Annotated in this window: 55 protein-coding genes, 1 pseudogene and 2 other annotated features (1 of these 58 running past the window's edge); of the genes and pseudogenes, 6 read left to right on the top strand and 50 right to left on the bottom strand. The window is 43.7% G+C overall.

Going from position 1 to position 57,671, the window contains the following annotated elements:
- The 6 genes from FFM84_RS01095 to FFM84_RS01070 all read right to left on the bottom strand — a co-directional run.
- Positions 1 to 795, bottom strand: the 5' portion of a protein-coding gene (locus FFM84_RS01095; RefSeq protein ID WP_130843838.1) for an ROK family glucokinase. 168 nt of this gene lie to the left of the window's left edge; only the first 795 of its 963 coding nucleotides appear in the window; it begins with the start codon at positions 793 to 795; its stop codon lies off the left edge, out of view.
- 1 nt (position 796) lies between these two features.
- The gene (locus tag FFM84_RS01090; RefSeq protein ID WP_130843839.1) at positions 797 to 1,033 is read right to left on the bottom strand and encodes a YqgQ family protein; all 237 of its coding nucleotides are present in this window, start codon (positions 1,031 to 1,033) and stop codon (positions 797 to 799) included.
- A gap of 27 nt (positions 1,034 to 1,060) precedes the next feature.
- Positions 1,061 to 1,747 (bottom strand): rhomboid family intramembrane serine protease, encoded by a 687-nt coding sequence (locus FFM84_RS01085; RefSeq protein ID WP_130843840.1) that lies wholly within the window; start codon positions 1,745 to 1,747, stop codon positions 1,061 to 1,063.
- On the bottom strand, positions 1,725 to 2,294 hold the full coding sequence (locus FFM84_RS01080; protein WP_225425233.1) for a 5-formyltetrahydrofolate cyclo-ligase: 570 nt from the start codon (positions 2,292 to 2,294) through the stop codon (positions 1,725 to 1,727). Before FFM84_RS01080 ends, FFM84_RS01085 begins: the two co-directional genes overlap by 23 nt.
- Before the next feature lie 165 nt (positions 2,295 to 2,459).
- The gene (gene rpmG / locus FFM84_RS01075; protein WP_003638573.1) at positions 2,460 to 2,609 is read right to left on the bottom strand and encodes a 50S ribosomal protein L33; all 150 of its coding nucleotides are present in this window, start codon (positions 2,607 to 2,609) and stop codon (positions 2,460 to 2,462) included.
- 127 nt (positions 2,610 to 2,736) lie between these two features.
- Positions 2,737 to 4,773: a peptidoglycan D,D-transpeptidase FtsI family protein gene (locus FFM84_RS01070; RefSeq protein WP_130843841.1), complete on the bottom strand. Its 2,037-nt coding sequence runs from the start codon at positions 4,771 to 4,773 to the stop codon at positions 2,737 to 2,739.
- 354 nt (positions 4,774 to 5,127) lie between these two features.
- Here FFM84_RS01070 and FFM84_RS01065 point away from each other — a divergent pair, with 354 nt between their 5' ends.
- Entirely contained in the window at positions 5,128 to 7,782 is a 2,655-nt protein-coding gene (locus tag FFM84_RS01065; protein WP_130843842.1) for a YfhO family protein, read from the top strand.
- Positions 7,783 to 7,834: 52 nt separating this feature from the next.
- Here the strand turns inward: FFM84_RS01065 and FFM84_RS01060 are convergent, their stop codons facing one another.
- Positions 7,835 to 8,140 (bottom strand): HesB/YadR/YfhF family protein, encoded by a 306-nt coding sequence (locus tag FFM84_RS01060; protein ID WP_130843843.1) that lies wholly within the window; start codon positions 8,138 to 8,140, stop codon positions 7,835 to 7,837.
- 181 nt (positions 8,141 to 8,321) lie between these two features.
- Here FFM84_RS01060 and FFM84_RS01055 point away from each other — a divergent pair, with 181 nt between their 5' ends.
- Positions 8,322 to 8,774, top strand: a complete 453-nt coding sequence (locus FFM84_RS01055; protein ID WP_130843844.1) for a LytTR family DNA-binding domain-containing protein — start codon at positions 8,322 to 8,324, stop codon at positions 8,772 to 8,774.
- A gap of 1 nt (position 8,775) precedes the next feature.
- Positions 8,776 to 9,507, top strand: a complete 732-nt coding sequence (locus FFM84_RS01050; protein ID WP_130843845.1) for a LiaF transmembrane domain-containing protein — start codon at positions 8,776 to 8,778, stop codon at positions 9,505 to 9,507.
- 409 nt (positions 9,508 to 9,916) lie between these two features.
- On the opposite strand, the gene FFM84_RS01045 is transcribed toward FFM84_RS01050, so the two are convergent.
- The 9 genes from FFM84_RS01045 to FFM84_RS01005 form a co-directional block, all read right to left on the bottom strand.
- Positions 9,917 to 10,453 carry a DUF1697 domain-containing protein gene (locus FFM84_RS01045; protein ID WP_130843846.1) on the bottom strand — a complete coding sequence of 179 codons (537 nt, stop codon included), beginning with the start codon at positions 10,451 to 10,453 and terminating at the stop codon, positions 9,917 to 9,919.
- Between the two features lie 64 nt (positions 10,454 to 10,517).
- Positions 10,518 to 11,000, bottom strand: a complete 483-nt coding sequence (greA, locus tag FFM84_RS01040; protein ID WP_130843847.1) for a transcription elongation factor GreA — start codon at positions 10,998 to 11,000, stop codon at positions 10,518 to 10,520.
- A gap of 106 nt (positions 11,001 to 11,106) precedes the next feature.
- Positions 11,107 to 11,736 carry a uridine kinase gene (gene udk / locus FFM84_RS01035; protein WP_130843848.1) on the bottom strand — a complete coding sequence of 210 codons (630 nt, stop codon included), beginning with the start codon at positions 11,734 to 11,736 and terminating at the stop codon, positions 11,107 to 11,109.
- Between the two features lie 17 nt (positions 11,737 to 11,753).
- Positions 11,754 to 12,950, bottom strand: a complete 1,197-nt coding sequence (gene mltG / locus FFM84_RS01030; protein ID WP_130843849.1) for an endolytic transglycosylase MltG — start codon at positions 12,948 to 12,950, stop codon at positions 11,754 to 11,756.
- Between the two features lie 150 nt (positions 12,951 to 13,100).
- A complete protein-coding gene (pheT, locus tag FFM84_RS01025; RefSeq protein ID WP_130843850.1) occupies positions 13,101 to 15,518 on the bottom strand; it encodes a phenylalanine--tRNA ligase subunit beta in 2,418 nt (805 codons plus the stop codon).
- A 9-nt stretch (positions 15,519 to 15,527) separates the two neighbouring features.
- Entirely contained in the window at positions 15,528 to 16,574 is a 1,047-nt protein-coding gene (gene pheS / locus FFM84_RS01020) for a phenylalanine--tRNA ligase subunit alpha (RefSeq protein ID WP_130843851.1), read from the bottom strand.
- A 55-nt stretch (positions 16,575 to 16,629) separates the two neighbouring features.
- Positions 16,630 to 16,875, bottom strand: a binding site (T-box leader).
- A gap of 45 nt (positions 16,876 to 16,920) precedes the next feature.
- Entirely contained in the window at positions 16,921 to 17,292 is a 372-nt protein-coding gene (locus tag FFM84_RS01015; protein ID WP_130843852.1) for a winged helix-turn-helix transcriptional regulator, read from the bottom strand.
- A gap of 34 nt (positions 17,293 to 17,326) precedes the next feature.
- The gene (locus FFM84_RS01010) at positions 17,327 to 17,830 is read right to left on the bottom strand and encodes an HD domain-containing protein (protein ID WP_130843853.1); all 504 of its coding nucleotides are present in this window, start codon (positions 17,828 to 17,830) and stop codon (positions 17,327 to 17,329) included.
- Between the two features lie 549 nt (positions 17,831 to 18,379).
- On the bottom strand, positions 18,380 to 19,150 hold the full coding sequence (locus tag FFM84_RS01005) for a TrmH family RNA methyltransferase (protein WP_130843854.1): 771 nt from the start codon (positions 19,148 to 19,150) through the stop codon (positions 18,380 to 18,382).
- A 128-nt stretch (positions 19,151 to 19,278) separates the two neighbouring features.
- Between FFM84_RS01005 and FFM84_RS01000 the strand changes: the two genes are divergently transcribed.
- Positions 19,279 to 19,551, top strand: coding sequence for an acylphosphatase (locus FFM84_RS01000; protein WP_130843855.1), 273 nt, complete (start codon positions 19,279 to 19,281; stop codon positions 19,549 to 19,551).
- A 64-nt stretch (positions 19,552 to 19,615) separates the two neighbouring features.
- Positions 19,616 to 20,554 (top strand): membrane protein insertase YidC, encoded by a 939-nt coding sequence (gene yidC, locus FFM84_RS00995; RefSeq protein ID WP_130843856.1) that lies wholly within the window; start codon positions 19,616 to 19,618, stop codon positions 20,552 to 20,554.
- A gap of 51 nt (positions 20,555 to 20,605) precedes the next feature.
- Here yidC and FFM84_RS00990 read toward each other — a convergent pair whose 3' ends face one another.
- From FFM84_RS00990 to FFM84_RS00975, 4 genes are all read right to left on the bottom strand, one after another.
- A complete protein-coding gene (locus FFM84_RS00990; RefSeq protein WP_130843907.1) occupies positions 20,606 to 21,544 on the bottom strand; it encodes a 1,4-dihydroxy-2-naphthoate polyprenyltransferase in 939 nt (312 codons plus the stop codon).
- 642 nt (positions 21,545 to 22,186) lie between these two features.
- Positions 22,187 to 23,842, bottom strand: coding sequence for a HAMP domain-containing sensor histidine kinase (locus tag FFM84_RS00985; RefSeq protein ID WP_130843857.1), 1,656 nt, complete (start codon positions 23,840 to 23,842; stop codon positions 22,187 to 22,189).
- Complete coding sequence (locus tag FFM84_RS00980) at positions 23,842 to 24,528, bottom strand: response regulator transcription factor (protein WP_003638551.1); 687 nt, start codon at positions 24,526 to 24,528, stop codon at positions 23,842 to 23,844. Before FFM84_RS00980 ends, FFM84_RS00985 begins: the two co-directional genes overlap by 1 nt.
- A 196-nt stretch (positions 24,529 to 24,724) precedes the next feature.
- Positions 24,725 to 26,053: a replication-associated recombination protein A gene (locus tag FFM84_RS00975; RefSeq protein ID WP_130843858.1), complete on the bottom strand. Its 1,329-nt coding sequence runs from the start codon at positions 26,051 to 26,053 to the stop codon at positions 24,725 to 24,727.
- A 152-nt stretch (positions 26,054 to 26,205) separates the two neighbouring features.
- Between FFM84_RS00975 and FFM84_RS00970 the strand changes: the two genes are divergently transcribed.
- Positions 26,206 to 26,505, top strand: a complete 300-nt coding sequence (locus tag FFM84_RS00970) for a bacteriocin immunity family protein (protein WP_130843859.1) — start codon at positions 26,206 to 26,208, stop codon at positions 26,503 to 26,505.
- Positions 26,506 to 26,620: 115 nt separating this feature from the next.
- On the opposite strand, the gene gnd is transcribed toward FFM84_RS00970, so the two are convergent.
- From gnd to FFM84_RS00825, 30 genes and pseudogenes are all read right to left on the bottom strand, one after another.
- Positions 26,621 to 28,057 (bottom strand): NADP-dependent phosphogluconate dehydrogenase, encoded by a 1,437-nt coding sequence (gene gnd / locus FFM84_RS00965; protein ID WP_130843860.1) that lies wholly within the window; start codon positions 28,055 to 28,057, stop codon positions 26,621 to 26,623.
- Between the two features lie 239 nt (positions 28,058 to 28,296).
- The gene (locus FFM84_RS00960; RefSeq protein ID WP_130843861.1) at positions 28,297 to 28,884 is read right to left on the bottom strand and encodes a hypothetical protein; all 588 of its coding nucleotides are present in this window, start codon (positions 28,882 to 28,884) and stop codon (positions 28,297 to 28,299) included.
- Between the two features lie 143 nt (positions 28,885 to 29,027).
- Positions 29,028 to 29,642, bottom strand: a complete 615-nt coding sequence (locus FFM84_RS00955; RefSeq protein WP_263854348.1) for an aldo/keto reductase — start codon at positions 29,640 to 29,642, stop codon at positions 29,028 to 29,030.
- Positions 29,643 to 29,668: 26 nt separating this feature from the next.
- Positions 29,669 to 29,971 (bottom strand): aldo/keto reductase, encoded by a 303-nt coding sequence (locus FFM84_RS16385; RefSeq protein WP_263854347.1) that lies wholly within the window; start codon positions 29,969 to 29,971, stop codon positions 29,669 to 29,671.
- A 187-nt stretch (positions 29,972 to 30,158) separates the two neighbouring features.
- Positions 30,159 to 30,338, bottom strand: coding sequence for a 50S ribosomal protein L32 (gene rpmF / locus FFM84_RS00950; protein ID WP_130843862.1), 180 nt, complete (start codon positions 30,336 to 30,338; stop codon positions 30,159 to 30,161).
- Between the two features lie 62 nt (positions 30,339 to 30,400).
- Complete coding sequence (locus FFM84_RS00945) at positions 30,401 to 30,955, bottom strand: YceD family protein (protein WP_130843863.1); 555 nt, start codon at positions 30,953 to 30,955, stop codon at positions 30,401 to 30,403.
- Positions 30,956 to 31,079: 124 nt separating this feature from the next.
- Complete coding sequence (locus tag FFM84_RS00940) at positions 31,080 to 32,228, bottom strand: nucleotidyltransferase (RefSeq protein WP_130843864.1); 1,149 nt, start codon at positions 32,226 to 32,228, stop codon at positions 31,080 to 31,082.
- Between the two features lie 9 nt (positions 32,229 to 32,237).
- Positions 32,238 to 32,972 (bottom strand): class I SAM-dependent DNA methyltransferase, encoded by a 735-nt coding sequence (locus FFM84_RS00935; protein ID WP_130843908.1) that lies wholly within the window; start codon positions 32,970 to 32,972, stop codon positions 32,238 to 32,240.
- Entirely contained in the window at positions 32,969 to 33,325 is a 357-nt protein-coding gene (gene rsfS, locus FFM84_RS00930) for a ribosome silencing factor (RefSeq protein WP_130843865.1), read from the bottom strand. The genes FFM84_RS00935 and rsfS overlap by 4 nt, the downstream gene beginning before the upstream one ends.
- A gap of 23 nt (positions 33,326 to 33,348) precedes the next feature.
- On the bottom strand, positions 33,349 to 33,966 hold the full coding sequence (gene yqeK / locus FFM84_RS00925; RefSeq protein ID WP_130843866.1) for a bis(5'-nucleosyl)-tetraphosphatase (symmetrical) YqeK: 618 nt from the start codon (positions 33,964 to 33,966) through the stop codon (positions 33,349 to 33,351).
- Entirely contained in the window at positions 33,950 to 34,585 is a 636-nt protein-coding gene (locus FFM84_RS00920) for a nicotinate-nucleotide adenylyltransferase (RefSeq protein WP_130843867.1), read from the bottom strand. Before FFM84_RS00920 ends, yqeK begins: the two co-directional genes overlap by 17 nt.
- 13 nt (positions 34,586 to 34,598) lie before the next feature.
- On the bottom strand, positions 34,599 to 34,913 hold the full coding sequence (yhbY, locus tag FFM84_RS00915; RefSeq protein WP_130843868.1) for a ribosome assembly RNA-binding protein YhbY: 315 nt from the start codon (positions 34,911 to 34,913) through the stop codon (positions 34,599 to 34,601).
- A gap of 9 nt (positions 34,914 to 34,922) precedes the next feature.
- Positions 34,923 to 36,056: a ribosome biogenesis GTPase YqeH gene (gene yqeH, locus FFM84_RS00910; RefSeq protein WP_130843869.1), complete on the bottom strand. Its 1,134-nt coding sequence runs from the start codon at positions 36,054 to 36,056 to the stop codon at positions 34,923 to 34,925.
- Positions 36,056 to 36,583, bottom strand: coding sequence for a YqeG family HAD IIIA-type phosphatase (locus tag FFM84_RS00905; protein ID WP_130843870.1), 528 nt, complete (start codon positions 36,581 to 36,583; stop codon positions 36,056 to 36,058). Before FFM84_RS00905 ends, yqeH begins: the two co-directional genes overlap by 1 nt.
- Before the next feature lie 560 nt (positions 36,584 to 37,143).
- Positions 37,144 to 37,359 carry an XRE family transcriptional regulator gene (locus FFM84_RS00900; RefSeq protein ID WP_225424685.1) on the bottom strand — a complete coding sequence of 72 codons (216 nt, stop codon included), beginning with the start codon at positions 37,357 to 37,359 and terminating at the stop codon, positions 37,144 to 37,146.
- Positions 37,360 to 37,729: 370 nt separating this feature from the next.
- Positions 37,730 to 38,089, bottom strand: a complete 360-nt coding sequence (gene rplT, locus FFM84_RS00895; protein ID WP_130843871.1) for a 50S ribosomal protein L20 — start codon at positions 38,087 to 38,089, stop codon at positions 37,730 to 37,732.
- Between the two features lie 37 nt (positions 38,090 to 38,126).
- A complete protein-coding gene (rpmI, locus tag FFM84_RS00890; RefSeq protein ID WP_003638526.1) occupies positions 38,127 to 38,321 on the bottom strand; it encodes a 50S ribosomal protein L35 in 195 nt (64 codons plus the stop codon).
- A gap of 22 nt (positions 38,322 to 38,343) precedes the next feature.
- A complete protein-coding gene (gene infC, locus FFM84_RS00885) occupies positions 38,344 to 38,844 on the bottom strand; it encodes a translation initiation factor IF-3 (RefSeq protein ID WP_165444389.1) in 501 nt (166 codons plus the stop codon).
- Between the two features lie 43 nt (positions 38,845 to 38,887).
- Positions 38,888 to 39,011 (bottom strand) — a sequence feature (ribosomal protein L20 leader region).
- Positions 39,012 to 39,056: 45 nt separating this feature from the next.
- Positions 39,057 to 41,021 carry a threonine--tRNA ligase gene (thrS, locus tag FFM84_RS00880; RefSeq protein WP_130843873.1) on the bottom strand — a complete coding sequence of 655 codons (1,965 nt, stop codon included), beginning with the start codon at positions 41,019 to 41,021 and terminating at the stop codon, positions 39,057 to 39,059.
- A 381-nt stretch (positions 41,022 to 41,402) separates the two neighbouring features.
- Complete coding sequence (gene dnaI, locus FFM84_RS00875) at positions 41,403 to 42,338, bottom strand: primosomal protein DnaI (protein ID WP_130843874.1); 936 nt, start codon at positions 42,336 to 42,338, stop codon at positions 41,403 to 41,405.
- A gap of 3 nt (positions 42,339 to 42,341) precedes the next feature.
- Entirely contained in the window at positions 42,342 to 43,724 is a 1,383-nt protein-coding gene (locus FFM84_RS00870; protein WP_130843875.1) for a replication initiation and membrane attachment family protein, read from the bottom strand.
- Positions 43,725 to 43,736: 12 nt separating this feature from the next.
- The gene (gene nrdR, locus FFM84_RS00865) at positions 43,737 to 44,249 is read right to left on the bottom strand and encodes a transcriptional regulator NrdR (RefSeq protein WP_130843876.1); all 513 of its coding nucleotides are present in this window, start codon (positions 44,247 to 44,249) and stop codon (positions 43,737 to 43,739) included.
- 37 nt (positions 44,250 to 44,286) lie between these two features.
- Positions 44,287 to 44,883, bottom strand: a complete 597-nt coding sequence (coaE, locus tag FFM84_RS00860) for a dephospho-CoA kinase (RefSeq protein WP_130843877.1) — start codon at positions 44,881 to 44,883, stop codon at positions 44,287 to 44,289.
- Positions 44,884 to 44,892: 9 nt separating this feature from the next.
- Positions 44,893 to 45,714 (bottom strand): bifunctional DNA-formamidopyrimidine glycosylase/DNA-(apurinic or apyrimidinic site) lyase, encoded by an 822-nt coding sequence (gene mutM / locus FFM84_RS00855; RefSeq protein ID WP_130843878.1) that lies wholly within the window; start codon positions 45,712 to 45,714, stop codon positions 44,893 to 44,895.
- 13 nt (positions 45,715 to 45,727) lie between these two features.
- The gene (gene polA, locus FFM84_RS00850) at positions 45,728 to 48,376 is read right to left on the bottom strand and encodes a DNA polymerase I (protein ID WP_130843879.1); all 2,649 of its coding nucleotides are present in this window, start codon (positions 48,374 to 48,376) and stop codon (positions 45,728 to 45,730) included.
- 358 nt (positions 48,377 to 48,734) lie between these two features.
- Positions 48,735 to 49,457 carry a Bax inhibitor-1/YccA family protein gene (locus FFM84_RS00845; protein ID WP_130843880.1) on the bottom strand — a complete coding sequence of 241 codons (723 nt, stop codon included), beginning with the start codon at positions 49,455 to 49,457 and terminating at the stop codon, positions 48,735 to 48,737.
- 304 nt (positions 49,458 to 49,761) lie between these two features.
- A pseudogene (locus tag FFM84_RS16445) lies at positions 49,762 to 49,836 on the bottom strand (hypothetical protein); the annotation flags it as partial.
- A gap of 2 nt (positions 49,837 to 49,838) precedes the next feature.
- Positions 49,839 to 54,245, bottom strand: a complete 4,407-nt coding sequence (locus FFM84_RS16255; protein ID WP_165450253.1) for a BspA family leucine-rich repeat surface protein — start codon at positions 54,243 to 54,245, stop codon at positions 49,839 to 49,841.
- A gap of 239 nt (positions 54,246 to 54,484) precedes the next feature.
- On the bottom strand, positions 54,485 to 55,795 hold the full coding sequence (gene murC / locus FFM84_RS00830) for a UDP-N-acetylmuramate--L-alanine ligase (RefSeq protein WP_130843882.1): 1,311 nt from the start codon (positions 55,793 to 55,795) through the stop codon (positions 54,485 to 54,487).
- 57 nt (positions 55,796 to 55,852) lie between these two features.
- Positions 55,853 to 57,671, bottom strand: a 1,819-nt coding sequence (locus tag FFM84_RS00825; RefSeq protein WP_225428139.1) for a DNA translocase FtsK, incomplete at its 5' end; no start/stop codon positions are given.

Raw genomic sequence — 57,671 nt, 5'->3', positions numbered from 1 at the left:
GATAACGATTGAAGCTGGGTTCATGGTGTTACCCACGTTACCTAAAGCTAGGCCTAAGTAGAAGCTAACTTTGTCAACGACACTCTTAGCTAAAATGTCGCCTTCTTTAGCCAAGTCGAAGGTAATCTTTGAACTGATTTCTTCACCGTTATCTAAAAGTTGTTTCAACTTAGATTCGCCAGAGAATTCTTCAGCCATATCGCGTGCCACGTGAACCACACCAGTAGCGGAAGCATATTGTTCCAAACAACCGCGTTTGCCACAAGTACACATGTAGCCTTCTGGTTCAACGGTCACATGACCGATTTCACCAGCGGCACCAGCCGTTCCGTGTAATAAACGGCCACCAGCAATGACCCCACCGCCGACACCAGTACCAAGGGTAACAAAGACAACGTCATCGCCGTTTTCGCCAGCACCCTTCCAACGTTCGCCTAAAGCAGCCACATTGGCGTCATTATCTAAAACAAACTTGATGCCAGTTCCGGCTTCAATTTGTTCCTTAACAGGTTGTAAGGTCTTCCAGTTCAAGTTGTAAGCGCCAATAACAGTACCGGCAGCAATATCAACTGTCCCAGGAGTTCCCATCCCAATCCCAACAAAGTCAGACTTATTCATCTTGTATAAGTCGATATGATGGTTGATTGAATCGATGATGTTAGGCACAATGTGAGCCCCTTCATCTAAAATCGTGGTGTCAATACTCCACTTTTGTTGAATATCACCGTTTTCCGTTAAAATAGCGAACTTAGTAGTCGTACCGCCAAGGTCGACCCCGATTAATTTGCGATCCATGTTACAAAATCCCTCCATTATTCTGGTCGGACGCAGCTTGCGCCCGTGTGTCTTCGATCCGGTGCTCATGACTCAATACGATTTTAACACGCGCATAGAGCTTGGCATCGATTACGCCGGATTGATACAAATGATCAACCTCAATCGCCATCAATTCAATATCCCAAACTCGTTTGCCCACGTGAATATAAACGCCGAATTGCTTCAGTAATTGTTGGACATCGTAAAGTGTTTTCATGTGCATATCCTCGATTAATTATACAGTTTATTGCCAGTTTGTAAAACCTAATTTCAACAACGCGACCCATGCTAAGATCAACACCACCGCCGCTAAAATTCGTTTGACCTTTGGAATCGGTCCCACCCGCGGTACGCCAAGTACGTAAGCCAATAAAAAGCCACCGGCCAGACCACCGACATGACCCCAAATATCAATCCCAGTTGAGAAAACATCAAAGACTAAGTTGACGACCGTCAGTAGTAAAAATTGTTGCGTCAATTGGCGAATCACTGGGTTCTCCCAGAATGATTCCCCGACCATCAAAAATGCTCCAAATAACGCAAAAATTGCCGTACTAGCACCAACTGATTGGTCTGGTGATAGTGCAAAGCTCATGATATTGCCGCTAATCCCACCTAAGAGATACAACACCAACATCCGCCAATGGCCAAATAACGCTTCGATTTGCATGCCCATAAAATAAATGACAACGCCATTGACCGCAATATGCATTAAGCCCATATGTAAGAATACCGGCGTGATAAAGCGCCACCATTGACCGGCAATAATGGCTTGATCATTTTTAGCCCCTAAAAAATATAACACGGTTGTCATCGTGCTACCACCCAATAGCCATTCAATTAGAAAGACCCCAACGGTCAGTCCTAATAAGACTTGGGTGATGGCTGGTTGTGTGTGCCACCATCGTTTAACGTCCGTTGTTAACACCATCCTCTGCTACGATTAATTCGTCTAATAAAACATCATATTCATCGACCGGCCATTCAGCATGGTCAAACGCCATAATCTGATAGGCCAGGGTTAATTTCACACCGGGATAATCCGCCAAGTAACGATCATAGTAGCCACCACCAAAACCAATGCGGGCATGTTGATCACGACTATAGCCCAAACCTGGAACTAAGATTAAATCGATTGCTGATTTATCGATGATCGGTCCGTCAGCCGGCTCTAAGATACCAAAAGCGGTTCGTTCAAGCCGACTAGTCGCGGTATATGGCTTAAACGCCATTTGACGATGAGGTAACGTCTGTGGTATCACAATCTGCTTGCCAGCGTCCCAAGCCGCTTTAATCAATGGGGCAGTGTCAACTTCGATATCACTGCTAATCGTCATAGCAACCACCTTAGCTTGTTGCCAGGCTGAACTCGCCAGTAACTGCTGTTGTAAGCTCATCAACTGACTTTGGCGTACAGTAGTCGTCATCTGTGATAACCGTTCAATCTGTTGCTTTCGAAACGCCTTTTTATCTATCATCGCAGTTAAATCCTCCCAAGATGCCCGTTGATTATTTAACCGTTAATACTAAAAAATCTCATTCATCAACACGGACGATTGCCAAGCAACCGACCATTTGCTAACAAATGAGATACCCATTGTCTGATGACAATGTCGCATAAAAAACAACAGGTAACCCTGTTGTTATTTAGTTTCGCGATGTAATGTAACTTTGTGTTCCCGTGGACAATACTTCTTAAATTCAACTCGGTCCGGATTGTTCCGGCGGTTCTTTGAAGATAAGTAGTTACGTTCATGGCATTCTGTACATTCTAAAGTAATGTGTACCCGCATGTTGTTGACCCTCCAAACTCATTCGCATAATACAGGGCTGGAGCCCTTAACTTGAATTACTATACCATTAATAACCTAAAAATACCAGTATCAATTAAGATACTGGTATCAAAAAACGGAAATTTAATTATTTAGAATAGTACTTCCAGAATTGTTTGTAGATCAACTTAGCAGTATCCATGTTAGCAGTCCCACCACTAGAGTTCATCCCAGGGAAGACGATCGCAATCGCAACCTTAGGATTGTTGTATGGTGCATACGTCGCTAAACTCAACGTTTCAGTTGCCGTTGAACCATGATACGTTTCGGCAGTCCCAGACTTGGCTGCAACAGCTGGTGACAAGCTTGATAAGGCTCCACCGGTCTTATAAGTACTCGTCCCATGAACCACTAAATAATACCCTTTTTGCACGATATCGAAGTAAGATGATGGCACATCAACCGTATTTAAGACTCGAGACGTCACATTAGTCTTCACTTTACCTTGCGTCCCATCAGCATTAGTCCCAGTAACCGCAGACACAATATGTGGCGCGATCCGCCGACCACCATTGGCCATGGTTGAGATATATTGGGCCACTTGAATCGTGGTATAGGCATCGTAGTTCCCAAAGGATAAATCTAACGCTTTACCAATATTAGTCTGACTAGATGACCCTTCATAACCAGTTGATTCACCTGGTAAATCAACACCAGTCTTAACACCTAAACCGAATTCATTGAAGTAACCACGTAGTTTTGAGAACACTGACGTTGACATCGTCAAAGCTTTACCTGAAGCATATGAGTAATTGCCTTCCTTCATCGCTAACTGCATCATGTACGAGTTAGAAGAAACTTCCATGGCTTCAGAGGCCCCTAATGATAGGTTGGCACTCCCAGTCTTGTTAAACCAAGACGTCTTTGAGGCGGTCCCAGCCAACTTAATTGGCATATCAGTCAACGTATTGTTCGTTGGCGTAATAACACCAGATTGCAAGGCACCCATAACCGTAGCACCCTTAACAACTGACCCCATAACGAAGGTCTGGTTAATCGTTCCTAAGGCGTTTTCGGTCACTTTTCCAGTTGAAATATTCCGACTCGCACCAGCCAACGCATAAATCGCGCCGGTCGATGGATTCATGACAACCGCATAAGCACCAGGTAAGTATGGATTATTGGCACCAACTGACTTCGTTTCAGACATCATGATACTTTGAACCGCTTTTTGGAACTTCGCATTGATCGTCAAACTCAGGTTATCACCCTTTTGACCACCATACTTTTTAACTTCTTTTTGAATCACACCGTCTTGAGTTTTGACTTCAGTTTGTGACTTAGTCCCCTTCAAAACGTTTTCGTATTGTTTTTCTAATTGGCTTTGCCCAACTGAATCATCACGAGAGTAACCTTCAGCTAACAACGTCTTAATGTTATCACTTGGCAACCCTTGCTTTTCAGTGGTAACGGTCCCTAGCACACTGGTAATACTGGTCCCATTTGGATAGCTTCGCGTCCAACTGGTCCCGACTTTAATCCCAGGCATTTCAGATTGATGTTCACCAATCTCAGCCAATTCCGTGCTGGAAACACCGGTTGACTTGATGTTAACTGTTGATAATGAATAGGCCGCACTCATCTTGGCAAAAATAGCCGCCGCGTTCTTATCCGCCGACGTCATATTCTGAATTAAGTTCTTTTCAGTGTAGGTGACTTCACGATCATAGAGCACATCTGAATCAGTTGACGTTTTAACCTTTTTAGCTACGGCCTTTAAGTTCGACTTATTAGACAAGTAATAGTCGGCTTTGTTTCGATCCGTTAAACTACTCGTTGAGATCGTTAAGTATTGACCTAACTTAGTGGCAATCGTATACATCTTAGACGAGGCCACATTGAGTCCTTTCGTATATTGGATTGCTTGGTGAGACTTGTTCCCAACCAAAACTCGACCAGTCGAATCATAGACCGATCCACGTTGGACACTCGCTGTGGCGGTCGTATTGTTCGCTGAGTTAACGGCCGTCGCAAATTTTTGACCATAATCCACTTGTAAATAAGCTAATTGGCCAATCAACGCCGCAAATAATAGAAAGACCACGAAGAATAAGAAATTCAGGCGGAATGGTATATGTGACTTATTGGGGTCACGGTTGTCAGATGCTTTTTTAAACAGTTTCAATTCTCAAACTCCCGTTCTTAAACTTAGTTAGTATTATCAAACCAATTTAATAACACTAACTAGTGCACTTAAATATTAGCACTACTTATGCTATTGTATCGGTTGCGCATTTATCAATCAATAGTGTACTATAAATCCTTCAATTTCGCATTTCAAACATCGAAAATTATCAGCTTCTTTATAATTGATTAAACATGCCTGGTATTCATGGGGTAACTTCATCACAAATTCACATTTAAGCCGCGCTGACACGGTTTCCAGTCACAAGTTAATTTGTCAAAATGGGCGACCGTGAGCCATGACTTATGCTATCCTAGACGATAGACTTAAACATTTAAGGATTGAGGTGGCATTTTGAAAATCCGTCGTATTTTTGACAAGCATACTTGGCCGCTCTGGCTAAGTTTTTGGCTGCCATTAATATTAATGACTGGCTATTTTATTTATCGACACATGGCGCCATTTGGTTCCAGTAGTTTATTGACCGTCGACATGGGTCAACAGTATGTGGACATGTTCTCTTATTTCCGTCATACGATTTTACATGATCCTGGCGCCTTTTTTTATTCGTTCTCTAAAACCATTGGTGGCGATATGTTGGGTGTCTGGGCTTACTACTTAATGAGTCCATTCAACTTGATCTTATTGGCCTTCCCTGGCAAATCAATTACAACTGGGATCTTTATCATCACGATCCTGAAATATGGTTTTGCCGGCTTAGCGTTTGGCTGGTTACTAACCAAAACACGGACTCAAAGCGGTTGGTTAGTCCCAATGTTCAGTACCGTCTACGCATTAATGGGTTGGATGATCGCCAATCAACTTAACTTGATCTGGTTAGACACCACCGCGATTTTACCAATGGTCATTCTAGGGCTCGAACGGCTCTTCAAAACCGGTAAAATTCGCTGGTTTGCCGGCTGGTTAACCGTTATGTTAATCGATAACTATTATATGGGTTATATGGTTATCTTGTTCAGTTGTTTATACTGGTTGTATGCCGCAACCAAGTACTGGACCAACTTTAAAACGTTGCTGCAACAAATTGGGAAGTTTGCCTGGGGTGGCTTAGTCAGCGTCGCACTATCTGCTTGGCTACTTTTTCCAACTTTTTATGCCTTATTACAAAGTAAAGCGCAATATAATGAAACAAAAATTAGTTGGAAATTTGAATACGCCCCTTGGAAGATGCTCGCCAAGTACGTGATTGGTAGCTTTAACTTCGATCAAATGCCATCAGGCCAACCTAACGTTTATATCGCTTGGATTGCCATCATTGGCTTTATCGTTTACTTTTTGCGCCACAAACCAAGTTGGCCTGTTAAACTTAGCGCGCTCGTCGTCACCGGCGTGATCTTACTCTCATTTTGTTTCGAACCATTAGACTTACTTTGGCATGCGGATCAATTTCCAGTTTGGTATCCTTACCGATTCTCGTTTGTCTTTTGTTTCTGGGTCGTCTGGTTAGCCGCGCAAGCGATCACTAAAGACTTGACCATCAAACTTTGGCAAGCATTAGTCGCGCTCGGGATCTTCGCCGCAATGTTTATTACAGTGGCTTTGAATATCAAACATGTGACCTATGTCAGCATGGGCAACATCGGGATTACCGCTGGCTTAGCCGCAATCTCACTTGTCTTATTAGTCGCGCCTAAACGACGTTACTTGCAGCTCTATCAGATCGTCGCATTAGTGCTAGTCACTACTGATATGACCACTAACGCGGTTGCTTCGCTCAATAATATTTCATACGTCTCACAGAGTGAATTTGGCGACTATACGCAAATTCTGGATAAAACCGTTAGCGGCATTCAAAGTTCAAATAGTGGCTTCTACCGTATTGGTAAGACGTTTACTCGTACTAAAGATGATCCGTTGCAAGCCAACTATAATGGCGGCGATCATTTTAGTTCGACCTTTGAAAGTATTATTCCGAACTTCTTTGGCTCAATTGGACAACCCGATGGAGATGGGGTTGTCACCTATTCCAACGGGACATTAATTACCGATTCCTTACTAGATATGCAGTACTTTATGGATAAAAATATTCCATCAGGTGTATCAAACAGTGAAAACTTCAATAGTTATATTCCGGTTACCAGCACCAAGCCCGATTTACGCTATTACACCAAATCTAGTCAATTAAGCAATCAAAAAGTGAACGTTTACCAAAATCCCTACGCTTTAGGGTTAGGGTTCGGCGCTTCCGATAAGATTTTGAACTTGAAAGTCTCCAAAACCACTGGTGATCCGATTGCGCGTCAAGAATTGATCTATCAAACCTTGGCCAATCGCTCAACTTCGGCCCTCATTTCAGCTGAAAACTTTGACCAAGTCGTCTTCCAAAACGTCAAAAAAGTGGTCACTTTGACAGGTTCTGTAGTTAATAAACAAGACTTAGCCAAGACTGGATCGATTTACTTTAAGTTTACGCCAAAGACGAATGATTCTTACTACATTACCTTTGGTCAAAACTTGTCAACGTCAAACGCCAGCTTCTATATCAACGGTAAAGCATTGAAACAATATCCAACTTACCGCCATACCATCGCCGTCAACGTTGCGACGCATAGTAAAGGTAAGACCGTCACCTTTGGGATTCAAATGAAGAAAACGTCCCTCTGGTTACAAAACTTTACGTTATACAAACTTAGCAATCAACAATTCAAACAGTCTGCTAAGAAGCTCCAAAAATCACCTTGGACGATCACCAAGCATACTAGTCGCCGCCTAACTGGGACGATTAATATCAAGAAAAACCATCAAGTCTTAATGACGACCATTCCTTATTCAAAAGGTTGGCACGCCAAAGTTGATGGCAAGACCGTTAAGACACACAAAGTGATTAATACGTTTGTCGCCGTACCACTTAGCAAAGGTAAACATACCGTGACCTTAACGTATCGCCCACCATACTTCGTTGCCGGCACCATTTTAAGTGGTCTGACAGCTTTAAGTACCTTAGGTTGGTTTGGCTATCGTCGTTATCGTCGTCGCTCAACCGATTAGGTCAAACGCAAAAATGCTACCACAGCCAAAAAATGGTTGTGGTAGCATTTTTTTAATCTTCGTTATTTGGCACATAATCATACTTAGGCCCATCATTGGCCTCATCATAGTCAACGGTCAAATCATAGCCCTTAAAGAACCATTCATCGCGATCATTAACATAATAATTCACCCCATCGACCACGGTACTAGCAATTGGTTGATGCGGTTCGTCATCACGGGCTAATCCGATTGAAAACCCACTGTGGACCGCTGTTTTGCCATATGTTTTACCATAAAAGCGCACGCCATTACCCGGTGTGACGCCCATATCTTCATGAAACCATTGATTCGCTGCCGCTGTAATTGTAATTTTCACGCGTGTCACCCTCACTTGTTGTAATCGTTTACAGTTATTGTCCCCTTTTCAACCATAAAACGCAACATTGCCGGTTAGTGCACAAAGCACCACTTGCGTCTGAAAACTGACCACTTAGGGGATTCGGATTTACAAGTCATTCGCAATATGGTGTACTTATAACACCAAGGAGGTGATGGGGTTGCAGATTCACGTTGAAATCGATCCCCAATTAAGCGCACCAGAAATTCAAGTCCGCGCCCCTGCCGCCGATGAACAATTGACGACGCTCGTGCAAGCACTCGAAAAATTAACCGCACCAGCAGCTACGTTACCCGTTTCACAACAAGGTCAAATGATTCAATTACCGTTAAGCGAGATTATTTTTATCGAAGCCAGTGGTCATGATATTCGTGTCCACACTCGGACCGCGGCTTATAAAACGGCTACTCGCCTATATGAGTTGGCCGAACAATTGCCGGAAATATTTTTCCGGGTATCAAAATCTGCCATTGTCAACACCACGGCCATTTATTCACTAACGAAGTCGCTAACTGGCAACTTAATTGAATTTCAAGCGACTCATAAACAACTCTATGTATCACGTCGCTATTATCAGCAGCTCAAAGCCATTTTAACTAAAAAGGAGTCTTAATATGCCATTTAAACGTCAACGCTGGTTCTGGGGGATTTTCTTCCTCGTTAGTGCCATCATCTTAGTTCTTAGCCAATTAGGTATCTTTGCCGCCCACTTAGGAGTCGGTACTTTAATTCTCACGATCATCTTAGTCGCTGTCTTGCTCAACAGCTTACGCTACATGATGATTACCGGTAGCGTCTTTTCTCTAGCCTTTCTGGCGATGCTCTACGCAAAACCATTAGGCATTACTAACCTCGTTCCTTGGACCATTTTAGGTGCGGCCGTCCTACTCAGTATTGGCCTCAATTTGATCTTTACACCGCATCGGGCATTAGTAAAACGCTGGGCGCACCACGGCCAAAATTTTAGTCATCATCATCATGACGACTGGACGACCGAATCGACAGCCACCATTGATGATGCTCACGTTGACCTTGATTTATCGATGAGTAACAGTATTCGTTACATTCACAGCGAAGCCCTGGCAACCGCCAATATCCGCGTTTCCACTGGCGGTGCAAAGATTTACTTTGATGATGTGACTTTAGCCGACAACACTGCCATTATTAACTTGGACGTGTCGCTATCTGGCGTTGAACTCTACCTACCTAAAACTTGGCAAGTTCAAGTTGAATTAGCCAACAACATGAGTCACATCGAAACCATTGGCGAACCAACCACGGCTGGTCCACGAATTACGCTCACCGGACGACTCTCACTATCTGGTTTAACTTTAAATTATCTGTAATCTATAGCGTGCGACAAAAGACGCTTTGCTACCGAGTATAGCCTAGGAATAAGAATGATTGTGCACTTTCAATCGTTCTTATTCCGTAGCTAAGCGGAGGGAGCAGTCTTTTGTCGCACGTTTCGGCTATAAATATTAGAAGATACCTAAATTAACCACCTACGTCAGCCAGTGATTCTGCCTGCTGTGGGGACCGATTCCAGCCCAAAATGCGGGCTTCCACCTCGCTTTTAAGCCTAGCCCAAACCGCCAGTCTCAAAAGTCGTCCACATCGTAAGACCGGGAAAGCCACCCGGACTAACGATGTTCTCACAGCTGGCACCATCACTGGTTGACTCCGGTTATATTTGTGGCTGCTAACTAGTTTAGTAACCCATCATAACCAAGTGTGAGGGCATATTGATCTCACCTATAGCAACAATTGTTTTAACTTCATCGTGGTATTGTAATTACGTGCGCTAGTCTGTTTATAAAACGGTGTGCCCGTTATTTTGGCATAAAATGACCGACTATAGTTCACTTTGAAGGTTGAGGTCCAAAAAATAACGGTTGGTGTAATTGAAATTTGATCGTAATCAGTCGTCACATGTTGTGTTAACCACTCATCAAGTGCGGTGTCATAGGTGGATAACTTAAACAAGGCATTGTGTCGTAATTGTGGATCAGCACCCCACCATGCCGGTGCTTGTTTTAGTGTCGCGATAAAAGTCGGTTTGTCCACTAATCTAAACGGGATCTCAAAAGCAAACTGCTCACCTAACACTTGCACAATCACTCGTTCACAAGTGGCTTGGTCCAATGAACTCGTCACCATCAAATTACCACTATTAATATATGAGCGCACATTCGTAAAGTTGGCAGCTGTCAACTGATCCCGAAGTTCAGCCATCGGCACCCGACTTTTGCCGCCAACATTCACCCCTCGAAGTAAAAGCAAATAATCCATTTTGATCCTCCTTTTTACAAAAAAGCCACTAACATCGCTTTGACGTTAGTGGCTTTTAATTTATCTAGGCATTTTCAACCTTTAAGATCTTCACTTGCATCGTCCCAACTGGAATCGCAATGCTAACTTCATCATTGACGTGATGGCCAATTAAGCTCTTAGCAATTGGAGAGTCATTTGAGATTTTGCCTCCCATTGGATCAGCTTCGGCCGCACCAACAATGGTGTAGCTTTCAGGTTCTTCATCAGGCAATTCTTGAAAGGTCACAATCTTACCAACCGAAACTTCGGTTGCATCGATTTGTTCGCTATCAATAATTTCTGCGTATTGAATCATGTGTTCAACCGTTTTAATTCGGTTTTCTAATAAACTTTGTTCATTTTTTGCTGATTCATATTCAGAGTTTTCGGATAAATCACCGTAACTCCGCGCAATCTTAATGCGGTTAATAATTTCTGGCCGTTGGTTAAGTTTAAGGTCTTCAAGTTCATGTTCGAGCTTAACCTTACCTTCTTCGGTCATTGGATATGTTTTATCTTCAGCCACTGTGTCCACTCCTCTAGTTCTTGTATAGTTAACATTGACCAGCCTACCATGTCAGTTTTTAATTGTAAACTCTCTCACCCAAATTTTTATAGTCTGAGCGTTTAGTTTACAAAATAGAACGAACTTTGGTCGTTAACAAATCGATGGCAACTTCATTTTCGCCACCTTCGGGCACAATAATGTCCGCATAACGCTTGGTTGGTTCCACAAATTGGTGATACATTGGTTTAACGGTCGCCAAATATTGTTCAATCACCCAATCTAAGGTCCGACCACGTTCCTTGATATCACGTTGAATCCGGCGAATGATCCGAATATCATCATCTGTATCCACGAAAACCTTAATATCCATCAAATCTCGTAAACGTTGATCATCTAAGATCAAGACGCCTTCCACAATAATGACATCACGTGGTTCTTGATGAATCGTTTCACTGCTACGCGTTGATTGTTCGTAATCATAGACTGGCTTTTCAATTGGTTTGTAATCAAGCAACGTTTTAATTTGCTCAATCATCAAATCCGTATCAAATGCCAATGGATGATCGTAGTTAACGGCCCGACGTTCAGCCATCGTCATGTCAGCTTGATCATTATAGTAGGAATCTTGTTGCAAAATTAGCAATGATTGTCCGGATAACTGATTATAGATTGCTTTGCTAACAGTCGTTTTCCCACTACCGGAACCACCAGTCACCCCAATAACGATGGGTCGGCGATGTTTGGTTTCACTCATTTCATTTAGCCTCATTCTTAATTACTAGATTCGTTGTGTTTGGCAACTTTTTGAATATTTGCAGCATGTCCAGCCGCATCTTTAGCATAGTAAACTTTACCCGTCTTCAAGTCAGCAACGAAGTACATGTAATCCTTACTACGCTTGGCTGGATCTAAGACCGCTTTGATCGAGATTAAGCTAGGACTGTTAAATGGTCCAGGGCCATAGCCTAAATGTAACCGTAAGTTATATGGTGATTTATTTTGTAAATCTTTATTTGTTAACGTCGACTTATCGGAATTGATCGCATAGAACACGGAAATATCAGAGTCTAATCGCCATTTGGCATCGATCCGATTCAAGAAGACCCCAGCAATCAAGCGGCGATCCTTAGTCGTGCTTCCTTCGCGTTCAACGAGTGAGGCTAAGGTCATGACTTCTTGAACGGACATCTTCGACTTCTTGATTTGCTTGTAGTACGGTTGTAATTCGTCATCCGTCTTACCAACCATTTGCGTCACTAACGCTTTCAACGTGGTCTTCTTGCCCACCGTATAAGTTGCGGGGAAGAGATAACCTTCTAAGCGATAGCGGACGTTCTTCGCTTTCATGGCAGAACCCAATAAGTCAGGATACTTCTTAGCTAAGGTCTTGATAAAGGTTTGATCCTTCATCAATGTTAAGAATTCCTTGGATGTAAAATCGGTTTGTTTCTGAATGGTTTTAGCAATCGTCTTAATTTGACTACCTTCAACAACCAATACGCGACCGGTGGAACTTTGGATTGGTTCAGAAGAACCACCCTTGTTCAACGCTTTAGCGACTTGCGCTAAAGACATTGATGGTTTCAATTGGTAATAACCCGCATGAAAGTTAGATAAGTTATGGGCCTTGGTCCAATAGTCAAATACAAAACCGCTCTTAATCACGTGTTTTGATTGTAAGATTTCCGCAATCTTTTTACTATTGGCACCATAAGGAATCTCAACTTGCACAACGCGCGTGTCACTCTTATTGTATGGCTGAGTCGCATTATCAAAGTAGCGATACCCCAGCACACCGATAATCACCAACAAAGCCACTAAAATACCAACGACGCCACCAATGACGCGTTTAGAAAATGACTTCCGTTGCTTTTGAAGCGTCCGGTTAGGTTGCACCGGCGTTTCGTGAGCTTTTTCTTCCGGTTTATCTTGGTTATTTTGATCGTTATTCAAAATTCGCCCCTCCATCTAGTTAGTTCATCTTGTCAATTATACAAAACTGACCGCCGCTTTGCACTAACTCTGACAGACTTTTAACTTTTTTTAGAGTATTTCATCAATATATCTAAAAAGGAGCTTGAGGCACAATCACGCCCCAAACTCCCTGATCATATTTAATTAACGAATTTCAGCATCGAACTCAGTGGTCAACGCCTTCAAAACTTTATCGAAGGCAGCTGTCACATCATCATCCACTAAAGTGGCATTTTGATCTTGATAGGTCAACGTGTATGCTAAGGACTTCTTCCCAGCAGGGACATGCTTACCGTTATAAACGTCGAAGAGTTTAACTGAACGCAAATGCGCCCCACCCTTGTCCGTAATCAAGTCAACCACTTGTGCATTAGTAATGTCATCATTGATTAACATGGCCACGTCCCGCGTGATACTTGGGAACTTCGAGATTGGTTGATATTGTTGCCGTTCCTTTGGTAAGGCAATCAAGGCTGCCAAATCAAGTTCAAAGACATAGGTTTCCCGAATCTTATAAGCTTTGGTCGTATTTGGATGAACTTGTCCCACAAACCCAACCAAGCGATCACCAACATAGATATCAGCAGTCCGACCCGGATGCATTTCTGGATGATCTGCACTAGCCACATAAGTGATTGGATCAGCTAACGCTAAACTCTTCAGGTAACCCGCAACAATCCCTTTGATTTGATAGAAATCAATTGGTTGCGCCGCAATTCCCCATTCAGCAGGTACCATTGACCCTGTAATGGCCCCAGCTAAATGTTCAACTTCGTGTGGGCGAACTTGTTCTGGTTGGCTAAAGAAGACCCGACCAGTTTCGTACAACGCCACATCTTGTTCTTTACGGGCGTTGTTATAAGCTAAATCATCTAACAAGCCTGAAATGAGGTTCAACCGTAACGCTGAGCGTTCAGAACTCATTGGGAAGTCTAACTTAGTGACTTCACTCGCATGTAACTCAAAGGCTTGTGCTTTTGCTGGCGTCGTCAATGAATAACTGATGGCTTGCGTTAAGCCAGCACTTTCCATCAACTTCCGCGTATCGCGAATCAATTGTTGCGTTTCATTTAGCTTACCAATCGTTGGTTGACCGGTTGGTAACGTTGAAGGCAAGTTGTCATAACCATATAAGCGGGCCACTTCTTCAATCAAGTCAGCAGGAATGTGAATATCCCAACGACGAGCTGGAATTGTGACTGTTAACGTGTCTTCATTAATAGTCGTTGGGAAGTCTAAACGACGGAAGATATCCGCAACAGTATCCATAGTCAAGTCGGTCCCTAACACATGATTAATTCGTGATAAGGTGATATCAACGACAACGGGCGCAATCGTTTCTTCACGGCCAGCGACTGTCCCAGTGGCAACCGTCCCATCGCCTAATTCAGCAATCATCGCAGCGGCGGCATCTAACGCCGTTTGCGTGGCACTGTGGTCAATGCCGCGTTCGTAACGCATTGATGCTTCACTGTGTAGGCCATGGTTATGCGCTGTTTTCCGAACACGAACAGCATCAAAAACGGCACTTTCTAGCGCAATCGTTGTGGTTTCGTTAGTGACTTCAGTAGCTAAGCCACCCATCGTCCCAGCTAAACAAATCGGTTGATCATCGCTACAAATAACCAAATCAGTTGGCAATAAGTCACGTTCTTCATCATCTAAGGTGGTTAATTTTTCGCCTGCTTTAGCCAAACGAACATTCACATGACCTGCGCTCAACTTATCGTAGTCAAAAGCGTGCAATGGTTGCCCATATTGCATCAAGATGTAGTTTGTCGCATCGACCACGTTGTTAATTGGCCGCATACCGGCATTCCAAATCCGAATTTGAAGCCACAATGGACTTGGTTTAATCGTGACATTCTTGATTAACCGCATCTTATAAGTTGGCACGTCATGTTCATCTGCTTCAACGGTAACGGTTAAGGCGTCATCCGCTAAATCATTGGCATCCTCAGTCAAAGCAACTGTTGGCATCTTTGGAGTTTGATCATAAATAGCGGCTAACTCATGTGCCGTGCCATTCATGCTCAACATGTCCCCACGATTAGGTGTAACAGACATGTCGATGATTTCATCATCCATCCCTAAGTAACTGAAAACCGGTTCGCCAGGAGTGGCATCGGCTGGCAAAATAAAGATCCCATCCGCCACTTCTTTTGGCACTAACTTTTCATCAAAACCTAATTCGTCTAAGGCACATAACATCCCGTTAGAGACGACGCCACGCATCTTACTACGCTTAATCTTAGTATGCCCGCCAATCCAAGAATTTGGTAAAGCCACAATCACCATTTCGCCAGCAGCCACGTTCGGTGCGCCACAGACGATTTGGATCGGTTCTTCTTCACCAACATCAACTTGGCAAATGTGTAAATGATCTGAATCAGGATGTTCAACACATTCCAAGACATGCCCAACGACAACTTTCTTCAAGCCTTCGCTAGGACGAATCACACCGTCAACTTCAACGGCTGTCCGTTCAATCTTTTCGGCTAATTCATCAGCCGGAATATCCAATTGTAAATAATCGCGTAACCATGCATAAGAAATTTTCATCTGGGCCGCCTAACCTTTCTTGTAGAATTGTGACAAGAACCGAACATCATTTAAGTAGAAGTTACGGATATCATCAACCCCATACTTCAACATTGCAAAACGATCTGGTCCTAAACCAAAGGCAAAACCACCGTAGACTTCAGGGTCAATGCCGGACATTTCTAAGACGCGTGGATGTACCATCCCAGCCCCTAAGACTTCGATCCAACCGGTTTGCTTGCAGACGGCACAGCCCTTACCATTACAGTTAAAGCAAGTCACATCGGCTTCAACAGAAGGTTCCGTGAATGGGAAGTAACTTGGACGTAACCGCACGTCAAATTGATCACCGAATAAGGTATTGGCAACCAAAGTCAACGTACCTTTCAAATCAGCCATCGTAATATGTTTATCAACGACTAACCCTTCAATTTGGTGGAATTGATGTGAATGCGTGGCATCATCTGTATCCCGACGATAAACCCGGCCGGGGGTTAACACCTTCAATGGGCCCTTTGAAAAGTCATGACTTTCCAATGCGCGTGGTTGATCGGCTGACGTTTGGGTCCGTAATAAGACTTCCTTGGTGATGTAGAACGTATCTTGCATATCACGAGCGGGATGATCCTTAGGTAAGTTCAAACGTTCGAAGTTATAATAATCTTCTTCAACTTCATCCCCGTCTTCAATTTCGTAACCCATACCGATGAATAAGTCTTCTAATTCAGTGATAATTTGGGTAATCACATGTGGTTGGCCTTGAGGAACCGTCCGACCTGGTAAGGTCACGTCTAGCTTTTCTGCAGCCAATTGTGCGTTAACCGCAGCTTCTTCTAATTCAGACCGCCGATGATCAATCGCATTTTGCAAGTGATCACGGATCTCGTTGGCATAAGCCCCAACTTTTGGTCGTTCTTCAGGAGTTAAGTCGCGCATCCCACGTAATACTTCGGTGATAGGTCCTTTTTTACCTAACAAATCAACCTTGATTTGGTTGACTTTGTTCAAAACATCAGCGGACTTAATGTCTGCCAAGCCTTGATCGCGTAGTTCAGTTAACCGATCTTGTAAGCTCATAGTCTTCCTCCAATATCTTTACTCACGTTTTTCGACACAAAAAAACCTCATCCTAAAAAGGGACGAGGTTATCGCGGTACCACCCTTGTTCGTTGTCTCCAAATGACACTAAGTCATGAAACAACGCACTTTCACCGCATAACGATCGGTGGCACCGGAAAATTATTTGTTTAATCAAAACGCCCAATTTCAGCTCAGAGAGTGAATTCACTAATCAGCACCACCAGTGAGCTCGCAATCGATGGCTCACTTCCCTGTAGATGATGTCAAACTAGTTACTAGTTCTCGTCAATGCTTTTTTCTTTACATATGCCAGTCTATGGCAAACGACAGTCAGCGTCAAGCCCTATTCACAAGATTGTGCGGGACTAAACCACTTATCAGACCACATGTGCACGGTATTCATGACTTGCCGCAAATCAGCCCCTTTGGCCGTTAAGCGGTATTCAATCAAAGCCGAATCACAGTGTGTCACCCGACTAACAATGCCATTTTCTTCTAATTCTTTTAAGCGAACGACCAAGACACGGTCACTACACTTCGGCACCCTACGCGCTAAGTTCTTAAAACGTTGCGGCCCGTCTTCTAGCAGGACGTCAATAATGAGTCCGTTCCACTTTTTGCCTAAGATTGAAAAAGTCTTTTCAAACTTAGGACACAGTTCAAATTGGGATTCCACGGTCGAATCACTGACCGTATCTAGCATCATTTCTGACATTCCATGACCTCCAAAAAACATCCGCAGACCAATCTTACCCGGCAGTTGTCCCCCGGAATCGATCTAACTGTTTGGCCACCTTCGTACGTAAGGGTCCAAAAAATTCATGTTCTGCTTCATAATCATCGACTAAAGAAACTAACAAACTTTCCCGGTATTTAGGTAACGCCAGCGTTGCCCCAAACATATGCTTTAAGATGATATCTTTTTCCATCGGGGTTAGTTTGGTTAACTTTTCAGCGTTGCGCAACGCTACCCGGGGATGAATAAACGCATGGGAGCCAAGATCAAACTTGGTTTCACGCCAATCATAATAAAACAAATCGTGTAACAAACCACCACGGGCAACCGCGGTCGTGTTTAAATGCCACTTCTTAGCTAACAAATAACTATCGTATGAGACTGCAATTGAATGATCTAAGCGATTCGAATGATGGTGTTGGGTAAAATCAGCTAAATGTTGAACGGCTGGTTGGGCTAATAAGTCGGCCACAATCGCCACATATTCAGGATCTTGTTTCCATGCATTGGTTTTCATTGAAAGCTCCCTTTACTTAATAACTACCGCTATTCTACTAAAAAGTAAGTGAATTTGAAAGTATTTTGTTTACCAAACAAGCTTAATTTAACAAACGATATAACTTTTGGGGACGACGCTCGCTGATTCAAAAGTAGATTTTCTTGCCACCTACCGTTCGCCCACCTTGAGCCGGAACGCTGTGGGTGGACCGTCGTTTTGAGCCACCCACAGCGTGTCTCAAAAGCGCCAAGCTCTAAGCGATAAATCGCTAAGAGCTCCCACGGCTGGGCTCAATGTGGAGGCACTCTCGGTTATGATGGTGATTACAAGATTGCTTGGTATTCGCAATACAACCGGAGCCAGCCAGTGATGGCGCTGGCCGTGAAAACATCGTTAGTCCGGGTGATTTTCCCGGTCTTACGATGTAGCCGACTTTTGAGACTAGTGGTTTTGGCTAGGCTTAAAAGCGAGGTGGAAGCCCGTCCTTTGGCTGAAACCGGTCCCCACAGCCGGCAGAATCACTGGCTGGCGTAGGTGACTCATTTAATACCAATCAGATTTCTATCCTTAGCGATATAAGCCAAACATAAGAATTCCGGCGGCAATCGCCACGTTCAAGGACTCGGCACGACCCTTGATTGGAATATAAAGATTCTTATCGGTTTGCGCCAGTAGCACATCACTCATCCCGTTACCTTCGTTCCCCATAATCAAGCCAAAGCTGGCTGGTGCATCGATATCTAAATATTGCGCCGCTTCTGGATTCAACTCCGAACCGTAGACTGGTTTATCTTCAGCGTGGAACCGGGCCACTAATTCACCCAAATCAGTACTGATTAATTGTAAATGAAACTGGCTCCCCTGCATCGATCGTTCAACTTTTGGTTGATGAATATCTACGGTCCCAGTCCCAAATGCCACACCGGCAAAGCCAGCTGCATCGGCCGTTCGGACCATTGTCCCAATGTTACCGGGATCTTGCACATTATCTAATAACAACCACGGCCGCGTTAAATCCAAATTCGCTAACGGATCAGCAGCCGCTTTTGGCAAATTCGCAACCGCAAACACACCTTGTGGGGTAACGGTGGCACTGATATGACTCGCTACTTCTTCAGAAATTTCAATTACCGCTGGAAACTGGGTTAAATCCGGTTCCGTTGCCAACTGTTTCGCCGTAATCAACAACGTGCGAATGGCAACGTGGGCTTTAACAGCCTCGTTAACTAAGTGCCAACCATCTAATAAATATTGACCTTGTTGTTTTCGACCTTTTTTCGTTTGTAACTTTTTCCACCCTTTAACGTGGGCATTTTGCAATGAATTAATTTTTTCCATGTTAAACTCCAATTCTATCCGCTGGTTAATATCGACTAGTATAGCATATTCGAGCACCTCACAACCTTACAGTCCAGCCATTCCATGCTATTATATTAGATAGACGCTAGAATAAAGGAAGTGACAATATGCGAGCAGTAACCCTCCAAGCCAGTGGCCGCGTGCAAGGCGTCGGTTTTCGCTGGGCCACTAAAGTCGCCGCCGATAAGTGCGGTGTTAATGGTATCGTCCGAAACTTAATGGATGGCTCCGTTTTTATTGAAGCCGAAGGAGAAGATCAACGAATCGCCGTGTTTATCGACGTTATTCGTCAATCTCCAACTGATTTTGGTCGCGTTGATCATTTAATCGTGCATGAAAGCGAGCCACAAAACTATCATAATTTTCGGATAACCAATTGAAATCCCTGCCGCTCTCTAGTATCATCATGTTTATATGTAAAAAAGTGAAGGGGATTATTAACTAGTGAAAAATAAAAAAGCGCTGACCGTCACACTGGCACTCTCCAGTTTAGCCTTATTTTTAAGTGGCTGTGTTCAGACAAAAAATGGGAAACCGTATGGCTTTATTTACGATTACCTGGCTAAACCTGGGCAAGTTGTCATGCAATGGATGGCCCACCTTTTTGGCAATAACTATGGCTGGGCCATTATCGGTTTAACCGTGTTGGTTCGTTTAGTCCTATTGCCAATGATGGTTAACCAACAACGCAAGTCCACCTATCAACAAGAAAAGATGGCCGCTGTTCAACCAGAAATGAAGAAGATTCAAGCGGCTCAAAAAGCAGCGACAACGCAAGAAGAAAAAGCAGCTGTCAGCAATCAAATGATGCAACTCTATAAAGACAACGGGATTAGCATGACCGGTGGGATTGGTTGTTTACCATTATTGATTCAATTGCCAGTCTTCTCTGCTTTGTATTACGCGATTCGCTACTTGCCAGAATTGTCAAAAGCACAATTCATGGGTATCACCTTAGGGAAATCCAGTTTCTTGTTAGCTGCCCTAGCTTTTGTTTCTTATGTTGGTCAAGGTTACTTGTCTATGATCGGTTTACCACAAGAACAAAAGAAAACAATGCGGACGATGTTAATCGTTAGTCCAGTCATGATCTTCTTTGTTTCGATGTCTGCGCCAGCTGGTTTAGGATTATACTTCTTCGTTGGTGGGCTCTTCGCCTGCTTGCAAACGTTGATTATCAACTTCTTCCGGCCACGTATTCGTCGCGAAGTTGAGGCTGAACTTAAAAAACACCCAATTAAGCCAGTGATGCCAGCTGCTAGTGCAACGGCTAAACCCGTCCAAGCAACTGAACAACCGGCTGATGATGATGCTGCAACACCACGTAACGCTCGCCCAACTGGTGGTCGTAACGCCGGTAAGCAACAACGTCACCGTAACTAAATGATTGTAACGAAAAAGCCAACCGAAATTTGCGGTTGGCTTTTTTGCTGACTATAAAATGATGCCAATAATTAGCGCTAAAATTTGCATGCCTTGAAACAGCATTAAGTTTTGTGGTGCGGTGTTAAACGTGGTCTCTTTGACTTGTTCAGCATTGAAAACCTTGATATTCTTTAAAATCTTAGGTAAAACTAACAATACTAACAATTGATACCACGGTAAAATCTGTAGTCCCACACTAACAAGCACTGGGATATACGCTAATAAGGCTAAAACATCATAGGTTTTAATTGCCCGTTTACGACCGATATAATATGGGACCGTATACCGTTTGTTACGAATATCTTGATCCAAGTCACAAATATTATCAGCTAACATGATGTTCGCCACCAAAAAGATATTTGGAAGACCAACTAAAATCATAACAAGAATATTTTGTAGGTTTCCAACGATTGCGAATTGTGGCCAGGCAAACGTAAAGCCCATTAAAACCGGCGTTGCCACATTCATATAAACCGCTAAGAAAAAGACCCCAAAGCCTTCGACAGTTCCCGACAGTAACTCCCCTAGTGGAAAACGTGAGAATGGCACCGGACCATACGTATAGAAGATTGCCACGCCAATGGCCGCTGCCCCCATGAATAATAAGAGCAAATTCGTTTTAAAAACCAATACGATCCCAAGAATAATTGCAGTTGCTAGCATCACCAACATCAAATGTAACGACCGTTTCGGTGACAAATGTTCACGACCAATAATATTATACGTATCGCGATAATGCAGATCCACCGCTAAATAATAATCTTGAACGTTATTAAACCCCGTCACAAATAGTGCGATTGCGACTTGCGCAATTAAGTAAATTAACGAATTTACCCAATTAAACGCATGAAAATAATAAATTGAAAATAAAATCCCAATAAAATACGGCACAACACTCGCCGCTTTGGCATTCAACCGAATGAACTGTAAGAAAATTTTAACCGTCATTGGCCGATAAGCTGTTTCGTTCGTCAACCCCAACGCCCCCCTAAATAATTAACTTGCCTCTTCACTATACCAGTCTTTGAAGGGCTTGCAAACAGAGCGGGGCAAAAGTGGCCTTACTAATCACCTACCGTTCGTCCACATTGAGCCGGAACGCTGTGGACGGACCGGTCGAGCCAAAAACCGGTCTCGACCATCGTTTTGAACCACCAAGTCCGTGTTTCAAAAGCGCCAGACTCTAAGTGATAAATCGCTAAGAGCTCCCACGGCTGGGCTCAATTTGGACTCACTTTCGGCTGTGTTAGTGATTACTAAAATGATATTGCAAACTAACCGGAGCCAGCCAGTGATGGCGTCGGCCGTGAAAACATCGTTAGGCCGGATGATTTTACCGGACTTTACGATGTGGACGACTTTTGAGACTAGCGGTTTTGGCTAGGCTTAAAAGCGAGGTGGAAGCCCGTTTTTTGGCTGAAACCGTTCCCCACAGCCGGCATAGTCACTGGCTGGCGTAGGTGACTAATTTGGTCATAATTCAAACTAATACTAGTATGATTTCTATCATCATATTTGACTTTCAATCTTCAACTATCAATATTTGGACACCAAAAAGGCGCTTGGCTGTTACCCCAAACGCCTCCATCACTATTTTGATGTATCATCGTGCTCATGATCATCCAAAGGTGCTTCATCTAAATCTTGTATTGCTGGTTTAATGCCAGCTGGTCGTTCTGTTTTGGCAATCTTTTCAACGGCATCCGTATCCGCTTCGGCTTGCGCCAGCAACGTTGGATCTTTCAAGATCGGCAATCGGAATCGGAAGATCGACCCATGTCCGACCACTGATTCCACACTAATCTTGCCATGATAGCCTTCGACTAACCGTTGGGCAATCGACAACCCTAACCCATTACCGCCTTTATCACGGCTCCGCGCCTTATCCACGCGGTAGAACCGATTAAAGACGCGATCAAGGTTATCTTTAGCAATCCCCTCACCAAAATCTTGAACCGCCACTTCCACGTAACGAATATCCGTCGACAAAGATAGATGGATTTCTTTACGCTTGGTTGAATATTTCACCGCATTATCCAGCAAAATAATCAACAACTGTTCCAAATGATTTCGATAAATTTGAGCATAAATTGGTTGCTTAACATCGTCATCGAAGGTAAACACAAAGTCTGGATGAATCATCTTAAAATCATTAAATGCTTGTGTCACAAGTTTTTGAACATCGGAGGTCTCATGACCAAAGTTAATCTCTAGTTGTTCAACCCGTGAAAGGTCCAGCATTTCTTGAACCAAGCTTTGCATCCGCTTAGTTTCTGACAACGACGCCGACAAGGATTCTTCTAAGACTTGCGGATCGTCTTTCCCCCAGCGATTCAACAGTTCCATGTGGCCTTGAATAATTGCGACCGGTGTCCGCAATTCATGTGAGACGTCTTCGACGAACTGCTGCTGCTGCGTAATATAGCGTTGCATCTGATCTAGCATATCGTTAAACAGCATTGCTAAGTCAGCCAACTCATCGTTACGATTTAGATCAGGTACTCGGGAATCTGTCTGTGGGTCATCTTTGACCGCGTTAATCGTTTGCGTGATTTTTCGCATCGGCCGTAATAAGAACGCCGCCAAAAAATAACCAAACAATGTTGCACCAAAGACAGCAATCAACGTCATCACAATAAAAATCCAAACCAAATTGTGCGTCGTCGTATGGTAGTCTTTCAAATTATTCGTTATCTGAACGTAACCGATCAATTGATGTCCCGTTGATGCATGAATCGGTGCGCGCCCTACCAACTGCATCTGACTTCCATGCCCCACTGTTTCAGTCTGACGCGTGGTCGTTTTTTGGAACTCATGCGCATCTTTACGTGAGATATAGAGCGTAATACCGCTAGGATTGTAGACGGTCACAGCCAGATTTGTTCGTGACAACGCAGTTAAATCGGAATCTGAGAAAATGGTTGTTTGAAGGGCCCCCTTTTTCCGCGATTCCATACTGGTCGCTGGCTCAACATTGGCTTCTGGTTGTAATTTAGCGGCCACTGATTTAATCGTGAGATCTTTAGTTTCGGTTCGCAAGGATTGCTGAACCGTGGTGACGGCACTCACCACGTCACGTTGTTCTTGACGCAATAAGAGGTTCGTGAAACTCTTATACACCAAGATTGAAAAACAAATAAAAATGAGCGCGGTCCCGATTGCGGTCCCTAGCGCCCATTTCCACTTCAATGACCAACGTTTACGTGGTTGCGGTGTCGTAACCGAAGCATCCGTGGTGGTCGTCATTAGGACCGGATCACGTATCCTGTCCCACGAACAGTTTGGATATAACTCTTTTCGCCTGGTCGGTCAATCTTGTTCCGTAAGTAACGGATATAGACATCAACGACATTGGTTTCAACTTCGGATTCATAACCCCAGACCTTGTTTAACAAGACATCTCGCGCTAAGACCACGTTGATATTTTCCATTAACGTTAATAATAATTCGTATTCACGCTTAGTCAGGTTGATGACTTCATCGCCCCGTTTAACAACTAAGTTTTCTTTTTCGATCGTTAAGTCTTTGTAAGTAACCGTCGTTTGTTTCGTGCTTTGTTGTTCGCTTTCAAGGTCAATTCGGCGTAACAAGGCCCGTAAACGTGCCAATAATTCTTCGATTGCAAATGGTTTAACGATATAGTCATCGGCCCCATGGTCTAAGCCAGAAACCCGATCAATAACTGAATCACGAGCAGTCATCATGATAATTGGCGTATTCTTGACTTCACGCACCCGACGGCAAACTTCTAACCCATTTAATTCTGGCAACATTAAATCGAGTAAGATGGCGTCAAAATCTTCAGCTAACGCAGCGTCTAAGCCTTTACGGCCATTATATTCAACTTGAATGTCGTAACCTTCATGTTTTAATTCCAGTTCGACAAAGCGGGCGAGATTCTTTTCGTCCTCAATAATTAATATTCGACTCATTTACTTTTAGTCACTCCTAATATTCAACTTATCTAACTTGCGTACTGCTTAGTGTTTAATGAGAAACGACCCCCAATAAACATGTACAACATGTTATTTTAACATGAATACGCTAATTTTCCTACACCTGAAATCAAGGGAAACCTTCATTTAGCTCTCATTCTAGCAGGTTTTCACTTAAAAGCAATTTTGAGGACTAATCAGCCGGATGTGCCTGGTGCCATTGCTTAATCGCTGTGAGTCGTTGTTGCCACGCTTTTTCTTGGCCTTGATCGGTCGGTTCATAATACGTCTGGTTAGCCAATTCTGGGGGCATGGTGGTCATCGTTGTCAACTTAGCCGCCGTATCATGCGCATATTGATAATCGTCGCCATAACCTAAATCTTTCATTAAGGTCGTCGGCGCATTTCGAATCTGTAATGGTACCGGTAAGTTACCTTTGGCGCGCACATCAGCTTGAGCCGCCGACTTGGCCGCATACAACGCATTTGATTTTGGCGCTAATGCCAAATAAGTCACGGCTTCAGTCAAATTCACATCACACTCTGGCATCCCAATCAATTGGCAAGCTTGAAAAACCGCGACGGTTAATGGCAAGGCTTGACGATCAGCGAGTCCAATATCTTCACTAGCAAATCGAATCAGTCGCCGCGCAATATATAACGGATCTTCGCCACCATTAAGCATGCGCATAAGCCAATAAATAGCCGCATCTACATCACTATTGCGCATCGATTTGTGTAACGCCGAAATCATATTATAGTGTTCTTCACCATTTTTATCGTAGCGTAACGATTTAGTATTAATGAGTTGGTGTAACCCAGCCGTCGTAATCGTCGTTGTTTGGCCCTCATGTTCACCATTTAAAACGGCCATTTCTAGTGTGTTTAAGGCCATTCGCGCATCACCATTGGCAAATTCAGCAATCAATTGTAAGGTATCCGATTGTAGGTTGACCGTTAGCTGCGGAAACCCTTGTGGACTCGCTAACGCCGCTTTCAAAATTTCCGTCAGCGCGTCGGTTGTCAACTCTTTGAGGACGAGAACCTTACAACGTGACAATAAAGCCGCGTTAATTTCAAATGATGGATTTTCAGTTGTCGCACCAATTAGGGTAATACTCCCCCGCTCAACGTAAGGCAAGAACGCATCCTGTTGCGCTTTATTGAAACGATGGATTTCATCAATGAAGACCATCGTACGTTCGCCAAAGTCACGATTGGCTTCGGCTTCATCCATAATCGTCCGAATTTCTTTAATCCCAGTTGTCACCGCACTAAATGTGATAAAGTGCGATTTCGTTTGCCGGGCAATAATTTCCGCCAACGTGGTCTTACCAACACCGGGAGGACCCCAAAAGATCAACGAGGGCATCTGATCTTCGGCAATGAGTTGCCGTAATAACTTTCCCGGTCCCAATAAATGGTCTTGACCTTTAAAACCATCCAGCGTAGTTGGCCGGACCCGATAAGCCAACGGGCTACTAGTCCCCCGATACGTATTAAAAAGTGATTCTTGTTTCAATTTAGCACCCCGTTTCATCGTCAAACTGTTAAGGTAATTATAACGCAAACGTACGTTCGATACAAAAAAAGCGGTCATTATTTATTTTTAAAATATTGACTATCATTATTCAATTAAAGTGCTATAATTCAGTGTCATGGGGGATGATTAACATGTTAAAGAACGAAAAAGCAGAACGTTTATTCCAACAAATTAGTGCCGTTTATAATGATCCAGAAGTTGCTAAAGAACCTGAGTTAGAGGCAAAATTACTCGCTTGTGCGCAAGAGTTGGCAAAAGAGGAAAATTATCTTTTAAGTGCAACTAAAGCTAACGCGATTATGGTTGGCGCTATTCGTACCCACATGCAGCATCCAATCAAAGCGTTGAATACCCTTTACACGCAAACGGCCCGCACCTCTGAATATTATTGGGGCGTCGCTGTAGCATCAATGCTAAGTCCAATTTGGTAAAATTAACTTTAAATTCAACAACGACTGACTAGCTTTAATGGCTAATCAGTCGTTTTTTGCGCAAAAAAACGACCCTAATCGTACAGATTGAGGTCGTTATGGTTAACTTAACGATTTATTGTTCTTCATACCAAGTGTAATGGAATAACCCTTCACGGTCAGTCCGTTCGTAGGTATGGGCACCAAAATAATCCCGTTGTGCTTGTAACAAGTTAGCAGGTAAAACTTCAGCCCGGTATGAGTCGTAGTATGATAATGCGGCACTGAATGATGGTACGGGAACGCCGGCTTGGATAGCCAAGCTTAAGACGTCACGCGTTGATTGTTGGTACTTCGCTGCGATATCAGCAAAGTAGTCATCCATCAATAAGTTGTTTAAATCAGGCTTCTTATCAAAAGCATTGGTAATGTTTTGTAAGAATTGAGCCCGGATGATACAACCGGCGCGCCAGATTTGTGCCAATTCGCCGTACTTCAAGTCCCAGCCGTAATGTTCAGCGGCAAAGCGTAATTGTTCGAAACCTTGTGCGTAGCTCATGATCTTACTGAAGTAAAGGGCTTCGCGAATCTTTTCAACCAATTCTTCTTTGGCTGGTAATTGCACATCGTTCTTAGGACCAGCTAACTTCTTAGAAGCAGCAACCCGTTCGTTCTTCATCATTGAGATGTAACGTGCATAAACGGCTTCCGTGATCACTGATTGTGGTACTTGGACGTTCAAGGCATCTTCGGAACTCCACTTACCAGTCCCTTTGTTGTTCCCACGATCTAAGATCATGTCAACGATAGGCTTCGTCTTGTCGTCACCTAAGTCGTCTTTACGTGACAAGATGTCAGCCGTAATTTCGATTAAGTAACTGCTTAATTCGCCCTTGTTCCATTCAGTGAAGACGTCAGACATTTCATCAACTGATAAGCCCGCAACATTACGCATAATGTTGTAACTTTCATCGATCAATTCTTCGTCACCGTATTCGATCCCGTTATGAACCATCTTAACGTAATGACCGGCACCGTTAGCGCCGATGTAAGTGACACATGGTGCGCCATCTTGAGGAGCTTTGGCTGAGATTTGTTCCAAGATTGGGGCAACTAAGTCATAAGCTTCTTTTTGGCCACCTGGCATCAAAGAAGGCCCTTGTAAGGCACCTAATTCACCACCGGAAACACCCATCCCAATGAAGTTGATGCCGGATTTGTCCAAACGGGCATTCCGAGCAATCGTATCATTGAAGTTCGTGTTCCCACCATCGATCAACACATCGCCTTTATCAAGCAATGGCAATAATTCATCAATCACAGCGTCAGTTGGTTTCCCAGCTTTAACCATCATGATAATCCGACGTGGTTTTTCAAGTGAAGCCACGAAGTCTTCGATCTTATAACTTGGCGTTAACTTCTTTTCTGCATGGTTCTTCATTACTTCTTCAGTTTTGGCACCTGTCCGGTTAAAAATAGCGACTTGATAGCCGCGGCTTTCAATGTTCAAAGCCAAATTTTTACCCATGACAGCCATACCAATGACACCAATTTGTGGTTTTTTGTTACTCATTAGATGTTAGCCTCCCAAATTTTACTACGTGACAATCGTACCAAAAACGCGGGATTAATTAAAGTAATTTGAGCCGTTTTATCAAAAAAGTTTCATATTTTTTATATTTTTGCGAAAGTTATTTTCATATTATTTAATATATAAAAAAATCAACCAAGAACTATGCATTCTCGATTGACTAATTGGTAGTATGTCTTCAGACATTGTATTGAAATAGATATCTTTAAACAAAAACAGTTTTACTTTTTAACATAGTGATACATATTATAATTCCAGCCTTTATTTTTACCCATAATTCCAATGTTAATCGTCTTTGTCTTACTCTTATAGCCTTTGACTTTAGGTGCCTTAATCTTAACCATCGTGCCAACCAGACCTTTGACCGTATACTTAACATATTTTTCATGTAAATTAGAAGTTGTGTAATAGGCGAGACTGCCTTTAGCCGTCACAGCTTTCTTGGATTTAGCATTTTTTGCTTGCTGTTTAGCAGAAATGACCTTCATAAAGACAAATGGATTTGTTCCATAGCCAACGCTACCATCTTTAAATACCGTAATGGCACCAATGGTACTATCTTCCATATCTTTATAACCTTTATACTTCGGTGTTTTAACGGCCGTTGTTTTACCATATGGCAAGGTAACCTTGAAGTCATGCCATTTACCGTCTTTCCAGATTAATTTCTTAATCACTACTTTTTTTATCTTAGTCGCAGCTTGGGCAGTCACTGGTTGACTCACCTGATCAGACACAACCCCAACAACTGCACCAGCCCCCGTTAAAGCTGTACCCACTGCTAAACCCGCTAACCATTTTTTTGACATGATCATCAAACTCCTTTTGTACTTATTATTTTATGTCGCCGTTATCATAGCATAACCGTGCGACACACCATGTCGTTTTTCCCAAAAGGAGAAAAATAAATAAAAAAGACTCGTTTTTCACGAGTCTACAATCAATTTAAGCGTTATTTTCCTGTTTCACGCATATCCTGTTTCCAAAATCCGATCGTATTAGCAGTTGTCTTCGCAGCCGCTGCTTCTAGCGTTGCGACTTCGGCAGCCGATAAGTTTGTTACCGCCACTTGAGCCGCCTCCGTGACTTGATGAACCTTAGTCACACCAATAATCGGTAATGTACCTTTAGATAAAGCCCAGGCCATCGCCGTTTGGGCCACGGACAAATCGTGCTTAGCGCCGACTGCCTTCAATTGTTGAATCAAAGTCGTTAATTCAGGTAATTGTGGATTATAGACCTTTCCTCGTGCACTATCTGCCGGGAAAGGATGATCGACATCATATTTACCGGTTAAGGCACCTTGTTCCAAAACCATGTACGCAAAAAAGGTGATGGCTTGTTGATGACAATAAGCCAAAATGCCCGCTTGTTCGGAAGTCCGATCTAACAAGCTTAAATGATTCTGCACCGCGTCTAATTTAAAACCAGCCGCACCTAAAATAGCTTGTACCCGTTTAATCTCGGGTAACGTATGATTTGAAATCCCAATATGCTTGATTTGGCCGCTTTTCAGGAGTGGAATAAGCTGTGGCGTCCATTTTTCAACATCGTCATCATTATGAATCCAATAGTAATCAAAATAAGCCGTTCCTAGTCGTTGCGTACTCCCTTGAACATGTCCATGACCGGATGCTCACCGGTACCGGCCAATTGTGGTGTAAACTTCGTCGAAACAACCAACTTTTCACGCGGCGTGGTCCGCATTAATTGCCCTAAAATCGTTTCAGAATTGCCTTTACTATACGCATAAGCAGTGTCCCAAAAGTTCAAGCCCCGTTTAATTGCTTCATCGTAAACTGCCTTAAAATGTTCGGCCGAATAGCCGTTACCAAAATAATTATCGGTATCGCCCCACGCCCAAGCACCTAAGACAATCTTTGCAGCTGTTGTCATTGATGATCAGTCTCCTTTAACTTAACTAGTTCACTTTAAGCATACGACCACTCAAATCAAAAAGCGACCGTTAATCATGATAAAAATATGTACAAAAAAACTCGCCTAAGCGAGTTTTTAGATCGTATTCAGATGAAAAGTCCCATGCGCCATGGCCGCACTGCGGCTTTTCAGCAACTAAATCAAATTAGTTGTTTACTTTTACGACTTGTTTACCGTTGTAGAAACCACAACTTGGGCAAACGCGATGAGAAATCCGTAATTCGCCACAATTTGGGCATGGTGCCAAATTTGGTGTAGCCAATTTAATATGACCACGACGGTTGCGTTTACGCATCTTAGATGTTCTTCTTGCTGGTACAGCCATCAACCTACACCTCCTTTAAATAATTTTCACTTAATGTGAGATTATGATAGGTCTAGCGCAATTTAATCCTTGGCTTCCTGATCAGGGAACAGGTTTTTTAACTTTGCTAAACGCGGATCAACAGTTTTATGTTCTGCAGCTTGCTTCGCAAGGTCATCTTCACTGATAACCTCCCACCCTTGTCCAGTGGGCATTGCTTCGCCATTTTGTTCAGCTTCAGAAAGAATCTGCATGGGGATACGAACCAAAATGTTATCCTCTACAGCAACATCAAAATCGAGCATTTCGTCTTCCGGTAAGACAATCACCGTATCTTCTTCGTCAAAACGTTTCAGATCCGTGCCTTCTGGGACGTAAATTTCTGTCATTTGAAAGGCCAATGGCAATGCCACTGGCGTCAGTGAACGTGTTGAAGGCACCGTTAACCGGGCCTCAACCTTCGCTGAAATTAGCACGTTACCCTTATCATATGACGCGTAGCCGGTCACTTGAACGGCTTCAACATCATAGATATCTTTTGGATAACGCGTCATCAGGTCGTGTTTTAAGTCCAATGCTTCATCAAACTGAAGTGGTTCATCACGATAGCTTCGCAGCTGGCTCAAAGACCATTTCATTTAAAAACCTCCTAATGCAACGTGATAAATTATACCTGTGTGAAAATCCTTTGTCAATGTTTTTTCCTTGACAGGCGCAAAAGCCCGTCAATAAACACCACCATACCAAGAAAACACGTAGCGGTCAACCAAGATTATCCGTAAATCGCCACGGTCGTCGATATAAATCTTGATGTTGCTGATTAATCAACTCATACACCCGACCAGCGCGATAATCCAAGGCAAGTTCGTGCAACCGTAGATCCTTATTAATCTTCGTATATAGTGGCATCGTCAACGACTTTTTAACTTGATGCAAATATTGCTGACCGGTGGCACTAAAGCCCAATACGCGCAAATAAGGACGCGCTTGTGCCGTCTGCACCTCAGTAGTAGTCAATTGTAACAATGCCGCTGCGGCCACCCGTTGCAAGCGCGTATACGTGTACCGTTTGGATTTGACCTGTGCTAAAAAGTCTTCAAAATTTGACGCATTTTGAACCATATCCTGCATCCGATATTCTAAACCCTCTGCCATTTGATCATACTGACCACTGCGATCAACCGTAGTAGTGAGCAATTGATACTGCAAATGCGGCCAAAAATCGGCCCAACTGACTAACCGATTCGATTTTAACTGGGCGAGTGTCTCTGCCGGCACAACTCGTTCAACTTGATCCCAGTTACCTGCTAAAGCAGCTTGGCGAATTGCCGTGCCACTGGCAAACTGATCTCCTTGAATCGCAGTATCATTGTGATCTGAGCCGAGCCGTTGCATGGGTATCAAGCGCATCGGTGCGCCTAGGCGTTGATTAGCCACATAGTAGCAGAACCCTAACATATCATTCGCCTTAGTCAACGCTTGCCCCGTAGCGGTCTTTAAAGCCGCGTTAAACAACGTTGCATAGGTCGCATTGAACTGTTTAAACGCCTCACGTCCCGATGGAAAAGCGGCCATTAACTGACTAAAATCCAAATCTGGATGTTCCGCGCCAAAAACCAAGCTTTCACACCCTAACTCAGCTAAGAGTCGTACCCCGCCTTGGGCAAATAAATGGGCCGGCTGCATCGCATAAAAAACCGGCAACTCAATCACTAGATCCGCACCCGTTTGTAACGCTAACTGGGCCCGAGTCCATTTATCCAGGATCGCTGGTTCACCACGCTGTAACCAATTGCCGCTCATCACGACGACGGTACAATCTGCACCGGTTAGTGCCTTAGCTTGTTGTAACTGATAAACATGGCCGTTGTGTAATGGATTATATTCCGTAATAACCCCAACTGCCCGCATATTGATCACCTACTTTTGACAGTCAAAGAACCAACGGGTAGTTTGCTCATCCGGTGCTTGTTGACCGAAGTCAGCCGTCACCGTCACGCGACTAAAGCCAGCCGCTGCTAAGGCCTGTTGGTAAGTTGCCAAGTCATAAGTTTGTTCTTGATGCAATTCACTCACTTCATCAAACCCTTGCTTATCTGCGTTCCAAATGAAGAACGTTAAGTCATGTTCCGCACTATGAGGCGTTTCGCCCGCATAGCTGGTCCACATAAACGCCCGTTCATCATCACGATAATTGTACATATACCCCGGATAAATATCATCCGTTTGGTGTGGCGTAATGACATCGAACAAAAACTTGCCATCGGCCGTTAAATGCTTAGCCACCTCACTAAACGCTTGTTGAACCTGGTCAATATCCGGTAAATAACAAAATGAGTCCGCAAAGCACGTCACCGCACTAAACGTCCCAATTTCTGATAAATCTAACATATTCCCTTCAACTAACGGAATCGCAACATCAGCTTCTTCGGCATGTTGTTGGGCCAAGGCTAACATATTATCAGACAAGTCAAGCCCCGTCACGTGATAGCCTGACTGGGCTAATAAAACGGCTAGGCGACCCGTTCCACAGGCCAATTCCAAGACTTCACCATCTTGATTAGGTAATTGACGACGCACAAAATCCAGCCATTGCTGGTACATGGCTGGATCGAAGAGTTCGTCGTATAATTCGGCAAACGTCTGGTAGATCATGCGTTTACCCATTGGGCGATATCAACTAATGGTGCATCGGCCCATAATTTTTCTAAGTTGTAATGTTGACGCGCATCCTTTTGGAAAACGTGCACAACCACGTCACCACAATCGATTAAAATCCATTCACCGGCCAAACGTCCTTCAACACTTTTGACATCAGAACCCGCTTTACGGATAAATTCAACGACGCTATCCGCAATCGCTTGTACTTGACGTTTTGAGTCAGCTGAGGCAATCACGAAGTAATCAGCCATCAAGCTCACTTTTTCCACGTCTAAGGCCACAACATCTTCGGCCCGTTTGTCATCTACGGCTTCAACCGTTAATTGTAATAATGCTTTGCTATCCATGTATTTCTTCCTTTGTTGTTTAATTATTTAGTCGTAACGGTGCCCACACCACCAACCCAAGCATTATAAGTTGCTAAGGTTTGCGGATAAACCGCTTGGCCCTTTTCAACCAAGTACGCTAAGGTATGTTGGATTTGATACCGAACACCCGCAGCCAAGGACTGCTTCGTTAATTTCCGTGCTTCTTCAACCCCCGGGAAGTCCCGGTTAGGTTCAATAAAATCAGCCATAAAGGTAATCTGGGCTAACTTTGACATGTACGGCGCACCGACTGTATGCAACCGTACCGCTTGTAAAATATCTTCATTCGCAATGTGGAGCTCATCTTTGATTAATTCTGCCCCAACGACACCATGCCAAACCCCATTGCCATAATGCACGAGTTCAGGGTCAAGCCCACGCGTTTTGATCAACTCAATAAAGGTTGCATCGTCACGTTGTTTGGCATAATCATGCAACAATCCCGTAATTGCGGCGAGCTCTGGATCAACACCATTAGCTGCCGCTAGTTCACGAGCCGTTTGTTCAACGCGTAAACAATGCTGGTAGCGTGCTGGCGTTAACTTGGCCGCCACTTTGGCCATTAATTCGTCATGGGTGTATGGCACTAGATTTTCTTGATACTCAATTGGCTTGCTCATATAAGTGATGCTCCTTAATATAATCTTCAACCGCTGCTGGAACCAGATATTTCACCGTGTGTCCCCGACTAACTTTCTGCCGGATCTGCGTTGAACTAATATCGACTAATGGGGCATCGACCCACATCACGGGATATTGACTCGTTGTCGGATACCCATTACGTTTGATCCCGACAAAAGTGACTAACTTCACCAGATCATCAATGCGATACCAAGTGTGTAAATAGTCTACCATGTCGCCACCAATAATGAAGTAATAATGCACCTCTGGATGTTGGGCCTTGAGGGCTTTAATCGTATCGTACGTATAACTTTTACCACCGCGCTTGAGCTCAGCGGTTTCTAATTTGAATAACGGATTATCCGCGATGGCGCGTTCCACCATATGCTGGCGGTCACTGGCTGCGATCGCTTTTTTCTCATCCACATGAGGTGGCTGGGCGTCCGGCATAAACCGAACTTCATCTAACCCCAGTTGGTCACCCACTTGTTGTGCCATGATTAAATGGCCCAAATGTGGTGGATTAAAAGTACCACCAAGAATACCGACCCGCTTTTGCGGGATATCGGTTACCATTTCAGCAACAACTTGCGTAGCTGTTTGATTAACCGTCTTCAAACCAAATTCCTCCCTAGATCTTGGCAACTGCCAATGAAATCTTTTGGTAATCAGCCTTGCTAGCTGGTAAATAAAGCACTAAGACGCGACCAATCGTTTGAACCACCGTAATTGGGGTGTTACTTTCAATCGCTTCTTTGACTTCATCAGTGGTCACATCAGCATTTTGTAAGATGTTGACCTTAATTAATTCACGCTTATCAAGCGCCACCACTAATTGATTTAACCATTCTTCAGTTAAGCCATTTTTACCAACGGCAAACATTGGCCGCAAATGATGCGCTTGACTTCTTAAATAGCGTTTTTGTTTTCCACGTAAGTTTTCCATGTCATTCTCCTATTGTCTATTAATCATTGCTGGTCGTGTTAACACATCGACCCCTTGAGGCGCCCAACCAGCGACACGCGTGTCAGCAGGCACAGTGACCCAACCGAGACCTTCAAAGACGACATCACTAACCGCAGTCGTCTTGAATTCATGCCGAACCAATGGTGGAAAATCGGCCACGGCATCACCAGTTGGTGGCGTGATCAATTCACCGACATGCTTTTCATAGAAGTTTTCAGCGTTTTCAGTTTTCGTCCGATGCAACGTTAAGTTGTTATCTACATAAACGACCCCCGCTGGTTTCACGGTATCAATGATGTCCAAACGGGCAACACCACCTAAGAAAAGCGTTTGCCCATTACCTAATTGGTAATTTTTAGGCCGAATTTCCTTTTGTGGTGACGCCAGCTTCAAATCATCTCCAGTTAAAACATGGGCCATTTGTTCTTGATGAATGATCCCAGGGGTGTCAACCATCTTGTGGCCGTCATCCAATGGAATTTCAATCTTATCGAGCGTGGTCCCAGGGAATCGAGATGTGGTAATCAAGTCTTTTAAGCCAGTATTATTGGCAATAATCCGGTTAATCAACGTTGACTTCCCAACATTGGTGACCCCAACCACATACACATCGCGACCGCGACGATACTTTTCGATTAAAGCTAACAAGTCATCGATCGCATTCCCACGTTTTGCACTAGTTAATGCCACATCAACTGGCTTGATGCCATGGGCAAAAACTTGTTGTTTCATCCATTCTTTGAGCTTCGTTCGACGTAATTGACGTGGTAAGACGTCTTCTTTGTTCCCAACTAGTAAGATCGGATTATCACCGACAAACCGTTGTAAACCGGGAATAATACTCCCATTCAAATCAAAAATATCCACGACATAAACGACTAACGCATCGGCGTCACGAATCGTCGCTAATAAATGCCGAAAATCGTCATCGGTTAAACCGACTGGCACGATTTCATTATAATGCCGTAATCGGAAACAACGTTGGCAATAAAGATCTTGAGTGTCATCAGCTAATGACTTCTTCAACGCTGAAGCAGGCGTATAACCTGCTGCTTTAGGATCGGTTGTTTGAATGGCTGCGCCACAACCGATACAATATAAAGTTTCTTGTGCTTCGCTCACTATTTAAGCTCCTTTTGAAAATGCATTGTCGGATAACGCCGGGCTAGGCTCTTCTTAATAAACCGTTCAAAGAAACGATTGATCCGTGTATTCCACGCATCGGTCATCACGATTGGCCGTACTAAGATACTGGCCACCCCCGCTAACCGGGAAGCCCACATATCCGTAATATACTGGTCACCGACCATCACCACTTCACTAGACCGTAGTCCTAACTGACGACGGGCCTTATTAATCCCAAATGGCAATGGTTTTAACGCACGTGACACGAATGGCAAATCCAGCGCTTGTAACGCCTTAGCGACACGGTCTTGTGAATTATTGGAAACAACCACGACAGGAATACCCGCGTCTTGTAACGCATGTAGCCACTGCTTAAGTTCCGGGGTACCATCAGGATTGTCCCAAGCAATCAACGTATTATCAAGGTCGGTCAAAACCGCCTTAATCCCTTGAGCCCGTAATTGGGCCGGTGTAATGTTATAGATGGCATCGAGCATCCAAGTTGGTTTAAATTGCTTAATCATTGTTTTCCCCTTCGCTACTGTTATCGTATTAGGTGTTTGGCCGGGACCTTACTGACCTATTTTATCATACTACCGGTAATCCTTGATGCGGATTTTCATTAAAATGCTAATGAAGTCATCTCTACATCATAGTTGGTTTTTGTTTATTAAGCAAATTTAAATGATGATCGATTTAACGATACACCGACTTGGAAGTCAAATAGTTAATGGATTTTGATTGACTGGTTTTTAACCATCTTGTACTTCACACTACTTTTCACTATGAAAATCAGTAAAAAAAGGCTTATTGAATCAAGGTAAACTCGATTCGATAAGCCTTATTAATGATTGGTAATTTTCAAGATAGTGAGATTATCCCTACATGCGTGGGGAATACTCATACATAGCCACATAACGCAATATAAAGCGTTATACCTTCTCATAATACAAATACAATTCTTTAAGCGCGTCAACGTACTGTTTTACAGCCACCACATACCGCACTCTTACATATTAACTATAATCGCTTACTTGTCTATGTATCTCAACGATCCTTGCAACTCATCTCACAACCATCATGCCTACTCATCACAAACCCTATCATCTTTAATCACCTTATAGCGATAGTCTAATAGCTTTTGTGCTACCTTAACACTAATGTTTTCTACGGGCCTTTCACCACTCTTTAAACGCCTTATGAGCGTGTTGTCTACACCTGTATCTTTGCCTATCCTATAAGCCGTCAAATCACTATCTAATAGTGTTTGTATCTCACGTACGATATTAATTTCTTGCATTGTCCTAACCTCCACATTATAATTAGTGTATATAAAAAGACAAAGGTTGTCATTACCAACCCTTGCCAAGTCGCGAATTCGGCGCGGTGAAACTAATCTTTAGACTAATCCTTGTGGTTGGTCTTTTTTATTATCTCAAAGACCTTAACCACGGGATCATCCCTACGTGCGTGGGGAATACACTAAACAAACAGCGCCACGACAGTATTTCATTTTTCCAACAACCCTAATTTACATGAGTTTGCATTTTAATTATAGCCTAAATACCCTCGCTAATACGCAGAAAAATACCAATGTATAAAAAAAGAGACGCCATCCAAATGATGACATCCCTTCTCAACCTTGCCGTTAATGGCTTGGATTTTTTTAATTAAGCTGCAAGAGCTTTCTTAGCTTCGTCAACCAAAGCTTTGAATGCATCAGCATCGTTAACAGCTAAGTCAGCCAACATCTTACGGTTCATGTCGATGTTAGCAAGCTTCAAACCATGCATTAACTTGCTGTAACTCATGTCGTTTAAACGAGCTGCCGCGTTGATACGGGCAATCCATAAACTACGGAAATCACTCTTACGCTTCTTACGATCGCGGAATGCGTATTCGTAAGATTTCATTACTTGGTCCTTAGCAACCTTAAATTGGATGTGCTTTGCACCACGGTAACCTTTAGCTAATTTTAAAATGCGTTTGCGACGCTTGCGTGTAACAGTTCCACCTTTAACTCGAGCCATGTTTGTTTCCTCCTAGATTTAACTAAAACGTTGTGAATTATTTTTGTAATAACTTGTGGTATGTTTTGACCATTGGCTTTTCAATAATAGCCGTACCACGTAATTGGCGACGTTGCTTCTTAGTCTTACCATGGAAACGGTGGCTAGTAAAAGCATTGGCACTCTTAATCTTACCCTTAGCGGTCACTTTAAAACGCTTTGCTGCAGCGCGGTTTGTCTTTTGTTTTGGCATAATCAATAATCCTCCTAGAAATTTACTTCTCAGCTTTTGGTGCTAACACCAAGAACATGCTCCGCCCATCCATCTTTGGATAAGCTTCAACTGACGCAAATTCTTTAGTGGCTTCAATCATTCGATTTAAGACTTGACGACCAATCTCTTTATGAGTAATGGCACGACCCTTAAACCGGATGGAAACCCGAACTTTGTCACCTTTTGACAAGAACTTTTCAGCATTTTTCAGCTTTGTGTTAAAGTCATTGGTGTCAATGGATGGGCTTAAGCGCACTTCTTTGATGCTAACAACTTTTTGTTTCTTACGTGCTTCACGTTGCTTCTTTTGTTGCTCGAAACGATACTTCCCATAATCCATAATTCTGGCTACAGGTGGTTTCGCTTTCGGTGCAACTAAAACAAGGTCTAAGCTTGCATCTTCAGCAATCTGCATTGCTTCTTGTCGTGACTTGACACCTAATTGTTCACCATCACTGGCAATCAAACGTACTTCGCGAGCACGGATGCCGTCATTAACCATTGAATCCTTAGCTATGGTAATTCACCTCCGTAAAATTTCGAGAAATCCACAAAAAGAGCGGGCGCATAATACGCCCGCTCAACCCCGTTAATGGGAATTAATTCATCGTTCATCTGCCCGACGACTTTAGTCACCTAGGCGAGAAGCGGGTGCTTCTGCTTTTTTTCTCAACTCCAATATAATACCAGAGTCAAAAATTAGTGTCAAGGGTTTTATTTGCTAGCGCCCCGACTGTAGTTTCGAACTTCTTGAGTGATGGCACCGATGAACATATCAACGGCTTCAGATTCAGTCCGTTCTTCCCCGTACTTACGTACCGAAACATTCCCGGTTGAAACTTCTTGATCCCCAACAACTAACAAGTATGGAATCTTCTTAGTTTGTGATTCGCGGATCTTGTAACCCATCTTTTCGTTCCGGTCATCAACACTAACCCGAATACCAGCTTCAGCCAAACGACGACGAACGTTTTCAGCGTATTCGCCGTGAGCACCATTGTTAACTGGGATGATCGTGACTTGTTTAGGTGCCAACCAAGTTGGGAACGCACCCTTATAGATTTCAGTCAAGTAAGCCGTGAAACGTTCCATCGTTGAAACTAACCCACGGTGAATCATGACTGGACGATGTTCTTCACCATCAGAACCAACGTACTTCAAGTCGAAGCGTTCTGGTAATAAGAAGTCTAATTGGATGGTTGATAACGTTTCTTCACCACCGAGGGCCGTCTTCGTTTGAACGTCCAACTTAGGACCGTAGAAAGCAGCTTCCCCTTCAGCTTCGAAGTAGTCGAGACCCATGTCATCCATGGCTGACTTCAACATCTTTTGACTCCGTTCCCACATTGCGTCATCATCGAAGTATTTTTCTTTATTTTCAGGGTCGCGGTAGCTTAAACGGAACCGGTAATCTGAAATATCAAAGTCTTCATAAACTTCAACCATCAATGACAAGATCTTCTTGAATTCTTCTTCAATTTGATCCATGGCAACGAACGTATGACCATCATTTAAGGTCATTTCACGAACACGTGATAACCCAGTCAAAGCACCAGATTTTTCATAACGGTGCATCATCCCAAGTTCCGCAATCCGCAATGGTAATTCACGGTATGAGCGAATATGATGGTTGTAAATTTGGATATGTGAAGGACAGTTCATTGGACGTAATTCCAATTGTTCGCCATCACCCATGTCCATTGGTGGGAACATGTCTTCACGATAGTGATCCCAGTGACCAGATTGCTTGTAAACATCCAAGTTAGCTAAAACTGGGGTGTAAACGTGTTGGTAGCCGTTAGCAACTTCCTTGTCGATGATGTAACGTTCGATTTGACGACGGATCGTGGCACCATTTGGCATCCAGTAAGGTAAGCCATTACCGACTTTAGGATCAACGAAGAATAAATCAAGTTCATTCCCGATCACCCGGTGATCACGTTCGCGGGCTTCTTGACGCCGTTTTAAGTCAGCATCTAAGTCTTTTTGCTTCAAGAATGCTGTCCCGTAAATTCGTTGTAACATTGGATTGCTGGACTTGCCTTGCCAGTATGCACCGGCAACCGACAATAACTTGAAGATCTTGGCTTTACCAGTTGAAGCCAATTGAGCCCCATCTGATAAATCAACGAAATCGCCTTGCTTGTAAACAACGACTTGACCGTCATTGGCAGCAGCACGTTCGTTAACTAAGTCTTGTTGGTAAGGGTTGTCACCAACTAAAGCTAACGCGTCAGCCTTTGATAAAACTTCACGTTCGATTGGTAAGTTTTCTTTGACGATGGCTTGCATCTTCAACGTAATAGCTTCCAAATCGTCTTCACTAACTTGCTTGCCATCTTCGTCCGGATTGTCGGTATCAAAGAAGAAGCCGTTAGCATTGCCTTCACCACTCCCAAAGTGAATGTTTGGGAAGAGTTGTTTAACCGCATTAGCCAAGATTTGGGCAGCAGTTTGACGTAACACTGCTAAACCTTCATCACTATCAGCAGCCACGATTTCAATGGCACCATCCGTGGTTAAGGGTTGGCGATAATCAACGACTTCACCGTTGAACTTCCCAGCCACTGACCGTTTAGCCAATGAGGGACTGATTGATTTTGCAATATCTTCCGTCGTTACGCCGGCATCGAATTGCTTTTCCGCGCCATCTGGAAATTTAACCTTAATACTTGCCATAAAATAGACACACTCCTTCAAAATTTACCCACTCACCAAAACGAACCATGCGCCGGGACGACAAAAAAGTCCCCACTACTAGACATAACTAGTAATAGGGACGTGATTGACGTGGTTCCACCCGATTTTTCAGTAACTTAAAGTCACTGACTCATTAGCGCTAATAACGGACGCGTTCCGGCTCTGTTGAGCATTACCGCAAAAGTGGTATCTCAAAAAATCTGGTCCAAGACTTCCAGAAAGTGTCTTGGTCTCTGTGATCCATGATTAATTGAGCATGTCTTTTGCATCTGTTTTCAATTAAACCACTTTTGTTTCAAAAGTCAACTCGATTTTTAAGCAAAATAAAACGTGCGACTACTTTGAGCCACACGTTTTATTTTAATCAGTTGGATTCAAACGGCGATTGCGACCAATCATTTCAATCTCGGTCGCTAAATATCGGACTCGTTGCATAATCCGTTGGGCCTTGACCGGTTCTTCGTCCCCTTTTTGGGAAATCGTTAAGTAACCAGCCTGTAATTCTTGCATTGAGAAATTCGATGAAAAGCACGTTGGCAATTCTTCTTGCATTCGATATTCCAAAATCACTCCGAGCACATCATCGCGAATCCACGTTGATGAGGCATCGGCACCAATATCATCAATCATTAAAATTGGTGCACGCTTGATGGCATCGACTTTATCACCGGACGTATTATTGCCAATTGAGCGTTTCATCTCGACCGCAAAACTTGGAAAATGAATCAACGTCGTCTGAAAGCCACGAGCGGCTAATTCATTCGCCATGGCACCGAGCAAGTAAGTCTTGCCGACACCGAATGACCCATAAAGATACAACCCACGATGGAATCGTTTGGGCGTTTGGGTGTAAGCATCAATAAAGTCCAACGCCGACACTAACGCTGCCGCCCGATCACCATCTGGATCATATGATTTCAAATCTGCATCTTGAATATTTTTCGGCATACTAATTGAACGCACCCGCTGTTTCAATGCACGAGCAGCTTGGGCCTCTTGCAACTGAGCAGTCGGTTGATAGGCAATATCAATCAAGTGATTACTCATCACAAGTTCTGGCTGATAACCTGGCGCTTGGCTTGGTTCATGCCGAGCAATCTTCCGCTTTTCCTCACAAAATTCATATAACTTACTGGCACTGCGTTCTAGGGCGTCCTGTGAAAGTTCCGCTTGATGCGCCGTTAAGAAGTCACGTACATCAGGATCTTGATACACAGCCGTCATCAGATCTTGATAGCGCTGATTCAAATTACGGCGATTCATTAACGTTTTCAGCGTCTCCGAAATATTTTCCATGGGCTAACCCTCCTTATCTGCATTAGTACTGAGCTTGGCAATCCGAGCTGCCAACTTTTCACGTTCGGCGGTCGTCATGCTAGCCGAACTGGCACTTGCTGGTGCGCTGGCGCCACTGGCCGCGGACTTTTTAGCCCAATCCGGCACCACTTCTTTACGCGTTGGCCGACTATTTCGCCGCGACCGCGCTGGTTTCGGTTGTTGCCGTTGTCGTAAGTACGCAAGTGCGGCTTCCGGCGTGGTAATCTGATGTTGTTGCCAATCATTGGCAATCGTTTCTAGTAAATTCTTATTGATTGTGGTTAATTCACGATTTTGTAATAAATAATAAATCAATAAATTAATCACCGCGTTCGACAAGACACCCCGCCCGACTAGATCATGAACTAAGCGATTCTCACCACTTGTCACAAATCCGTGTTTTTCTTTTTTCAAGGCTTCAATAAAATCATACGGTGTCGTGTTTTGCGCAATCATCACTAATTGTTGTTCGGCTGCCGTCAGTTTATCTTTAGCTGCCGAGGTCGACTGTGCCGGAGCCGCTGCACTGGTTGGTGCCGCAGATACTGGTGTACTTGGTCGTTGATAGCGCTTAGCGATCACTAATTTTAACTGTTGGGGATCAAATTTACCCGTGGTTAAACTGGCAACCTCACTAATCAATTTACCCATTTCCACTTCACTAATCCCGTAAACTCGGCTCTCAGTCACAATCAATTGACGTGAAGCTTGGACTTGATCCAAGTTCACGTAGTTTTGCTCTAAAATTTGACCGAGCACTTGCCAATCGAAATCAGTGGTTGCTAAACTTGGCGCCGAGGTTGCACTCGTGGCTGGTACTTGTTGACGAACGGCTTGAACTACCGTTGGCGTATGGGTGACTTTTTCACTATCAATATGAAAAACACTCAATAAGTTTGCCGTCACTTCAGTCGCATGACTCAAATCTGGAGTAGCGGGCGTAAACGTTGCGGCCAATTGTTTAAAGCGTGACTCACCCACTGCATCGAGCAACAATACACTGAGCAAATCATCCGCTAAAAACTGAGCTGCCGTCATTGGCGCCTGCAAATGATAAAGCAGCCACTCACCTGCAGGATCGGTTTGCCGATAAGTCCGCAATAACCCAGTCGCTTCCAGTTTCTGGCGAGCCGTCAACACCGTCGGTAGATCCACATTTAAACTGTTGAGTAACGTGGCATGGGTCTCACGAGGACCTGAATCACGTTGTAACCCCTGTAAAGCCGCATACAAGCTATAAGCTAACGGTCCTGTTAACGGCAAATACAATTGGGCTAATACCGTTTGATCAGCCGCTGATAATGGCAACATCTTAGGAACAATGAAGCCCGTTTTAGGTGTTAAGCTTGGCTCTTCTTTAGGCATGTTGCATCACCATTATTCTTTTTTATCTTTCACCGACTTGGCTTTTTTTGGCGCTTTAGCCAACTTAACCTTGTCGCGTTCCATCATATCTTGCAGTTCATTTAAGAAAACGTGCATATCTTTAAATTGCCGATAAACACTGGCAAATCGAATATACGAAATTTCATCAATATCTGCTAATTTTTCCATAACGTATTCACCGATCACTTGGCTCGAAATTTCATTTTCACCTAAGGAACGGACTTTATTTTCGACGTCATCAACGACGCCGGTCATAGTTTCCATACTAACGGGGCGTTTTTCGGCGGAACGAATAATCCCGCGCAAAATCTTTTCGCGATTAAATTCTTCGCGCGCACCGTTCTTTTTAATGACTAGTAATGGGGTTGCTTCAACCCGTTCAAAAGTTGTAAAGCGGAACCCACAGTTTTCACATTCACGGCGCCGCCGAATCACGCGACCATCGTCAGTTGGACGACTATCGACAACCCGGGAGCCATTATGATGACAGTGTGGACATTGCATGGACTGCTCACCTCGTTTTTCTACTTACATTTATGAATTAAACATTAATCGTTTTCAGCCATTTTAACACGGCCGTTCGCGTTTTATCAATGTTACCACCGTTGTCAATCACGACATCGGCTTGTTTGACCTTCGTTGCGAGTGGCAATTGACTATTGATTCGCGCCTGAGCCGCTGCCGCGGTTAGGTCATTACGCGCCATTAACCGGGACAAAACAACCTCGGCCGGGGCACTTACCACGATCACTTGATCGCAAATATGTTGCCAGCCACTTTCAAATAACAACGGAATATCTAAAATAACGGCTGGAGGCTGCGTTTTTCCCGCCGCCACAATTGCTTGTAAGACCGCCGTTTGAATTGGCATTTGGGTTATCGCCGTCAATTCAGCTAAGGCAGTCGCATCATTAAAGACTAACCGTCCGAGCCATTTCCGATTCAAACTGCCATCAGGTAATTGCGCTTGCGGGCCAAAATGGGCCACGATTTGTGCAAGTACCGGGGTATTGGGTCCCTCGACTTGCCACGCGATTTTATCTGCATCGACAATCGGTAGCCCATTTTCAGCAAGAATCGCCGAAACCGTTGATTTGCCGGTCGCGATCCCACCAGTAAGACCAATTAATTTTGTCATCGCCAACTCCTATAATTGTTGTTCATGTGGACAGAAGTGCGTCCCGCGTTGTGCGACTTTGATTTTTTCAATCAAAGACCCGCAGCGTTCGCAAGGTTCGCCCTCATGGCCATAAACATGCAACTGATTCTGGAATTTTCCGGTCTCACCAAAGGTCGAAAATGAATGCACCGTGGTGCCATGACCTTTAATAGCCATCGCCATTTCATCAATAATGCTTTGTCGCAAGACCACGATTTCATCATCAGTCAACGAACTGGCTGGCCGCATCGGATGAATTTTACTCATCCAAAGCGTCTCATCAGCATAGATATTCCCGATCCCGGCAATTTTACTTTGGTCAAGTAATAACGGCTTGATCATCTTCTTAGACTGACTAAAAATGTCTGTCAAATAAGCCACGGTTAAGTCGTTTTCCGTCGGTTCTGGGCCGATAGTTTTAAGTCCTGCCACCGTCACTTCTTCGCCAGTTGGCACTAAGGTCATCCGACCAAACTTCCGCGTATCGTTATACAACAAGTCACGGTCATCGGTTAAATGAAAGATCACGTGAGTATGCTTATCTTGGTCCTCATTGGCTGGAACCACATTGTACTTGCCTTCCATACGAAGATGAGAAATCATCGTTAAGCCATCACTAAATCGAAACAGCAAATATTTACCGCGCCGATCAACACGTTCGATCGTTTGTCCAATCAAACGAGATTTAAAACTGTCGACATCATTATTAATAATTTTAGGCCAACGAACCTCAATACTGGCAATCGTTGCGCCTTTAACTAACCGGTTCAATCCACGGCGAACGGTTTCAACTTCGGGTAATTCTGGCATGTCTGATCACTTCCTATTTGGCATCATACCAAGTGTTTCCAAAGTGGCTTTCCACTTTCAATGGCACTTCTAGTTCGATCGCAGAGTCCATCACACTCGGTACTAATTTTTCTAACGTTGGAATTTCACTGGCAGGCGCTTCGAAGATCAATTCATCATGCACTTGTAACAACATCGTTGCCTTCAGACCAGCGTCCTTCAATGCTTGTTGCATCTGGATCATCGCAATCTTGATAATATCTGCGGCACTCCCTTGAATTGGCGTGTTCATTGCCGTCCGTTCAGCGAATGAGCGTTGGTTAAAGCCACGGGCATTGATGTCTGGCAAATAGCGACGACGGTGGGAAATCGTTTCAACGTAACCTTGGTCGCGGGCTTGTTTGACAATATCAGTCATATATTGCTTAACGCCTGGATATTCTTGGAAATAAGCATCGATAAATTGCTTGGCTTGTTTCCGCGTAATCCCGATGTTTTGTGACAACCCATAATCACTAATGCCATACACAATCCCGAAGTTAACCGCCTTCGCTTGACGTCGAATATTTGGCGTGACGTCTTCTGGTGACGCTAAGTTAAAGATCCGCATCGCTGTCGCCGTATGAATATCGTCGCCTTCTTTAAAGGCCGCTTGCAAGTTCTCATCATGGGTAATGTGGGCTAACACACGCAATTCAATTTGCGAATAGTCAGACGAGAAGATTTGCCAATCATCATGACTCGGCACGAAGGCTTGGCGAATCCGCCGACCCTCTTCTAACCGCACTGGAATATTTTGCAAATTCGGGTCAACCGATGACAATCGGCCCGTTTGCGTCAATGTTTGTAAGTAACGCGTGTGGACCTTTTGATCAGTTGAATGAATGGCATCAAGCAACCCTTCCACATAAGTCGACTGAATCTTCGAAATCTGGCGATATTGCAAGATATTCGCCACGATTGGCGCTTCTGGTGCTAGTTTTTCTAAGACATCGACCGCCGTTGAATACCCCGTCTTCGTCTTTTTGATCACGGGTAACTTCATTTCTTCAAACAAGATTTGGCCTAATTGCTTAGGTGAATTAATGTTAAATTCATGACCCGCTTCTTGATAAATGGTTTGTTCAATTTCACTTAATCGTTCTTTGAATTGGCTGCCCATCGCTTGTAAACGACTCGCATCGACCTTAATCCCAGCCATTTCCATTTGGGCCAAGACTAACGCCATTGGTTTTTCAATATCGTGATATAACGGTGTTTGTTCATTTTTATCAAGTTCTTTAAGTAGCGTTGGTTGTAACGCCGCGATGGCCGCTAACTTCCGAGCTAAATGGCTAAAGAAGACCGTATCATCATCGGGAATGGCCCGTTTGACACCCTTGCCGTAAATTGTTTCATCGGTTGGTAAGTCCATGTAGCCGTGTTGTTCCGCCAAATTACCAAGGTCATTACTGTTATCGTTGGTATCCAATAAGTAAGAAACCAGTAAGAGGTCAAAATCAACCGCATGGAATTCTAGTCCCAATCGATGTAAGCCGACAATCGTCCGCTTCATATCAAAGACATTTTTTTGCACCGTGGTGCTAGCCAACAAGTCTTTTAAGGCAGGTTCTTGTAATAAATCCATATTCCGACTGATATACCAATGTCCATCATGCCCAATCGCAAACCCGGCAAAAGCTGAAACATGATAATTAGCCGTTGGCATTTCAAGATAGAACTCAACCGCCGTTTTGAATTGATCGAGTTCCGCTAAGTTATCTTTGGTTAAGACCGTATAATCGATTGGTGTCGCTGGTTCAGCCGGCCCGACGTTTAACTTCTTCAAGAATGATTGGAAATCCATTTCTTGATAGAATTCGGCTAACGTTTCAACATTAGGGCCTTCATATGGCAAATCAGCTAAGCCTACCTTGATTGGCGCATCACGTTTAATCGTCGCTAAGACTTTCGCCCGCGTCGCTAACTCATGATCTTCAATCAAATGTTCCTTCATCTTGCTCTTCTTCATGCCATCGATATTTTCGTAGACGCCTTCAATGGAGCCATATTCTTTCAGTAGCTTCAAAGCGGTCTTTTCACCGACTTTAGTGACACCCGGATAATTATCAGACGTATCACCCGTTAGGCCCTTCATATCGATGATTTGCGTTGGCGTAATGCCGAGCTTTTCTTGGACATGTTCTGGGGTATAGCGTTCAACCTCTGAAACACCCTTCACGGTCACCGCCACAGTCGTCCGATCAGTCGTTAATTGGGTTAAATCGCGATCCCCAGTCACGATCGTCGTGGTGTATCCGGCTTCGTCAGCTTGCTTGGCTAACGTCCCGATAATGTCATCGGCTTCATAATCTTTTAATTCGTAGTGTTGAATCCCATAAGCATCCAATAACTTTTTGATGTATGGCATTTGTTCGCCAAATTCACCCGGCGTTTTCGCCCGGCCACCTTTGTAATCATCGAACATCGCCGTCCGAAAAGTCGTCTTACCCGCATCAAAAGCGACCAACATATCGGTTGGTTTAACCGCTTTGATCATGTGGTCAAGCATCGTGTTGAAGCCATAAATGGCATTCGTGTGCAACCCATCCGCATTCACAAACCGGTCGAGTTGGTTATGCAACGCGAAAAACGCCCGAAACGCGACGCTATTGCCATCAATCAATAATAATTTTTTTGCCATTATATTCCGCTCCTTTAAGTCCGAGTATCAGTTACCTTTAATTGTACCAAAGAATCGCGTTAAACGGGACTTTAAAACAGAGTGCAAAAAAAGCCGGGTTGGAACCTGTGCTTAGCCTAGACAACCAAATGATTGGGTCTTTCAATCGTTTGGTTGTCGTAGCTAAGCACAGGTTCCAGGCTTTTTTTGCACGTTTCAGCAATTTAAGTACAATGAATCTAAAAACTTGATTATGATCCTTCAATCCTTGACTAGGCGTAGCTAAGCGGAAGGCGCAGTCTTTGGGCGCACGTTTCAGCAATAAAGAAAAAACGAGCCTGGGTTTTCTATCCCAAACTCGTTCAACTTCATATTTAAATTAGTCGCGACTTGCGCCACCAAAGATTTGGACGAAATACATGAAAATGTTAACAAAGTCCAAGTATAACTGTAAAGCTCCAGTAATGGCCAAACCGTTAGCGGAAACTTGGTCACCATATTGTAAGTACATGTCCCGCATCCGGTTAGCATCCCACATAGATAACCCAGCAAAGATTAGCACACCGATGTATGAGAAAATGTAGCTGATGGCTTCACTTTGTAAGAACAAGTTAACTACCGATGCCACGATTAAGCCAATCAAAGCCGCAAATAAATGCGTCCCTAATTTTGACATATCGCGCTTCGACGTTGTCCCGATAACCGCCATAGTTCCAAAGACCGCAGCAGCTGAAACAAAGGCTCCAGCTAAGACAGCCTTCGTGTACAAGGCCAACGTGATTGACATTTCAGCCCCAAAGATCACCGCGAAGAGCATCAATAACGTGAAACTCATCGCCGGATTGCGTGTGGCATTCACTTGAATCCCACCGATTAACGCAAACATACTAATGACAAAGATCATCAAAAACATGAGTGGATGTGATGCAAAAGCGCCAAAAATCACAGGTTTCCAAACGGTCATTGATAAGTAAGCGACAACGGCTGAAACTAATACGGCTAACGCCATATAACCATACATTCTTGTTAAAAAGCTCCGCAAGCCAATCTGAGTATTAATGGTCCGTGGCCCTTGTTGCGGTTCTTGTTGAAAATTATTCATAGAATCCCTCTTTCACCTAAAATTTAAGTCTAAACCGGTAAAGTCCGAGTTGACAGCACTAATTGAGTCGTCACTAGCAAATCGCGCTAGTGACCTCGATAGACCAATTTGTCAATCATATGACTTGCCCACCTTTGGTTTACCATCTCAATCAGTCACCTCAACTTTCTTGCTATCTAGTGTATCAGATTAGTCAGGGAAGGTAAAACAGTTTGTATCTGTGAAAATTATAAGTTTTTATTATAATTAGGTATTAGGTTAAACAAGAAAAGACATCCCAATTAACAGGATGTCCTAAGTGCCATTACTTCTCTTCGCGTTGCTTCTTATAAAGACCCAAACTGCCTAACAATGTCGCCAAAGATAACCCTAATACACTGGCTAAAACATGATTAGACTGTTCAGAGGTTTGTGGTAACTTGCCTTTGAAGCTGGCTTATCAGCAACTGAGACCTTGAGCTTAGGCTGACTAGCATTAATTTTAGCCGTTGCCACTGTCACTGGTTGCTGTGGTCGTGTCGCTTGAATAGACTGAGTCACAGTCACAGGTTTTACAGCAACCACTTTTGTCACTCGTGGTACCGCCGTCGTCTGTGGTATTACCGTCGCAGTTTGTTCACCGGTCGTTCCTGGTTGAGCAGGCTGGCTTGGCAATTGTGGGTCACTTGGCACGGACGGTGCTTGTGGTGTCACCACGCCAGTATAAGTTACCGTTTGAACATCGTCCGCACTTTCAGCGGTGATGGCTACCACTTTAGAAACCGTTTGATCTGCCGTATATCCTGAAACGCTTGGCGAGGTTGTCGCTGGAAATTCTGAGTCATTAGTCGTTAACTGCCAAGATCCATAAGTGGTCGTACCGGTCACCAAATCGACAATCGCCTGGCGCGTAAAGGTTCGCGTGGTGACTTTATCTGGCACCGCTGTTTGACCATTATCATAAACATAATGAATCGTCTGAGTCACAGTCTTCGTTAGATCTAGTTTAGTCCCATCATTTGGCGTGACTACCTTCATACCATGAGCCAAATAAACCGTATACGTTTGGCCATCAGTTGTATAAGTTGCCTTCATCGGGTACCCATCGTGCTCTAAAATATAGCCCAATTGCTGATAAGTGGCGATCGTGTCAGTGGTATGATAATCCGCTACAGTCCTCACGGTACCCTTCAATACTTTTTCAGTTAATTTGGCGCCTGTCGTACTGTCCACGTAAGTGACGGTGATTGTGCCATCACTAACTGGTACTTGATTTTTAGTATAAGTAACCGTTACTGGTGCTAAATCACCTGTAGCCGCAGTTACATCGGCACTGCCAACTTCAGCAATATCAGCCGTATAGCCAGCTAATACTGGTGTCGATTGCGCTGGCACCGTCACCTTACTCCAATCACCATACACTACCGTGCCAGTGACCAAATCAACCGTTGCAGTGCGGGTTGCCGTCACCGTTTGTGTGACAGTTGGTTGTGCCGTATTACCATCAGTGTAAATATAGTGAATCACCCGATTAGTCGTCGCCGACAAATCTAGAGAGAGATCTGGATAAAGCGGACTATTAGGATCAGTCGGATCGATTGGTGTCCCTGGCGTCATTTCATCCACCGGTGTCAGTGTTTGATACCGATGTTTGAGTTGAACGGTATATGTTTGTGGGTTATCTGTATCAAAAGTAATCGTCGCAGGAACACCATCATTGACTAAAACGTAACCTTGTTTTGCCAATGTTGCTAATTTATTAGCCGTTGAATAAGCTTGCGATGTTTGATATTTACCATTGACCTGATCACTAGCAACAATTACATTGTTCGCATCCATATCAACGTATTGAATATTAGCCAACTCATCGTTGAGGGCATAGATCACTTTTTCGGTACTATTTTCAGTATCAGCTGTTACCGACATTGCTGCTACTTCAGTATCTTTGGTCGTATAGCCCGTCACAATCGGTGAAGTCTGTGTGCCGAATTCAGTCACATCGCTTGACCAATCACCGGTAACAAGTTGCTGATTAGTAACCATATCCCATTTATTAGACCGCTTAAAATTAGCAATCTGAACAACTGGGTTCAAGTCAGTCATCGCATTACCGTTTTCATCTTGATAGTCAATCGTTCTCATCACTGTTCGGTATTCAGGTACCCAGTTAAGTTGATGCTCGTAGTAAATACCAAGACTGATATTGCTCAATTCACTGAAAGCCGGCGTTTTAGCCGCAATAATAGCCTGTCCAGGTTCTTGGTAACCTCGTGAACTTAGATCTGGACTAACCACAGCCTCAAACGTTGCACTGTCACCACTGGCAATATACCAAGCAGCATCTGGATCAGTTGTATCAACTACGCCATCACCATTCGTATCGTAACCAAGTAGCTTATGGTTATAAGAATCAACGAGTGCAGTTTGCGTATAAGTCACTTTTTGACTAACCGTATCCACACCAGAAATTAACGTCATCGTGCCCGCCGTTTGATCTAAATCATAATACTTAATCGTTCGTGTTGCTGTCTTAGTCGTATTCTGAACATCAACTGGTGCCTGTGTCCAAATATACGTTTCAGCCATCGTTGGATTATAGTCTGCAATTAAATTCATCGAATTCTGCTTATAGTCTCCGGCTGGCTTCTCAATTGTACCAGTCGCCTTATTTTGCCAATAACTACCTGGTATTTCAGGATCTTCTAGCCAGGCACCATTAAGTGTTGCAATTTGATCACCTAAGACTAAAACTTTAAGGTGAGTGAGATTAGTCAGCATTTGATTTAGATTGGTACTAGTTGAAATCGTGAAACTCGCAAGATTTAATGAATTAAGACTACCATCATAATCAAACATAGTGCTCATATCAGTCACTTTTTCAGTGTCAAAATTCGACACATCTAATGCCAATAGACTGGAATCATTTAAAAACATGTGCGACATTGTTGTGACATTACCCGTATCAAAATGTGAAACGTCCAAGTTTTCCAATTGCGTATCGCCGTTAAACATAGATTCCATATCAGTCACATGCTGTGTGTTAAAGTTTGATACATCCAAGACCGTTACTTTATGCAGATCTGCGAACATGGCACTCATATCAGTCACACTACTGGTATCAAAATTTGACACATCCAAGACCGTCAAAGCAGTCTGCGTGTCAACACTGGTAGCCATGTTAAACATATCGGACATGTCCGTCACCTTGGCCGTATTAAAATGCGACACATCTAACTTATTAAGATTCTGATCCATATAAAACATGGCATGCATACTAGTCACGTTACCAGTATCAAATTTTGACACATCAAGACTGGTTAACGCTAGGTCACCATAAAACATACTAAACATGCTGGTCACCTTGGCTGTATTAAAACTAGTGACATTTAAGGATGCTAACTTAGAAGCGCCACTAAACATTTCGATCATGTTTGTGACGTTACTCGTATCAAAACTAGTCAAATCTAAAGTCGTTAATGCCTTAGCATCTTCAAACATGTAAGCCATATTCGTCACTTGACTCGTATTAAAATTGCTTAAATTCAAGTCTGTAACCTGAATGCCATAGAACATGGAAGCCATTGTTTCTACATTCGCTGTATCAAAATTTGACACATCCAGTGTTGTTATCCCACTTACACCAGAAAACATCGCAAACATGTCCGTCACATGGCTCGTATCAAAACCGGAGACATCCAACGCTGTTAAGCCACTATCACCGCCAAACATCCCTCCCATATCAGTAACTTTAGTCGTTTTAAATGTTGATAGATCCAGCGCTGTTAAACTTTTATCACCATGGAACATACTGTTCATATTAGTGACTTGACTTGTATCAAAACTCGATAGATCAATTGCTGTTAAGCTTTGATCATTTTCAAATAATGAACTCATATCCGTCACATGGCTCGTATCAAGGTTATTCAAGCCATTAATCGTCGTTAAATTAGTCATTCCCGAAAACATTGAAGCCAATGTATCTTGAGCAATAAGCTTACCAGTAATATTGACGGTTTTAACGTCTGCAGCACTGCTATACCACGGCGCTGGATAAAAATTCCCCTTAGCTGGCAACGTCCCTGCCCCTAACGTCAATACGCCGTTAGCATCTAATGACCAAGTTGCCGTCCCAAAAGTTTGCGTACTTGCCGCAGTCGGCACTGCCACAGCCATTAATGCTCGACTCATTCGTGGCGACGCAACTTTGGTCACTGGCGTAGCTGCCGATACATCGGTGACAACAGCGGCTGAATTAGCTGATGGCGCTGATGAAACTGCCGTCGTATCATTTACCGGTTCAACTTTTTGGGCTGATTGTGCCGCTGAACTAACTGGTGACTGGCTGTCGACACTGGCTGCTGCTGAGCTGGACGATGTGGCTGTCGAACTAGTCACTGCCGCCGAACTGTTAGCGCTTTTATTTGTATCACTAGTAGCCGAATCAGCTGACGTTGATTCAGCCTGACTAGTTGCCGATTGGCTAGTAGCGGTACGGTCCGAACTAACTGCCTGAGATGTCGTCGTTTGACCCGTAGTCGTCTCACTCGCAGGTGCTGCCGATGTTGTTGACGCGCTATTAACTTTCAGCGTGACTGATGTCGACTTTGCTGCCGATGTAGTAGTCGTGGTTGTATTTGTATTAGTATCACCCGTATCATCAGTAGCTGCGTTTGCTTGTTTAGTGATACCAACTGTAAGGCCGGTTCCTACCGCGAATACGGTAATTCCTGCAACTAGCCAATGTTTACCTGACTTGTAGAGCTTAAAATGCAACTTTGGTTCTAATCCACTACGACTCTTTTTGTTCATCTTAAAAAATCTCCCCCGCAAGACCATGGATTTACCAAACTGTTTAGTCAAAATATTAATCCTGGCTGAAATAGATAAATCCATTAAAAAAGTCATCATCAAATTATTTACGTATGCAACTAAAATATACCACTAATGTTTATATATATCAAAGCTTGTTTTTCTGCTGTTATCAGACGAATACTCAACAAAAAAACGTCAACCCATTAACGAGTTGACGCCCACCGAACTTTTATACGCTATTTCACTTGTTCTTCATACAACTTTTCATACTTTTGAATATCCCCGGCGCCCATAAAGACAACCACGGCATCATGATAAGCCGTTAACGCCGATAGATCATCCATGGTGATGATTTCACCGCCATTTGGCAACTTAGCTGCTAAATCTTTTGAGGAAACATCCCCACTCTTTTCACGTGCAGAACTAAAGATGTTGGTTAAGAAGACATGGTCAGCCTTACTTAAACTTGAAGCAAACCCATCCATCAAGGCCTTAGTCCGTGAATACGTATGTGGTTGGAAGACGGCCAAAATTTCCTTATCAGGATACTTTTGACGAGCCGCATCCAAAGTAGCTTTGATTTCAGATGGATGATGCGCATAGTCATCGATCATGACCATGTCGCCAACTTCATGTTCAGAGAAGCGCCGTTTAACACCACTAAAACTCAATAATTCGCGACGAATTTCATCTAAATCGACCTTTTCAAAGTAGGCAACCGCAATGACGGCTGTACTATTCAAAACGTTATGTTCGCCAAACAATGGAATTTCGAATTCACCTAAAGATTCATCATGATATTTCACTTCAAATGAAGAACCCTTAGTCGTCCGTTTGATATTAACCGCTTGGAAATCATCACGGTCACTGGTCCCGTAATAATAAACTGGCGTGTCAACGTCTAATTGACGTAAACTTTCATCGTCACCCCAAGCAAAGATCCCCTTCTTAACTTGACTCCCAAATTGCTTAAAGGCACTTTGGACGTCAGCTAAATCATGGTAATAGTCAGGGTGATCAAAATCAACGTTGGTCATGATGGCATAATCAGGATGATAAGCCACAAAATGACGGCGATATTCATCGGCTTCAAAGACGAAGAAACGGGCATCAGGTGTCCCTTTACCAGTTCCATCACCAATCAAGTAACTGGTTGGCGCAATATTACTTAACACATGTGATAACAAGCCAGTCGTTGAAGTCTTACCATGCGTCCCAGCAACCCCGATACTCGTGTAACCTGACATGAGTTTTCCTAAGAATTCATGATAACGATAAACAGGCAAGCCCATTTCACGTGCTTTTTTGATTTCAGGATGTTCATCGGTAAATGAGTTCCCAGCAATCACCGTTAAGCCATCATGAATGTTGTCTTCAGAAAATGGCAACATTTTGATTCCGGCCGCAGCTAATCCCTTTTGCGTAAAGGTATATTGTTCAATATCTGAACCTTCCACTTGGAATCCTTTATCATGCAAAATTAACGCTAAAGAACTCATCCCTGAGCCTTTAATTCCGACAAAATAATAAACCGTTGTTTTATCCATTGTTATTGTTATCTCCCATATTGAAATTCATTCAGTAATGAATCCTTGATTTTTAAATTATGAGTTAGCTTGTAAATTCGTTAAGTCCTCAGGCGTAAAGTATACGTCACGAGGCTTAGAGCCTTTAGCTGGTGAAATATAATGCCGATTCTCAAGATCGTCAATAATATTAGCTGCTCGGTTGTACCCGACTGAGAAGTTTCGCTGCAATTTCGACGTCGACATGGTGTCTTCGTCTGCAATATAAGCCAAGACTTCTGGCATCAATTCATCTTGATTTTTAGTAGCCTCTTCATGTTTCAATAAATTATCTGGTTGAAATTCATAGTGCGGTGCCGCTTGATCACGAACAAATTGGGCGATATCATCAATTTCACTATCGACAAACGTCCCTTGCAGGCGGATCGGCGTACTTTGACCGTTGCCGAGATACAACATATCCCCACGACCAAGCAACCGTTCCGCCCCACTCGCATCCAGAATCGTCCGTGAATCGATTTGACTAGCCACCATGAACGCCACCCGAGTTGGGATATTATTCTTGATGAGCCCAGTCACGACATCGACACTCGGCCGCTGGGTAGCCACTAGTAAGTGAATCCCAGCTGCCCGTGCTTTTTGCGTAATCCGGGCGATATAATCTTGGACTTCACTTGAAGCAACCATCATCAAATCAGCTAATTCATCGATCACAATCACGATATAAGGCATTTTTAGGCCATATTCTTGATGCTCTTCAGCCAAGGCATTGAATTGTTCAATGTTACGTGCGCCACCAGCCGCTAATTTATCGTAGCGGTTGTCCATTTCATCAACGACCCACTTCAACGCTGCCGAAGCGGCCTTCGGTTCAGAAATAACCGGTGCCAGTAAGTGTGGCACTTTATCATACGGTGCTAATTCCACGGCCTTTGGATCAATCAATAACAGTTTAACTTCTTGTGGGTTCGCTTTATATAAAATCGACACCAGAATACTGTTAATGAAGACTGATTTACCGGAACCCGTCGCCCCCGCAATCAAACCATGCGGCATCTTGCGTAAGTCCGTCACTTGCGGTTGTCCAAATAAATCGACCCCAAGTGCAACCGTCAATGGTGACTTACTGTCTCTAAATTTCGCTGAATCTAGGACTTCCGACAACATGACTGGGCGGGACTTCTTATTTGGAATTTCAATTCCGACCGTATTACGACCTGGAATTGGCGCTTCGATTCGAATATCTTTAGCAGCCAAAGCCAACTTCAAATCATCATTTAAGTTGGTGATCTTGCTAACTTTAACGCCACGAGCGAGTTTGACTTGGAACTGGGTAACCGTTGGGCCAACCGTCCAATCAACCACGTTCGCATCGACACCAAATGCATCTAATGACTCATCTAACGCACTGGCTTTACTTTCAATCCAGTCATCCATTTCCGAATCATCAGGTACGATCGGCGCTTTCAACAAGTTCAATGGCGGTAAATGATATTCAGCCAACGCTTGTTCTTCTAAAACCGGTGCCGCTGAATCACCAGTATGCACCACTTCGGTAACGGGCGCTTCCTCAACTACGGTTGCACTAACCGGTGTCGAGCTAGCCGATGCCGGTGTGGCAGCAACTTGACTTGGTGCCACTGGGGCGCTTGGGCGTTGTCGATGGACACCGACCGGCTGATACAAATCGTCATCATCAGAGTCGGTAGCGGTTGGCGCATTCTTAAAGAGTGCTAAATCAGCTTGAGCATTGTCTTCTTCAGTCATAATGGCATCTAAAGACAACCCTAACCCATGAGTAGGTTTGGCCACTTCACTGGCTTCACTGGCTTCACTGGCTTCACTGGCTTCACTGGCTTCACTGGCTTCACTGGCTTCACTGGCTTCACTGGCTTCA

The organism is Lactiplantibacillus mudanjiangensis (assembly GCF_005405385.1).
In the GTDB taxonomy this organism is placed as follows: Bacteria; Bacillota; Bacilli; order Lactobacillales; family Lactobacillaceae; genus Lactiplantibacillus; species Lactiplantibacillus mudanjiangensis.
Note: the sequence above shows the minus strand (reverse complement) of the source record. Positions and strands in the feature narration are given on the sequence as shown.

Bases quoted from the DNA above. Each gene is read 5' to 3' on its own strand.
- rpmF (WP_130843862.1), bottom strand. From the start codon at position 30,338: ATGGCTGTACCAGCAAGAAGAACATCTAAGATGCGTAAACGCAACCGT.
- rpmG (WP_003638573.1), bottom strand. From the start codon at position 2,609: ATGCGGGTACACATTACTTTAGAATGTACAGAATGCCATGAACGTAAC.
- rsfS (WP_130843865.1), bottom strand. From the start codon at position 33,325: ATGGATAGCAAAGCATTATTACAATTAACGGTTGAAGCCGTAGATGAC.
- dnaI (WP_130843874.1), bottom strand. From the start codon at position 42,338: ATGGAAAATATTTCGGAGACGCTGAAAACGTTAATGAATCGCCGTAAT.
- FFM84_RS00845 (WP_130843880.1), bottom strand. From the start codon at position 49,457: ATGAATAATTTTCAACAAGAACCGCAACAAGGGCCACGGACCATTAAT.
- FFM84_RS01085 (WP_130843840.1), bottom strand. From the start codon at position 1,747: ATGGTGTTAACAACGGACGTTAAACGATGGTGGCACACACAACCAGCC.
- FFM84_RS00970 (WP_130843859.1), top strand. From the start codon at position 26,206: ATGTTAAAGAACGAAAAAGCAGAACGTTTATTCCAACAAATTAGTGCC.
- FFM84_RS00980 (WP_003638551.1), bottom strand. From the start codon at position 24,528: ATGAGTCGAATATTAATTATTGAGGACGAAAAGAATCTCGCCCGCTTT.
- mutM (WP_130843878.1), bottom strand. From the start codon at position 45,714: ATGCCAGAATTACCCGAAGTTGAAACCGTTCGCCGTGGATTGAACCGG.
- udk (WP_130843848.1), bottom strand. From the start codon at position 11,736: ATGAGTGAAACCAAACATCGCCGACCCATCGTTATTGGGGTGACTGGT.
- coaE (WP_130843877.1), bottom strand. From the start codon at position 44,883: ATGACAAAATTAATTGGTCTTACTGGTGGGATCGCGACCGGCAAATCA.
- FFM84_RS00960 (WP_130843861.1), bottom strand. From the start codon at position 28,884: ATGTCAAAAAAATGGTTAGCGGGTTTAGCAGTGGGTACAGCTTTAACG.
- infC (WP_165444389.1), bottom strand. From the start codon at position 38,844: ATGGTTAATGACGGCATCCGTGCTCGCGAAGTACGTTTGATTGCCAGT.
- FFM84_RS00945 (WP_130843863.1), bottom strand. From the start codon at position 30,955: ATGAAATGGTCTTTGAGCCAGCTGCGAAGCTATCGTGATGAACCACTT.
- FFM84_RS16255 (WP_165450253.1), bottom strand. From the start codon at position 54,245: ATGAACAAAAAGAGTCGTAGTGGATTAGAACCAAAGTTGCATTTTAAG.
- pheS (WP_130843851.1), bottom strand. From the start codon at position 16,574: ATGAGCTTACAAGATCGGTTAACTGAACTACGCGATCAAGGCTTGGCA.
- yhbY (WP_130843868.1), bottom strand. From the start codon at position 34,913: ATGGAAAACTTACGTGGAAAACAAAAACGCTATTTAAGAAGTCAAGCG.
- FFM84_RS00940 (WP_130843864.1), bottom strand. From the start codon at position 32,228: ATGCGGGCAGTTGGGGTTATTACGGAATATAATCCATTACACAACGGC.
- FFM84_RS01080 (WP_225425233.1), bottom strand. From the start codon at position 2,294: ATGATAGATAAAAAGGCGTTTCGAAAGCAACAGATTGAACGGTTATCA.
- rpmI (WP_003638526.1), bottom strand. From the start codon at position 38,321: ATGCCAAAACAAAAGACAAACCGCGCTGCAGCAAAGCGTTTTAAAGTG.
- nrdR (WP_130843876.1), bottom strand. From the start codon at position 44,249: ATGCAATGTCCACACTGTCATCATAATGGCTCCCGGGTTGTCGATAGT.
- FFM84_RS01010 (WP_130843853.1), bottom strand. From the start codon at position 17,830: ATGAAAACCAATGCATGGAAACAAGATCCTGAATATGTGGCGATTGTG.
- yqeK (WP_130843866.1), bottom strand. From the start codon at position 33,966: ATGAGCAAGCCAATTGAGTATCAAGAAAATCTAGTGCCATACACCCAT.
- FFM84_RS00870 (WP_130843875.1), bottom strand. From the start codon at position 43,724: ATGCCTAAAGAAGAGCCAAGCTTAACACCTAAAACGGGCTTCATTGTT.
- FFM84_RS00990 (WP_130843907.1), bottom strand. From the start codon at position 21,544: ATGACGGTTAAAATTTTCTTACAGTTCATTCGGTTGAATGCCAAAGCG.
- pheT (WP_130843850.1), bottom strand. From the start codon at position 15,518: ATGAAAATTTCTTATGCATGGTTACGCGATTATTTACAATTGGATATT.
- FFM84_RS01090 (WP_130843839.1), bottom strand. From the start codon at position 1,033: ATGAAAACACTTTACGATGTCCAACAATTACTGAAGCAATTCGGCGTT.
- FFM84_RS01005 (WP_130843854.1), bottom strand. From the start codon at position 19,150: ATGGAAAAAATTAATTCATTGCAAAATGCCCACGTTAAAGGGTGGAAA.
- rplT (WP_130843871.1), bottom strand. From the start codon at position 38,089: ATGGCTCGAGTTAAAGGTGGAACTGTTACACGCAAGCGTCGCAAACGC.
- FFM84_RS00900 (WP_225424685.1), bottom strand. From the start codon at position 37,359: ATGCAAGAAATTAATATCGTACGTGAGATACAAACACTATTAGATAGT.
- FFM84_RS01050 (WP_130843845.1), top strand. From the start codon at position 8,776: ATGCCATTTAAACGTCAACGCTGGTTCTGGGGGATTTTCTTCCTCGTT.
- FFM84_RS00935 (WP_130843908.1), bottom strand. From the start codon at position 32,972: ATGATCTACCAGACGTTTGCCGAATTATACGACGAACTCTTCGATCCA.
- FFM84_RS16385 (WP_263854347.1), bottom strand. From the start codon at position 29,971: ATGACAACAGCTGCAAAGATTGTCTTAGGTGCTTGGGCGTGGGGCGAT.
- FFM84_RS00985 (WP_130843857.1), bottom strand. From the start codon at position 23,842: ATGACGACCACCACGGATGCTTCGGTTACGACACCGCAACCACGTAAA.
- FFM84_RS01000 (WP_130843855.1), top strand. From the start codon at position 19,279: ATGCGAGCAGTAACCCTCCAAGCCAGTGGCCGCGTGCAAGGCGTCGGT.
- thrS (WP_130843873.1), bottom strand. From the start codon at position 41,021: ATGGCAAGTATTAAGGTTAAATTTCCAGATGGCGCGGAAAAGCAATTC.
- FFM84_RS01015 (WP_130843852.1), bottom strand. From the start codon at position 17,292: ATGTCAGAAATGATGCTAGATACGGTCAGTGATTCGACCGTGGAATCC.
- mltG (WP_130843849.1), bottom strand. From the start codon at position 12,950: ATGGAGGGGCGAATTTTGAATAACGATCAAAATAACCAAGATAAACCG.
- FFM84_RS01045 (WP_130843846.1), bottom strand. From the start codon at position 10,453: ATGGATTATTTGCTTTTACTTCGAGGGGTGAATGTTGGCGGCAAAAGT.
- FFM84_RS00905 (WP_130843870.1), bottom strand. From the start codon at position 36,583: ATGATTAAGCAATTTAAACCAACTTGGATGCTCGATGCCATCTATAAC.
- murC (WP_130843882.1), bottom strand. From the start codon at position 55,795: ATGGATAAAACAACGGTTTATTATTTTGTCGGAATTAAAGGCTCAGGG.
- gnd (WP_130843860.1), bottom strand. From the start codon at position 28,057: ATGAGTAACAAAAAACCACAAATTGGTGTCATTGGTATGGCTGTCATG.
- polA (WP_130843879.1), bottom strand. From the start codon at position 48,376: ATGGCAAAAAAATTATTATTGATTGATGGCAATAGCGTCGCGTTTCGG.